The 56,787-nt window shown below is 69.8% G+C and carries 52 protein-coding genes and 2 pseudogenes (2 of these 54 only partly in view); 21 read left to right on the top strand and 33 right to left on the bottom strand.

All coding sequences use genetic code 11. The features are described 5' to 3' along the window. Positions 1 to 786: the 3' portion of a VOC family protein gene (locus LGI35_RS08100; RefSeq protein WP_227293216.1), read on the top strand. The gene continues 6 nt to the left of window position 1, outside the view; only the last 786 of its 792 coding nucleotides appear in the window; its start codon lies off the left edge, out of view; the stop codon is at positions 784 to 786. A gap of 143 nt (positions 787 to 929) precedes the next feature. Here LGI35_RS08100 and def read toward each other — a convergent pair whose 3' ends face one another. After that, a complete protein-coding gene (def, locus tag LGI35_RS08095) occupies positions 930 to 1,562 on the bottom strand; it encodes a peptide deformylase (protein ID WP_116500537.1) in 633 nt (210 codons plus the stop codon). Between the two features lie 193 nt (positions 1,563 to 1,755). Between def and LGI35_RS08090 the strand changes: the two genes are divergently transcribed. Further along, entirely contained in the window at positions 1,756 to 2,475 is a 720-nt protein-coding gene (locus LGI35_RS08090; RefSeq protein ID WP_227293215.1) for a GNAT family N-acetyltransferase, read from the top strand. 22 nt (positions 2,476 to 2,497) lie between these two features. On the opposite strand, the gene LGI35_RS08085 is transcribed toward LGI35_RS08090, so the two are convergent. Beyond that, entirely contained in the window at positions 2,498 to 2,962 is a 465-nt protein-coding gene (locus LGI35_RS08085) for a MarR family winged helix-turn-helix transcriptional regulator (protein WP_376224479.1), read from the bottom strand. A 68-nt stretch (positions 2,963 to 3,030) separates the two neighbouring features. Here LGI35_RS08085 and LGI35_RS08080 point away from each other — a divergent pair, with 68 nt between their 5' ends. The 3 genes from LGI35_RS08080 to LGI35_RS08070 all read left to right on the top strand — a co-directional run bounded on the left by LGI35_RS08080 (position 3,031) and on the right by LGI35_RS08070 (position 6,069). After that, the gene (locus tag LGI35_RS08080) at positions 3,031 to 3,297 is read left to right on the top strand and encodes a hypothetical protein (protein WP_227293213.1); all 267 of its coding nucleotides are present in this window, start codon (positions 3,031 to 3,033) and stop codon (positions 3,295 to 3,297) included. 149 nt (positions 3,298 to 3,446) lie between these two features. Next, positions 3,447 to 5,468, top strand: coding sequence for an NADPH-dependent 2,4-dienoyl-CoA reductase (locus tag LGI35_RS08075; RefSeq protein WP_227293212.1), 2,022 nt, complete (start codon positions 3,447 to 3,449; stop codon positions 5,466 to 5,468). Between the two features lie 61 nt (positions 5,469 to 5,529). After that, positions 5,530 to 6,069, top strand: a complete 540-nt coding sequence (locus LGI35_RS08070; RefSeq protein WP_116500541.1) for a PadR family transcriptional regulator — start codon at positions 5,530 to 5,532, stop codon at positions 6,067 to 6,069. Between the two features lie 229 nt (positions 6,070 to 6,298). Here the strand turns inward: LGI35_RS08070 and LGI35_RS08065 are convergent, their stop codons facing one another. The 11 genes from LGI35_RS08065 to LGI35_RS08015 form a co-directional block, all read right to left on the bottom strand. Continuing rightward, the gene (locus tag LGI35_RS08065; protein ID WP_227293211.1) at positions 6,299 to 7,402 is read right to left on the bottom strand and encodes a Gfo/Idh/MocA family protein; all 1,104 of its coding nucleotides are present in this window, start codon (positions 7,400 to 7,402) and stop codon (positions 6,299 to 6,301) included. 380 nt (positions 7,403 to 7,782) lie between these two features. Beyond that, the gene (locus tag LGI35_RS08060) at positions 7,783 to 8,769 is read right to left on the bottom strand and encodes a fibronectin type III domain-containing protein (protein WP_227293210.1); all 987 of its coding nucleotides are present in this window, start codon (positions 8,767 to 8,769) and stop codon (positions 7,783 to 7,785) included. Between the two features lie 292 nt (positions 8,770 to 9,061). Then, the gene (locus LGI35_RS08055) at positions 9,062 to 9,496 is read right to left on the bottom strand and encodes a PTS-dependent dihydroxyacetone kinase phosphotransferase subunit DhaM (RefSeq protein ID WP_227293209.1); all 435 of its coding nucleotides are present in this window, start codon (positions 9,494 to 9,496) and stop codon (positions 9,062 to 9,064) included. Then, the gene (dhaL, locus tag LGI35_RS08050; RefSeq protein ID WP_227293208.1) at positions 9,489 to 10,091 is read right to left on the bottom strand and encodes a dihydroxyacetone kinase subunit DhaL; all 603 of its coding nucleotides are present in this window, start codon (positions 10,089 to 10,091) and stop codon (positions 9,489 to 9,491) included. The genes LGI35_RS08055 and dhaL overlap by 8 nt, the downstream gene beginning before the upstream one ends. Positions 10,092 to 10,135: 44 nt before the next feature. Further along, positions 10,136 to 11,128, bottom strand: coding sequence for a dihydroxyacetone kinase subunit DhaK (gene dhaK / locus LGI35_RS08045; RefSeq protein ID WP_227293207.1), 993 nt, complete (start codon positions 11,126 to 11,128; stop codon positions 10,136 to 10,138). A gap of 306 nt (positions 11,129 to 11,434) precedes the next feature. Further along, complete coding sequence (locus tag LGI35_RS08040; RefSeq protein WP_227293206.1) at positions 11,435 to 11,605, bottom strand: hypothetical protein; 171 nt, start codon at positions 11,603 to 11,605, stop codon at positions 11,435 to 11,437. A 484-nt stretch (positions 11,606 to 12,089) separates the two neighbouring features. After that, positions 12,090 to 13,256, bottom strand: a complete 1,167-nt coding sequence (locus LGI35_RS08035) for a cytochrome P450 (protein ID WP_227293205.1) — start codon at positions 13,254 to 13,256, stop codon at positions 12,090 to 12,092. Then, complete coding sequence (locus LGI35_RS08030) at positions 13,249 to 13,821, bottom strand: DUF5825 family protein (RefSeq protein WP_227293204.1); 573 nt, start codon at positions 13,819 to 13,821, stop codon at positions 13,249 to 13,251. Before LGI35_RS08030 ends, LGI35_RS08035 begins: the two co-directional genes overlap by 8 nt. Then, complete coding sequence (locus tag LGI35_RS08025; RefSeq protein WP_227300242.1) at positions 13,818 to 15,734, bottom strand: RiPP maturation radical SAM C-methyltransferase; 1,917 nt, start codon at positions 15,732 to 15,734, stop codon at positions 13,818 to 13,820. Before LGI35_RS08025 ends, LGI35_RS08030 begins: the two co-directional genes overlap by 4 nt. Before the next feature lie 34 nt (positions 15,735 to 15,768). Continuing rightward, on the bottom strand, positions 15,769 to 17,040 hold the full coding sequence (locus LGI35_RS08020) for an MFS transporter (RefSeq protein ID WP_227293203.1): 1,272 nt from the start codon (positions 17,038 to 17,040) through the stop codon (positions 15,769 to 15,771). Positions 17,041 to 17,342: 302 nt separating this feature from the next. Further along, positions 17,343 to 18,581 (bottom strand): cytochrome P450, encoded by a 1,239-nt coding sequence (locus LGI35_RS08015; RefSeq protein WP_227293202.1) that lies wholly within the window; start codon positions 18,579 to 18,581, stop codon positions 17,343 to 17,345. Positions 18,582 to 19,590: 1,009 nt separating this feature from the next. On the opposite strand from LGI35_RS08015, the gene LGI35_RS08010 reads away from it, so the two are divergent. The 5 genes from LGI35_RS08010 to LGI35_RS07990 all read left to right on the top strand — a co-directional run bounded on the left by LGI35_RS08010 (position 19,591) and on the right by LGI35_RS07990 (position 25,005). After that, a complete protein-coding gene (locus LGI35_RS08010) occupies positions 19,591 to 19,752 on the top strand; it encodes a hypothetical protein (protein WP_227293201.1) in 162 nt (53 codons plus the stop codon). 9 nt (positions 19,753 to 19,761) lie between these two features. Beyond that, positions 19,762 to 21,804, top strand: a complete 2,043-nt coding sequence (locus LGI35_RS08005; RefSeq protein ID WP_227293200.1) for a B12-binding domain-containing radical SAM protein — start codon at positions 19,762 to 19,764, stop codon at positions 21,802 to 21,804. Beyond that, a complete protein-coding gene (locus tag LGI35_RS08000; protein ID WP_227293199.1) occupies positions 21,801 to 23,045 on the top strand; it encodes a periplasmic substrate-binding domain-containing protein in 1,245 nt (414 codons plus the stop codon). Before LGI35_RS08005 ends, LGI35_RS08000 begins: the two co-directional genes overlap by 4 nt. A gap of 41 nt (positions 23,046 to 23,086) precedes the next feature. Then, positions 23,087 to 24,037 carry a ThiF family adenylyltransferase gene (locus LGI35_RS07995; RefSeq protein WP_227293198.1) on the top strand — a complete coding sequence of 317 codons (951 nt, stop codon included), beginning with the start codon at positions 23,087 to 23,089 and terminating at the stop codon, positions 24,035 to 24,037. Positions 24,038 to 24,444: 407 nt separating this feature from the next. Next, positions 24,445 to 25,005 carry a DUF6817 domain-containing protein gene (locus LGI35_RS07990; RefSeq protein WP_227293197.1) on the top strand — a complete coding sequence of 187 codons (561 nt, stop codon included), beginning with the start codon at positions 24,445 to 24,447 and terminating at the stop codon, positions 25,003 to 25,005. 327 nt (positions 25,006 to 25,332) lie between these two features. On the opposite strand, the gene LGI35_RS07985 is transcribed toward LGI35_RS07990, so the two are convergent. From LGI35_RS07985 to LGI35_RS07975, 4 genes and pseudogenes are all read right to left on the bottom strand, one after another. Continuing rightward, positions 25,333 to 25,560 carry a DUF6000 family protein gene (locus LGI35_RS07985; protein ID WP_264484720.1) on the bottom strand — a complete coding sequence of 76 codons (228 nt, stop codon included), beginning with the start codon at positions 25,558 to 25,560 and terminating at the stop codon, positions 25,333 to 25,335. 131 nt (positions 25,561 to 25,691) lie between these two features. Next, positions 25,692 to 27,812: a SpoIIE family protein phosphatase gene (locus LGI35_RS07980; RefSeq protein WP_376223296.1), complete on the bottom strand. Its 2,121-nt coding sequence runs from the start codon at positions 27,810 to 27,812 to the stop codon at positions 25,692 to 25,694. Between the two features lie 356 nt (positions 27,813 to 28,168). Continuing rightward, positions 28,169 to 28,381: pseudogene (locus LGI35_RS46575) on the bottom strand (hypothetical protein); the annotation flags it as partial. A gap of 120 nt (positions 28,382 to 28,501) precedes the next feature. After that, positions 28,502 to 28,684 (bottom strand): annotated as a pseudogene (locus LGI35_RS07975) (hypothetical protein); the annotation flags it as partial. Positions 28,685 to 29,378: 694 nt separating this feature from the next. Here LGI35_RS07975 and LGI35_RS07970 point away from each other — a divergent pair. Beyond that, complete coding sequence (locus tag LGI35_RS07970) at positions 29,379 to 30,302, top strand: endo-beta-N-acetylglucosaminidase H (RefSeq protein ID WP_227293195.1); 924 nt, start codon at positions 29,379 to 29,381, stop codon at positions 30,300 to 30,302. 262 nt (positions 30,303 to 30,564) lie between these two features. Here the strand turns inward: LGI35_RS07970 and LGI35_RS07965 are convergent, their stop codons facing one another. Further along, entirely contained in the window at positions 30,565 to 30,723 is a 159-nt protein-coding gene (locus LGI35_RS07965; RefSeq protein WP_227293194.1) for a hypothetical protein, read from the bottom strand. 325 nt (positions 30,724 to 31,048) lie between these two features. Here LGI35_RS07965 and LGI35_RS07960 point away from each other — a divergent pair, with 325 nt between their 5' ends. The 6 genes from LGI35_RS07960 (at position 31,049) to LGI35_RS07935 (ending at position 36,482) form a co-directional block, all read left to right on the top strand. Then, positions 31,049 to 31,321, top strand: a complete 273-nt coding sequence (locus tag LGI35_RS07960; protein ID WP_227293193.1) for a hypothetical protein — start codon at positions 31,049 to 31,051, stop codon at positions 31,319 to 31,321. A gap of 896 nt (positions 31,322 to 32,217) precedes the next feature. Beyond that, positions 32,218 to 32,826: a dihydrofolate reductase family protein gene (locus LGI35_RS07955; protein ID WP_227293192.1), complete on the top strand. Its 609-nt coding sequence runs from the start codon at positions 32,218 to 32,220 to the stop codon at positions 32,824 to 32,826. A gap of 112 nt (positions 32,827 to 32,938) precedes the next feature. Next, a complete protein-coding gene (locus LGI35_RS07950) occupies positions 32,939 to 33,889 on the top strand; it encodes a hypothetical protein (protein WP_227293191.1) in 951 nt (316 codons plus the stop codon). A gap of 133 nt (positions 33,890 to 34,022) precedes the next feature. Next, positions 34,023 to 34,607, top strand: a complete 585-nt coding sequence (locus LGI35_RS07945; protein WP_227293190.1) for a sugar O-acetyltransferase — start codon at positions 34,023 to 34,025, stop codon at positions 34,605 to 34,607. Positions 34,608 to 34,617: 10 nt separating this feature from the next. After that, on the top strand, positions 34,618 to 35,160 hold the full coding sequence (locus LGI35_RS07940; protein WP_227293189.1) for a TetR/AcrR family transcriptional regulator: 543 nt from the start codon (positions 34,618 to 34,620) through the stop codon (positions 35,158 to 35,160). A gap of 155 nt (positions 35,161 to 35,315) precedes the next feature. Continuing rightward, positions 35,316 to 36,482, top strand: coding sequence for an alpha-hydroxy-acid oxidizing protein (locus tag LGI35_RS07935; RefSeq protein ID WP_227293188.1), 1,167 nt, complete (start codon positions 35,316 to 35,318; stop codon positions 36,480 to 36,482). On the opposite strand, the gene LGI35_RS07930 is transcribed toward LGI35_RS07935, so the two are convergent. The 3 genes from LGI35_RS07930 to LGI35_RS07920 all read right to left on the bottom strand — a co-directional run bounded on the left by LGI35_RS07930 (position 36,451) and on the right by LGI35_RS07920 (position 38,591). Further along, positions 36,451 to 37,323 carry a YihY/virulence factor BrkB family protein gene (locus LGI35_RS07930; RefSeq protein WP_227300240.1) on the bottom strand — a complete coding sequence of 291 codons (873 nt, stop codon included), beginning with the start codon at positions 37,321 to 37,323 and terminating at the stop codon, positions 36,451 to 36,453. The genes LGI35_RS07935 and LGI35_RS07930 overlap by 32 nt on opposite strands. A gap of 229 nt (positions 37,324 to 37,552) precedes the next feature. Then, the gene (locus LGI35_RS07925; RefSeq protein ID WP_227293187.1) at positions 37,553 to 38,137 is read right to left on the bottom strand and encodes a nucleosidase; all 585 of its coding nucleotides are present in this window, start codon (positions 38,135 to 38,137) and stop codon (positions 37,553 to 37,555) included. A gap of 58 nt (positions 38,138 to 38,195) precedes the next feature. After that, entirely contained in the window at positions 38,196 to 38,591 is a 396-nt protein-coding gene (locus LGI35_RS07920) for a DUF6069 family protein (RefSeq protein WP_227300239.1), read from the bottom strand. Between the two features lie 245 nt (positions 38,592 to 38,836). Here LGI35_RS07920 and LGI35_RS07915 point away from each other — a divergent pair, with 245 nt between their 5' ends. Then, entirely contained in the window at positions 38,837 to 40,051 is a 1,215-nt protein-coding gene (locus LGI35_RS07915; RefSeq protein ID WP_227293186.1) for an RNA-guided endonuclease InsQ/TnpB family protein, read from the top strand. 142 nt (positions 40,052 to 40,193) lie between these two features. Here LGI35_RS07915 and LGI35_RS07910 read toward each other — a convergent pair whose 3' ends face one another. Then, positions 40,194 to 40,832, bottom strand: coding sequence for a TetR/AcrR family transcriptional regulator (locus LGI35_RS07910; RefSeq protein ID WP_227293185.1), 639 nt, complete (start codon positions 40,830 to 40,832; stop codon positions 40,194 to 40,196). Between the two features lie 180 nt (positions 40,833 to 41,012). Between LGI35_RS07910 and LGI35_RS07905 the strand changes: the two genes are divergently transcribed. After that, positions 41,013 to 44,246 (top strand): carboxyl transferase domain-containing protein, encoded by a 3,234-nt coding sequence (locus tag LGI35_RS07905; protein WP_227293184.1) that lies wholly within the window; start codon positions 41,013 to 41,015, stop codon positions 44,244 to 44,246. A 56-nt stretch (positions 44,247 to 44,302) separates the two neighbouring features. Next, a complete protein-coding gene (locus LGI35_RS07900) occupies positions 44,303 to 46,000 on the top strand; it encodes an AMP-binding protein (RefSeq protein WP_227293183.1) in 1,698 nt (565 codons plus the stop codon). A 21-nt stretch (positions 46,001 to 46,021) separates the two neighbouring features. On the opposite strand, the gene LGI35_RS07895 is transcribed toward LGI35_RS07900, so the two are convergent. The 6 genes from LGI35_RS07895 to LGI35_RS07870 all read right to left on the bottom strand — a co-directional run bounded on the left by LGI35_RS07895 (position 46,022) and on the right by LGI35_RS07870 (position 51,474). Further along, positions 46,022 to 46,651: a TetR family transcriptional regulator gene (locus LGI35_RS07895; RefSeq protein ID WP_227293182.1), complete on the bottom strand. Its 630-nt coding sequence runs from the start codon at positions 46,649 to 46,651 to the stop codon at positions 46,022 to 46,024. 78 nt (positions 46,652 to 46,729) lie between these two features. Beyond that, a complete protein-coding gene (locus LGI35_RS07890) occupies positions 46,730 to 47,245 on the bottom strand; it encodes a DinB family protein (RefSeq protein ID WP_227293181.1) in 516 nt (171 codons plus the stop codon). 69 nt (positions 47,246 to 47,314) lie between these two features. Then, complete coding sequence (locus tag LGI35_RS07885) at positions 47,315 to 47,992, bottom strand: SRPBCC family protein (protein ID WP_227293180.1); 678 nt, start codon at positions 47,990 to 47,992, stop codon at positions 47,315 to 47,317. A gap of 290 nt (positions 47,993 to 48,282) precedes the next feature. Then, positions 48,283 to 49,965, bottom strand: a complete 1,683-nt coding sequence (locus LGI35_RS07880) for a class I adenylate-forming enzyme family protein (RefSeq protein WP_227293179.1) — start codon at positions 49,963 to 49,965, stop codon at positions 48,283 to 48,285. 50 nt (positions 49,966 to 50,015) lie between these two features. Then, positions 50,016 to 50,504 carry a PaaI family thioesterase gene (locus LGI35_RS07875; RefSeq protein ID WP_227293178.1) on the bottom strand — a complete coding sequence of 163 codons (489 nt, stop codon included), beginning with the start codon at positions 50,502 to 50,504 and terminating at the stop codon, positions 50,016 to 50,018. A gap of 43 nt (positions 50,505 to 50,547) precedes the next feature. After that, positions 50,548 to 51,474, bottom strand: coding sequence for an acyl-CoA thioesterase (locus LGI35_RS07870; RefSeq protein WP_227293177.1), 927 nt, complete (start codon positions 51,472 to 51,474; stop codon positions 50,548 to 50,550). A gap of 228 nt (positions 51,475 to 51,702) precedes the next feature. On the opposite strand from LGI35_RS07870, the gene LGI35_RS07865 reads away from it, so the two are divergent. Further along, complete coding sequence (locus tag LGI35_RS07865; protein ID WP_227293176.1) at positions 51,703 to 52,314, top strand: TetR/AcrR family transcriptional regulator; 612 nt, start codon at positions 51,703 to 51,705, stop codon at positions 52,312 to 52,314. Between the two features lie 18 nt (positions 52,315 to 52,332). Here LGI35_RS07865 and LGI35_RS07860 read toward each other — a convergent pair whose 3' ends face one another. From LGI35_RS07860 to gadC, 5 genes are all read right to left on the bottom strand, one after another. Continuing rightward, positions 52,333 to 53,637, bottom strand: a complete 1,305-nt coding sequence (locus LGI35_RS07860) for a hypothetical protein (protein ID WP_227293175.1) — start codon at positions 53,635 to 53,637, stop codon at positions 52,333 to 52,335. Positions 53,638 to 53,717: 80 nt separating this feature from the next. Then, entirely contained in the window at positions 53,718 to 55,541 is a 1,824-nt protein-coding gene (locus LGI35_RS07855) for an alkyl/aryl-sulfatase (protein WP_227293174.1), read from the bottom strand. 22 nt (positions 55,542 to 55,563) lie between these two features. Further along, positions 55,564 to 55,797 (bottom strand): hypothetical protein, encoded by a 234-nt coding sequence (locus LGI35_RS07850; RefSeq protein WP_376566532.1) that lies wholly within the window; start codon positions 55,795 to 55,797, stop codon positions 55,564 to 55,566. Positions 55,798 to 55,936: 139 nt separating this feature from the next. Then, positions 55,937 to 56,374 carry a hypothetical protein gene (locus LGI35_RS07845; RefSeq protein WP_227293173.1) on the bottom strand — a complete coding sequence of 146 codons (438 nt, stop codon included), beginning with the start codon at positions 56,372 to 56,374 and terminating at the stop codon, positions 55,937 to 55,939. Beyond that, positions 56,371 to 56,787 carry the final stretch of a glutamate/gamma-aminobutyrate antiporter GadC gene (gene gadC / locus LGI35_RS07840; protein ID WP_227293172.1) on the bottom strand. Its footprint extends 1,050 nt past the window's final position, so only the last 417 of its 1,467 coding nucleotides appear in the window; its start codon lies beyond the right edge, outside the window — the gene reads right to left on this strand; it ends in the stop codon at positions 56,371 to 56,373. The genes LGI35_RS07845 and gadC overlap by 4 nt, the downstream gene beginning before the upstream one ends.

The raw sequence follows: 56,787 nt of genomic DNA, 5'->3' as shown, positions 1-56,787 counted from the left end.
GCACGACCGGAGGGCGCGCCCATCTGGGCCGACGCCATGTTCCCCGACCTGGAAGCCGCCAAGCGCTTCTACGGCGAGCTTCTCGGCTGGACGTTCGAGGAGGGCCAGGAGGAGTTCGGCAACTACACGCAGGCGAAGTCGGACGGCAAGCGGGTCGGCGCGCTCTCGCCGCAGATGCCGGGCATGGAGGGCACTCCGCCGTCCTGGAACCTGTACCTGGCCACGCCCGACGTCAAGGCCACGGCGGCCCGCGTCAAGGAGGCCGGCGGCACCGTGCTGATGGAGCCCATGGAGGTCGGCGAGTTCGGCTCGATGGTCAGTGTCCAGGACCCGGCCGGCGTCTTCTTCAGCCTCTGGCAGCCGGGTACGCACGACGGGTTCGAGAAGGTGGGTGAGCCCGGTTCGTACGCCTGGGCCGAGGTGACCACGCGTGACACCGGGAAGACGGACGGGTTCTTCGAGGCCGCGTTCCCGTACGAGGTCCAGAAGATGGCCGACGAGAACGTCGACTTCAACATCTGGCAGCTCGACGGGCAGCCCCAGCTCGGCCGCTTCAAAATGACCGAGGACTTCCCGCCGCAGGTCCCGTCGTACGTCAACATCTACTTCGCGGTCGACGACTGCGACGCGGCGGTCGCCACGGTGACCAGGCTCGGCGGCAAGCTCCACTACGGCCCGATGGACACCCCGTTCGGCCGTTTCGCGGCGGTGACGGACCCGCAGGGTGCCGCGTTCTCGGTGATCGACCTGAGCACGACCGAGGGCGAGATGCCCGACCTCACCTGACGGGAGGGGGCACGGGTCCTTGCGGACACGGACCCTCAGGGAGACGGTCCCCGGGGGGCCCGGGGGGCCCGGGTGCTCAAGGGCGCGGGCTCTCAGGCCTCACGGGCCCTCATGGCACACGGGCCCTGAGCGCACGCGGGCCCTCAGGGAAGCGAGAAGCCGAGCGCGCCCGCGGCCAGCTCCGCGGTGGGCTGTGTCCAGCGCTCGGCCATCGCGTTCCGGGTGGACAGCGAGCGCAGTTCCGCCCGGTCGAGATAAAGCGTTCCGTGCAGGTGATCCGTCTCGTGCTGCACGATCCGGGCGGGCCACCCCGTGAACTCCTCGTCCACGGTGTGGCCCCGCTCGTCGAGCCCACGCAGCCGCACCCGCTGATGCCGGGAGACCACGGCCTGCAAGCCCGGCACGCTCAGGCAGCCCTCGAAGAACGCGGCGCGGTGCGCTCCCACGGGCACGTACGACGGGTTGATCAGGACACGGAACGGCTGCGGCACCCGGCCGCGCGCCACCCGCACCTCCTCCGGGACCTCCGCCGCGTCCTCGACGACGGCGATCCGCAGCGGGACCCCGATCTGCGGTGCGGCGAGACCGACGCCGGGAGCGGCGTGCATCGACGCGCGCATCGCGGCGATCAGCCGCTCCAGGAGCGCGGGTTCGAGCTGACCGTCGTAGGTCTGCGCGGGGGACCGGAGCACGGGGGCGCCCGCCTCCACGACCGGCAACGGGTGCTCGCCCGCGAGCAGTTCCTCGACGCGGTCACTCAGGGGTACGGAGGGCATCGCGCCAGCATGCCAAGAAGGATCACGCGTCGGCAACGTCCACCGCGCCACGCGCATCGTTGCGGGCTCGTGAACATTCCCCCGGTGAGGGAATGGGACCGCGGTGACATGGGCTTTCATCATGGGGCGGCCATGGTCGGCACGGCCGCTCCATCGCCCGCACGCCCACCGCCGCCTCCTGGGAGCCCGCCGTATGTCCGTCCCGGCCGCCGCCACCGCCCACCCGCTCGACAACCCCGCGTACGCCTCCCTCACCGGCCCGCACGCTCACTTCGCCGAACGGCGGGGCCGGGTCGTGCGGTACCCCCTCGACGTGTCGCCGTGGCTCGCGCTGCCGGACGAGCCGGGTCCCGGGGACTGGGCGGATCTCGCGGCGCTGGCCGGGCCGGGCGAGACCGTCCCGCTGCCCGGGATGCGCACGGCGCCGCCCGAGGGCTGGGAACTCACGATGAGCATGGACGGGGTGCAGCTCGTCGGCGACGGCGTGGCCGCGGCGCCGGACGCGGAGGCGGTGCTGCTCGGCGCGGCCGACGTGCCCGAGATGCTGGACCTGGTCGCGCGCACCCAGCCGGGGCCGTTCCTGCCCCGTACCGTCGAACTCGGCACCTATCTCGGGATCCGCAGGCAGGGCGCGCTCGTGGCGATGGCGGGGGAGCGGCTGCACCCGCCGGGCTGGACGGAGATCAGCGCCGTGTGCACCGACCTGGACCATCGTGGCCAGGGGCTCGCGGCCCGCCTCGTCCTGGCCGTGGCGGCGGGGATCAAGGACCGCGGCGAGACCCCGTTCCTGCACACGGCGGCGCGCAACACGAACGCCATCAGGCTCTACGAGTCCCTGGGCTTCCGGCTGCGGCGCACCACGAAGTTCATGGCGGCCCGGGCCCCGGAGTTCGACCACGCCGCCGCCCGCTGACGCGCCGGATGTCCTGGGCGGCTCAGGCGTCTTCCTGGACCTGCGCGTTGTAACGCAGCAGATAGTCCGCGAAGCGGACGAGATCCTCCTCGGGCCAGTCCGCCACCCGCTCCCGGAACGCCTGACGGCGGCTGACGGTGACCTGGGCGAGGATGTCGGCGCCCGCCTCGGTCGGATGGAGGACCTGGACGCGGTGGTCGTCCGGGTCCACCCGGCGCATCACGAGCCCGGCCCGCTCCAGCGCGGACACCTGCCGGCTCACCGTCGACTTGTCGAGGGCGTAGTGCGTGGCGAGGTCCGTCGCCCGGCAGCCGCCCTTCTCGTCCAGGTGGCTGAGCAGGGTGTACGACACGAGCGACAGCTCGGGGTGCATCCGTCCGGCCATCGCTCTGGCACGCCGCGCGAACGACGTCATCTCGCGCTGAATGGTCTCGACGGCCGTCTCTCGGTCTGTCACGTGCTGTCCTCTCCCCGCTGCTCGTTGCATTCTACAACCGAGGGGCGTGGCGCGCCGCGGGCAGGCGCGTTCCCGTGCCCGGGGCTAGCCTCCTGAGCATGAGCGACCGCAGTGATGTGCCCGCCCGATACACGGTCATGGTCAAGCCCCAACTCGCCGACAAGGACGGTCACCCCGTGCACGGCAACCCCCTGCGCGTGGTGTCCGTCGAGGCCACGGGGTCGTCCGGGGAGTCCGGCTATCCGCGCTTCGAGGGCGAGGGGGTGCAGGTGGAGATCGACCCGCTCACCCGCTCCGTCGAGGCCGTGACGGTCGACGGCGAGGAGCTGCCGTACGGGTGGGTGGCCGAGGTCGCCGCGGACTGACCGGCCGCCCGGCCGCGCCGTGACCTGTCCCGGCGGCGGGGCGGGGTGGCGCTGGGCGGCGTGGCGCAGCTCTCTTATGCAACTTGTTGCAAAAGCGAGGTGTCGTCGTCTACAACTGTGACGACGTTCGCCGCGCACGGAGGGCCACCATGAGCCGATACCCGCACCTGCTCACCCCGCTCGACCTCGGATTCACCACGCTGCCCAACCGGGTCCTGATGGGCTCCATGCACGTGGGACTCGAGGAGGCGGAGAACGGCTTCGCGCGCATGGCGGAGTTCTACGCAACCCGCGCCCGCGGCGGCGTCGGCCTCATGGTCACCGGCGGCATCGCCCCCAACGAGGCCGGACGCCCCTGGGCCGGCGGCGCGAAGCTGACCACCGAGGCGGAGGCCGACGAGCACCGCCAGGTCACCGACGCGGTGCACGCGGCGGGCGGGAAGATCGCGATGCAGATCCTCCACTTCGGCCGCTACGCCTACCATGAGGACCTCGTCGCCCCGAGCCCGCTCCAGGCGCCGATCAGCCCCTTCCCGCCGCACGAACTCACCGACGCCGAGATCGAGCAGACCGTCGAGGACTTCGCGCGCGCCGCCGAACTCGCACAGCGGGCGGGCTACGACGGCGTGGAGATCATGGGCTCCGAGGGCTACCTCATCAACGAGTTCATCGTCGCCGCCACGAACCGGCGCACGGACCGCTGGGGCGGCTCGTACGAGAACCGCATCCGCTTCCCCGTCGAGATCGTCCGCCGCGTCCGCGAGCGCGTCGGCACCGACTTCATCCTCATCTACCGGCTCTCGATGATCGACCTCGTGCCCGGCGGTTCCACCCTCGAAGAGGTCGTGCGGCTCGCCAAGGAGATCGAGGCCGCCGGCGCCACCATCATCAACACCGGCATCGGCTGGCACGAGGCCCGCATCCCGACCATCGCGACGTCGGTGCCGCGCGGCGCGTACACCTTCGTCACCAAGAAGGTCATGGGCGAGGTCTCCATACCGCTCGTCACCACGAACCGCATCAACACCCCTGAGATCGCGGAGGAGTTGCTCGCCGACGGCTGCGCCGACATGGTGTCCCTCGCCCGGCCCCTGCTCGCCGACCCGGACTTCGTGGCCAAGGCCCGGGCAGAGCGCTCGGAGACCATCAACACCTGCATCGGCTGCAACCAGGCATGCCTGGACCACACCTTCAGCGGCAAGATCACCTCCTGCCTCGTCAACCCGCGCGCCTGCCACGAGACCGAACTCGTCCTCGCGCCCACCCGCCTGCGCAAGCGCGTCGCCGTCGTCGGAGCGGGCCCCGCGGGTCTCGCCTGCGCGGTCTCCGCCGCCGAGCGCGGCCACGCCGTCACCCTCTTCGACGCCGCGTCCGAGGTCGGCGGCCAGCTCAACGTCGCCCGCAAGGTCCCCGGCAAGGAGGAGTTCGACGAGACGCTGCGCTACTACCGCGCACAGCTCGAACTGCACGGCGTGGACGTCCGGTTGAACACCCCCGTCACCGCCGCCGACCTCACCCCGGACGCGTACGACGAGGTGGTCGTCGCCACCGGCGTCACCCCCCGCACCCCCGAGATCCCCGGGCTCGACCACCCCAGCGTCGTCGGCTACCTCGACGTCCTGCGCGACGGTGCGCCCGTCGGGGAGCGCGTCGCGATCGTCGGCGCGGGCGGCATCGGCTTCGACGTCGCCGAGTACCTCACCGACAGTGGCGACAAGGCCAGCCAGGACCCCGCCACGTACTTCCGGCAGTGGGGCGTCGACATGGACTACCGCGACCGCGGAGGCCTCGCGAAGCCCGACCGGCCCACCCCGCCGCGCGCCGTCCACCTCCTCCAGCGCAAGACCTCGAAGGTCGGCGCCGGACTCGGCAAGACCACCGGCTGGATCCACCGCACCGAGCTGCGCCACCGTGGCGTCACCATGGTCGCGGGCGCCACCTACGACCGCATCGACGACGCGGGCCTGCACGTCACCGTCGACGGCAACTCCACCGTCATCCCCGTCGACACCGTCGTGCTGTGCACCGGCCAGGACCCGGCCCGAGGCCTGTACGACGACCTGCTCGCCGCGGGCCGCGCGGCGCACCTGATCGGCGGCGCCGACGTGGCCGCCGAGCTGGACGCCAAGCGCGCCATCCGCCAGGGCACCGAGCTGGCCGCGGCGCTGTGAGACCGGCGGTCACGTGGTCGGGCCCGCCGGCCGCGTGACCGCCTCCGCATAAGGTGCAGCCATGTCACTCCCGCACGCGATCCTCACGGCCCTCCTGGAGAAGCCGTCGTCGGGCCTCGAACTGACGCGCCGCTTCGACAAGTCGATCGGCTACTTCTGGTCGGCCACGCACCAGCAGATCTACCGCGAGCTGGGCCGCCTGGAACGCGAGGGGTACATCAGGGCCCTGCCCGCGCCGACACCCGCGCGCGGCCAGAAGAAGGAGTACGAGGTCCTGCCCGAGGGCCGCGCCGAACTGGCCCGCTGGACCGCCGCGAGCCAGGACCCCAAGCCGCTGCGCGACCCGCTGCTCCTGCGCCTGCGCGCCGCCGCCGTCGTCGGCACCGACGGCATCGAGGCCGACCTGCGCCGCCATCTCGACCTGCACCGGCGGCAGTTGGCGCAGTACGAGGAGATCGAGAAGCGGGACTTCCCGCCCGGCCTCGACTCCGTGGAGGCCCGCCTGCAACATGTCGTGCTGCGCGCGGGCATCGACCTGGAGACGTTCTGGGCGCGCTGGCTCGAACAGACCCTGGACGAACTCGGCCTCGACCCGTCCTAGGGCCTCTCGGCCGGATCTTGCAGGGCTCGCGGGGACTGGTGCCGCACCTCGCGGCGTTGTCGCCAGCCGCCGCCTCCCCCTCGAGCTCTCGGCTGCGTTCGAGCAGGGGGACCCCCATCGCGTGGGCCCCTTCCTCCGCCTTGCGATGCACGGCACCGGGCCCCGCTCCCTGATCCCGCCTGATCGGGCCTGACCGGGCCTGATCCGGCCTGATCTGGACGGAAAGGCCCTAGCCGAGGGTCGCCGCCCCCGGGTCCCAGTCCGCCGGCACGGGCGGTGGTGGCGTCGGGCAGGTGGCGATCCGGGTGAACTCGGCGTGCTCGGCCGAGTGCGTGATCGCCGTCATCGTCTGCAGGACGTGCAGGGCCAGTGCTCCCGACGCACGTGGCGCACCGCCCCGGCGGATCGCCCGCGCCAGGTCGAGTACGCCGAGCCCGCGCCCGTCGGTGCGCCCCGAGACCGGCAGGTCGCGCCAGTCGTCCGCCTCGTTGGCCCGCACCTTCAGCGGCCCGCGGAAGGTGTTGGGGTCCGGCACCGCGAGGACGCCCTCCGTGCCGGTGACCTCGAACTGGATACGCGGCAGCGCCGAGTCGAAGCTGAACACCGACGTCGCCCGCACCCCCGACGCGAGCTCGACGAGCGCCGACACATGCGTCGGCACCGCCACCGGGATCACCTGCCCCGCTTTGGGACCCGACCCGACGACCCGCTCCTCGCGCGCGCGTGTCGCAGAGGCGGCCACGCGCGACACCCCGCCGAACAGCGCCACCAGCGCCGTCAGGTAGTACGGCCCGAGGTCGAACAGCGGTCCCGCGCCGGGCTGGTAGAAGAACGCCGGATCGGGGTGCCAGCGCTCCGGCCCGAGGCCCTGCACCGTCGTCGTCGCCGCCACCGGCTCGCCGATGTGCCCCGCCCCGACGGCCCGCAGCGCCGACTGGAGCCCCGCGCCGAGGAACGTGTCCGGCGCGTTTCCCACAAGGAGGCCCTGTTCCGCCGCCTGGGCGAGCACCTTCTCGGCCTCGCCGGGGGCCAGGGCGATCGGCTTCTCGCCGTACACGTGCTTCCCGGCCAGCAGCGCCTGCGTCGCGACCTGCGCGTGGGCGGCCGGCACCGTGAGGTTCACGACGAGCTCGACCTCGGGAACGGCGAGCACCGTCGCCACGTCGCCGGCGACCGGCACGCCGTGTTCGCGCGCGACGGCCGTGGCGCGGTCCGCGTCGAGGTCGGCGACACCCACCACCCGCAGATCGGGAAAGGCGGACAGCGTCCGCAGATACTCCTTGCTGATGACGCCCGCTCCGACGACGGCGACACCGACCGGCCCCGAACTCACGCTGCCCCCAAGGCGGATGCGTAGGGTGTTGCGGCCGCTCCCGCGCGGCTCCGGAGACGGTAGGACGCCCGGAGGGGAGCGGACAAGGGCGCGTCCCGGGCCGGCACATGCCGAAGCGAGCCGGCAGGCTCCAACGTCCGGCTCACCGGCTCACCGGTCCACCGGTCCACCGGCCCAGGGCCACCGGTCCACCGGTCCACCGGCCCACCGGCCCACCGGGCCACCGGGCCACCGGGCCACCGGGCCGGATCGTCACCGGTCCACCGGCTCACCGGCCCGCTGACCCGCCGACCCACCGAGCCGGACGGTCACCGGCCCACCGGCCCACCGGCCCACCGGCCCACCGGGCCCCGGTGGCCGTCCGGCCCGGAGGGCCCCGCTCAGGACCCGGTGGTGACGCTCCGTTCGGCGGAGTAGGCGCCCCACGTCCCGTCGGGCAGCTGGGCCCGGATCCGCACCCGGTGCCGGACTCCGGCCTCCTTGCCCACGTAGAAACTGTTCCGCGCCGTGCCCTTGGGCGGGGCGTCGCCCCAGACGAGCGTGGTGGCCTGACGGCCGTCGAGGTAGATGCGGTACGCGGGCACGGTGCCGCCCGTGCGCGGCGGTGTCCACGACAGGTCGATGTAGTACGCGCCGCCTGCCTGGCGGGACGTGGCGCGGAAGTCGGTGGGGGCGGTGCCGGGGCCCTCGGCGGAGCCCTTCGCGGTGGTGAGCCTGAGGGCCGGGCCCGCAGGGGAGGTGTTGTCGGCGGCGTCGCGCGCCTTCACGGTGAACGAATAGGCGGTGCTCGGCCGCAGCCCGGTGATCAGCGCATGGGTCTCGCCCCCGCCGACGCTGTGAATCTTGGACGCGCCCTGGTAGATGTCGTAGGAGGCGACGCCCTTGTCGTCCTTCGACGCGCCCCACGTCAGCGAAGCCGCCCGGCCGCCGTCCGCCCGGCCGCGCAGCGCTCCCGGTCGGGTCGGGGCGGACCGGTCCTCGGCCACGGCGGCCGGGGTGGTGACGGCCACCTTCGCACTGAGCGGTCCGAGTGTGCCGTCGGTGTCCTCGGCCCGGACGGAGAAGGTGTACGCGGAGCGCGGGTGCAGCCCGACGACGTCGACCATGTGCTGTTCGCCCGGCACCTCCTTCACCTTGGTGGCGCCCCGGTACACCGTGTAGCCCTTGACCTCGGCTGCTCCCTCGGGGCGGCTCCACATGACGTGGACGGAGGTGGCGCTGCCCGCCTGCGCCGTGACTCCGGCGGGGGCCGTGAGGGCGGGGCCCTGCCGGGTGTCGTCGTCGAGCAGGCCGCACGAGGTGGCGAACAGGAGCGCGGCGGCGCAGGTCGTGTACGCCAGCGGGGTGCGTCCGGGGATGCGTCGCACGGCAGGCCTTCCGCTCGGAAGCATTGGTACAGACCTGTATGTCATGAGTGACGGGGTCACATCAAGAGGCAGTGTCACGCCCGGCGTTCCCGTCCGGACCGCGAGCGGTCGACTGCACACTCAGGCGAGCCCGGATCTGGGTTGTGCGACCGAGAGCCACCGGGCCGCGGTGGCGCTGGGCGAGGCGCAGGCGAAGAAGTTCCTGACCGTCAACTTGGCCCGGAATGCGCCGGGTCGGAGCAGGAACGCACACGCGATGCGGGGCGACGAATGAGCCGCCGCCCCGGATCGCTCACACCTTCCGGTACGTGTACGCCTCGACGGCAGCCGCCTCGACCGCGTCAAGATCCGCCCCCGCCGATGCCGTGACGACGGCGGCCACGGCCCCCTCGACGAAGGGGGCGTCCACCAGGCGCGCCCCGTCCGGGAGCTCGTCGCCCTCCGCGAGCAGCGCCTTCACCGTGAGCACGGCGCTGCCCAGATCGGCGAGTACGGCGACGCCCGCACCCCGGTCCACCGACCGCGCGGCACCGCAGATCAACTCGGCGCTGGTGCCGAGCCCGCCGTCCTCGGTGCCGCCCGCCGGTGCCAGGGGGACGACCGCGCCGCCGCCCGCGAGCCCCGTCGCCAGCTCCGCCACCGACTCGGCGACGGCGCGGCTGTGCGAAACGAGGACGATCCCGACGACCTTCTCCTGCCCCCTGCCCACGCTGTCGGGATCACTCATCGCGGGCCGCCTCGGCCAGCGCCCCGATCAGCAGCGCCGACGACGTGGCGCCCGGGTCCTGATGCCCGATGCTGCGCTCGCCCAGATAGCTCGCCCGCCCCTTGCGCGCCTGCATCGGCGTCGTGGCGAGCGCGCCCTGCTCGGCGGCGGTGGCGGCCGCGTCGAACGAGGTGCCGAGCGCGTCGACCGCGGGCACCAGCGCGTCGATCATGGTCTTGTCGCCCGGCGCGGCACCGCCCAGCGTCATGACCGCGTCCACCCCGGTCCGCAGCGCCGCGGCGAGTTCCGCCTCGCTGACCTCGGGGGCGTCCCCGAGCGCCTTGCCCGTACGGCGCAGGAGCGTCCCGTACAGCGGGCCCGACGCGCCGCCCACGGTCGAGATCAGCTGGCGCCCGGCGAGGGTGAGGACACCGCCGGGGGTGGCCGGTGCCTCCTTCTCCAGGACAGCGCTCACGGCGACGAAGCCGCGCTGCAGATTGCTGCCGTGGTCGGCGTCACCGATCGGCGAGTCGAGTTCGGTGAGCCGGGCCGCCTCCCGGTCGACGGCCGCGGTGGCGGCGGTCAGCCAGCGTCGGAAGAAATCGGCGTCGAGCACGTCATCTCCTTGCGTGGTGGTGATGGTTCGGGCGACGGGCTGCCTCACATGCCCCAGCGCAGGCCCGCCGTGCTGACGGGCGCGTCCCACAGGCGCAGTAGCTCCTCGTCGACCTGGCACAGGGTGACGGAGGCGCCGGCCATGTCGAGCGAGGTGACGTAGTTCCCGACGAGGGTGCGTGCCGCCGCCACGCCGCGCTCGGTGAGCACGCGCTGGACCTCGGCGTTGAACCCGTAGAGCTCCAGCAGCGGGGTCGCGCCCATGCCGTTGACGAGGACGAGTACCGGGCCGGTCGGCTGAAGGTCTTCGAGGACGGCGTCCACGGAGAAGTCGGCGATCTCGCCGGAGGTCATCATGGCGCGCCGCTCGCGCCCCGGCTCACCGTGGATACCGACGCCCAACTCCAGTTCGCCGGGCGGCAGATCGAAGGTCGGGCTGCCCTTGGCGGGCGTGGCGCACGCGCTCAGGGCCACACCGAAGCTCCGCGTGTTCGCGTTGACCTGACGGGCGATCGCCTCCACGCGCTCCAGCGGCTGCCCCTCCTCGGCCGCCGCGCCCGCGATCTTCTCGACGAACAAGGTCGCGCCCGTGCCGCGCCGGCCCGCGGTGTACAGGCTGTCGGTGACGGCCACGTCGTCGTTGACGAGGACCTTGGCGACCTGGATCCCCTCGTCCTCGGCGAGTTCCGCGGCCATGTCGAAGTTGAGCACGTCTCCCGTGTAGTTCTTCACCACGAAGAGCACCCCGGCGCCGCTGTCCACGGCGGCCGCGGCCCGCACCATCTGGTCGGGCACGGGCGAGGTGAACACCTCGCCCGGACAGGCCGCCGACAGCATCCCGTGCCCCACGAAGCCCCCGTGCAGCGGCTCGTGCCCCGACCCGCCGCCGGAGACGAGCGCGACCTTCCCCTCGACGGGGGCGTCCCGGCGCGCGATCACCCGGTTCTCGACATCGACGACCAGTTCCGGATGGGCCGCGGCCATTCCCCGCAACGCGTCGGTGACCACGGTCTCGGCCACGTTGATGAGCATCTTCATGGATACCTCCGGATGACGTTAGCAGGCGATGCCTGACCTGTGTACTACCTGGTCAGGGTGGGTGTAGACCCTTTTCGATCTTGATGTTTCCTGGCGGCTGACGGCGGGGTTGGGCGGGGCGGACGCCGAGACGGTGCTGGCTTTGGTGACGGGGCGTCAAGTTGTCGGCGTGTAGTAGGACGGTGCGCAACATCCAGTATGGGCGGACGGCCCTCGTCCAACACCGGACGTGCCGGTAGGAGTCGATGGAGCGTCGTGCGGGCGGCAGGGACTGGCCGCTCCGCCGGCATTCGCCGTGGAATCGGTTCAATCGCAGCAGTCGGACTCGAGCTCGACGATCTCCAGCATCTGTGGGACGCGCCGCGCAATCCTCTTCCCGTCCCACCTCTTCGTCCTGAGGCCGCACGCGATGTTCTTGGATGCCGCCATGTCCGGCCGCAGGGTGTTCTCGATGCAGGCGAGTGCGAAGGCGAGCACCGCTGCGACGGTTGGCGCGAGCGAGTCGACGAGGAGCGTGTTGCGCCGGGCCGTCTGGATCTGGGGAGGGGACAGTTCGCCCGTCGTGGATCGGGGGCGCCCGCAGCACTGGTGCGCATGCTAGGGCAGGCGCGCTTTGGCGCGAGGACGAGCTGGGGGAGAGAAGGGAGCACGTTCCGCGCAAGTATTTTCACGGAAGTCGTGTTGGCTCTCACCCCAGTCAGGTGGGGCCGGCGTGTGCCCTGGGCTGTGGCAAGCTCCTGGTGGGGCACGGTGGATCTTGGTTGTGACACCGTCTACCAGGAGCTTCTTCACGCTGCAGGGCGGACCAACTGACGCACCTCACCGCGGGGTTGGAAGACGCTCACTGTGCTGGTGAGGACCCGGCTCAAACGGATGCAGTACCGTCCTGGCCTCATCGACTGCCTCATCGCCAAGACCGGTCTCGACTTCCAACCGCCGTAACCTCAGCCGTTGAAGATCTCTAGTTCGCGCACTCAACCCAAATCGGGAGTTCGACGAGCCCGTTCATGACTCCAGTATCGTGGAAACGCAGCTCTGACGGCTCCACGGTCAGGCCGAAACTCGTTGTTCCCGAGAGAAACGCGCGCAGGGCCTGCGCCGCAATCAGACGTGTGACTGGAATACCCAGGCATGAATGCCGCCCGCGACCAAACGTCAGATGTTCGAAATCCCGACCGCGAGTGGGGTCGAACCTGTGAGCATCGGGAAATGCTGACGTGTCCCTGTTGCAAACGTCCACGCCGATGACGAGCAAAGTGCCTGCGGGAACCGCGTACCCGCCTATCACGGATGGCGCCTTCGTCATCCGGTAGATCCCCCGCGCAATCGGGCTCGCGTACCGCTGCACCTCGTGGATGAGGCCAGGCAGCAGCGTCTCGTCATCGCGTACGAGACGCTGAGTCCTCGGATCTTGCGCCAGGCAGAGGATTCCGTTCGTAATCAGTGCCGCCAACACCTCGACACCCGACAGTGCGAGCAGTCGGGTGTTCGCCGCGACCTGTCGATCCTCGAGAGAAGGTAGTTCCGCCATCAGGTCCGACACGAGGTCATCGGCGGGGTGAGCACGCCTGTCGCGCACCCAGTCGACGAGCGTGGCGTCAAGTTCGCGTACCGGGTATCCCTGGTAGACCGCGGTCCTCAGGGCCGAGACGAGGTTTGCGTCAAGTCCAAGCAATCGCGACATGACACTGTCGGCGATGGGCACGCCGATCGCCGCGACCGCGTCGAGCCTCCCCAGGGTGAGTGCGCTCTCGATCGAGTGTTGGACATCCTGAATCAGCTCGTCCGAGACATCGCGCACGCGAGTATCGATGACCTTCCGAAGTGCGCGCCGTACGCGACGATGCTCTTCTCCATCGGTTTGGTTGACCGCGAAGACCATCTCGGACATCGAATCCGGATGCGACTCGGCCGGCTCGTCGAACACGCTCGCCATGAGTTCGCCCGCACTGCCGTAGGTTTCGACGTCGGACAAGATGCGAGCGGCTTCGCGGTGATCGTTGACGAGCAGTCCCACTCCTGCCGATCCCATACGCATCCGAACGACGGCGGCGGCTGGATCCGCCGACCCTCGCGAAATGGTCCGCTCATCGAGTGTCTTGCGGAAGAGAATGCTGCCTTCAGACACACCAGACTCCTTGCCTCACGGCAATACCCACGCAGTAGTCGCCGGAACGAAAGACGAGGTCGTGCAATTCAAGAGCGCGCAGACTGGCCGCTTCTACGGGGGTGATCGTGTGCCCCCAACGACATGCGTCAAGAACGGCTGCCGCCGGTTCCGAGCGGTCGATGTCGATGCGGCGACGCTCCCCGTAGCGTGTGTCCTCAACGGCCAGGAACGTCGGACCGCGCCGAACGACCAGGGATTCTCCTTGCTGCGCCGACCACGCAAAGGTGCCGTCCGACTGCCGTGGCGGGTCGAGGTGGCGAAGGCACCCGACCTCGAGGGCGCCACAGTCGCCGCTCCACGAAACCCGTAGACCAACGCCGCGCGCGTCGCGGAGCAGCGCGATCAAGGAGACGAGTTCGCGATCGCCCATCTCCGGCAAGGCGAAATGGCCCACCAGCCGAACCCCGGCGTATCCCGACCGGGTCAGGGCGACGAGACTCTCCCTGCTCTGCATCGAGTGGAAATTCACTGGCGCGAAGAGCCTTCGCCGGTTCGACCGCCGCTCTGCTGTCTGCTTCGTCACCAACGCAATCCTGTCGCCAGCGCCAAATAGGTGGCATCCTCATGGAAAATGATTCCGAGCTCCATCCAATTCTTGAGGAGCTCTTCGAGCTGACCTTCCGGAACTGCAATCCCGAGCGAGGACATCGTGGAAGCGAGTGCAGGCAGCGTTTTTCCCTTGGCCAGTGCACGGTAGGCCTCTGCCTCAAGACCCGGGTGAAGCACCGTCTCACGGGAGGGCCAGGTGGACCGGTCATCGACGACGACGAGCGAGTGGTCCGGCGCCGGCAGAGCGACCAGCCGAGAAGTCGATGCGTTGGCCTTCCAGTTCGCGACCGCTTCGCGCAACAGCTCATACGTCTCAGGTGATATGCCGGCGGGCTCGGAATCGAAGACGTAGACGAAGTCATCGAGGGCATCCACCACCCCCTCGTAAGCACTCACCAGGTTGCGCGAGGGACCGAGCACCTGGAGACCGAGTTCTGGATCATCGAAGTACGGGCTGAAGCGTTCCAGTTTGATCGGGAACACCCCGGCGGGCGGCAGCAGGTGATGGAGGGAGGGGAGCGCGTCGATCAACGCCGTGTAGTCGCTGTCATGCTCCCCGGGGAAACCCACGAGGATGTTCCACGATGGATAGATCCTGCAGGTGGCACAGTCGCGCAGGAAACGCACGTTCTGCCACCCGGTCACCCCCTTGCGCATGATGCGCAGGATGGGTGTACAGAGGCTCTCGACACCCGGTTGTAGTTGTGTGAAACCGGCGCGCGCGAGGGACTCGAGTTGACTGAAGTTGAGGTTCGACTTCACCTCGGCGAACAACCGGACGTCCCATTCAGCGGGCAGCGCCATGTCCGTGGTCAGTCGAACGACATGGTCGGGCGCCAAAATGTTGTCAGCGAACACCAGGTCGAGCACGTTGTGCCGACGCACAGCCCGGCTGGCCTCCGCTTGCACGCGTTCGGCAGGCTTTGCGCGATGGGCCATGGCCGACCCGTTCAAGCCGCAGAATGTGCAATGGTGCTTCGCACCCCACCAGCATCCGCGGCTGGCCTCCAGAGGAATCTTGACATCGATGAGTCGAGCCGCCGGAGACTTCCCCAAGTCGCGGAAGTAGTGATCGTAGACGGGCTCCGGCACCGCGTTCATGGAGACAGGTGTCGGTCCGATGGGGTTGCTCACCGAGGCTCCATCGACGTCGGATCGCCAGCACAGGCCAGGCACGGCACGCACCGATTCGTCATGCCCGCTCTCGTCGCCGTTACGACGTCCTGCGATGTGGGCGATGAGTGGTGCGATCGAGCGCTCCGCCTCGCCCCGGATCACGTAGTCGAACTCCGCGCGAGCGCGGTGGACTGCCGTACCTTGAACGCCATCGCAGTTCGCCCCGCCGAGCATCGTGACGATGCTCGGGGACAACTCCTTGACGCGGTGGGCGAGCGCGAACGAGGCAATGTTCTGATCGAACGTCGTCGTCAACCCCAGGACGTCGACACCTGACGTGACGAGATCTCGGGCCAACTCGTCGATGAAGGCGGGTGCCGCGCGGAACATCGCACCATAGGCGTCAACGTGCTCACTGTCGCTCACGAGGTCATAGAAGCTCGTGTGGCGTGGGTCGATACCGGGGCGGAAACAGCTGGAGAAGACCCATTCGCCGACCCCGAACACCTCGGCATCGACGATCAGTTCATAGTGATCACGCTCGAGGCCCACTTCCCGGACCAGGAAGTCGAGCCACCGAATATTGGCGTAGACGACGTCGAGCCTCTCGACTTCTCCGCGCTGCTCGAACAACGGAGCGATCGTGCTCAGCGCCAGTGAGGGCATGTCCACCACGGCCCAGGGCATGCAGACCAACGCAACGGAAAGGGCATCCTCATGCACGACCGGCGGGTTCAGATCCAGCATCGGTCGTTTGTGCCCGATCTGCATCAATTCCACTTCGGCTCCTCATCGTTAGCCTGTTTCAGGATGCCTGTTGGTCGGCGGGCTTCTCGATCTCGGTGGTCACCCGCGCGCCTCGGAAGAGCACCGGGAGCCACAGGAGACATGCCAGCAGGGGAACCGCGGCGTAGATGGCCATGCCGACACTGGAGCCGAACCCGTCCATGAGCGTGCCGACGACGAGATAGCCGGTGCCGATGAGCACCGACTCCACGAATGCGATCATCGACAGCAGGCTCGCCCGGTGGCGCGACGGCACTGCCTCGTTGAGCACGTTGTCCACGAGTACCGCGGTGATCTCGGGAATTCCGACCAGGACCAGGAACGCGCCGATGGTGACCCAGACAAGGCCGAAGCCGCTCAGGCCGAGTGCCGCGGCGAGCATCACGAGTGACACCGGGAGGACGATCCGATACCCGAAGCGCCGGTTCGCACGGTCCGACAGCAGGGGAACGAGTCCGCCGACGAAGAATCCCGCGGAGATGACCACGCTGACCAATGCGGTGCCCGCTCCCTGATCGGAGAGGGTCTTCTGCGTGAAGATGATGTACGGCGTCAAGGTCGCGTGCATCAGTCCGGACACCACGGCAAGTGTCACGAGCGCGGGCGTGGCGATCCGAAGCAGTGCCCGCCATGCTGTGGCGTCACTGTGCCCCTTCTCCGCTCCCTCCCGCTGCTCGTCCACCGCGTCCGCGCCGCGGATCTCGGGCACCCGTGACATCAGCACCACCACGGCCAGGATGAGACACGACGCCGAACCGAGGTAGACGATTCCCCAGGAGAACCGCTGCAGTTGGCCGCCGAGGACGATGGCGACTCCCGAGGTGACCGTTCCGAGCATGGTGAACCGGGACTTGATCTTGACGTATCCGGTCGTTGCACCACGACGCACGAGCAGGTCGTACAGCAGCGCGGTGTCCGAACCGGACACACAGGCCATGCCCACGCCCTGAAGCATGAACAGCGTCAGGAACACCCAGTAGTTGGAGGACGACACCTGACCGAGCAGGCATCCAGCTATCAGCACCTGGCCGATCACGATGCTGGCACGCCTGCCGATCCGGTCGGCGATGATTCCCGTCGGCAGCTCCGCAAGTCCGCTGACCAGGTAGATCAGAGTCTGAAGGAGGGCCACTTGCCCGGCTGAGAAGCCTCGCTGCTGAAGGAAGAGGACGAATACGCCACGCTGGAACAGCGAGTTGGCGAGCACGGCGTATACGTAGAACGGCCGCGCGACGCTTCGTGCTGCATCGTCGACTGCAGCCGACCCGTCAAGGGCCTCCGTGGTGGTCATACTGCGGGATCCCCCTGGTGACTCCGGTGATCGTTGATGTTGGGCCTCCGCCGTCGACCAGAACTTACAGTCCCAACTTCGTGCAGGACATGGGACCGACCTTCCGGGAACCGTTGCCGGCGCCGCGGCCGTCCACGGTGGAGGTGCCAAGAGCTGGAACCGGTAGCGCGCATCTCCTGGAAACCCTCCATCGCCGGGTGGAAACCCTCCATCGCCGGGAGACTCGGCCCCGGCTCCGACCGGCCGTGCCCGATCTGCAACGACTCCACTCCGGCTCCTGTCACCGGCACGACCTCATTCACTCACCAGCTCACGGGCATCTTCCTGACGCCGTACCCGAGCCCGTCGTCCATGAACGGGAGGTCGCCGAGGTCGGCGGCCAGGGCCAGTGTCGGAATGCGCCGGAACAAGGCGGCGAACACGACCTGGAGCTCCAGGCGGGCCAGCGGTTGGCCGGTGCACTTGTGCACACCGAACCCGAAGGCGAGCTGCTGGCTGGCATCGCGGCGCAGGTCCAGTTCCCCGGCACCGGGGAACACGCTTTCGTCGCGGTTGCCGATCTCCTCCGGGAGGATCAGACCCTCGCCGGCGCGGATCACCTGCCCGCCGATCTCGATGTCCTCCACGGCCACGCGGCGACGGCCTGGCTGAACAGTGGTCAGGTACCGCAGCAGTTCGTCGACGGCCGCGGCGACCTCGGGGCCGTCGGAGTCCTTCAGCACCGTGATTTGGTCGGGATGCTGCAGCAGGGCCAGCGTGCCCAGCGCAATCATGCTGGCCGTGGTCTCGTGCCCTGAGACCAGCAGGAACAGGACCAGCATCACCAGCTGGTGCCGGTTCAGCTGGCCGGTGGCCAGCCGTTCGGTGGCCAGCTGGGACAGAAGGTCGTCTTCGGGGGCAGCGAGCTTGCGGCCGATCAGTTTGGCCAGGTAGTGATACAGCTCGCCTTGGGACTTGTTGACGGCGTCGTCCGGGACGTCGCTGCCGGTCATTGTCCTGATGGCGTGCTGGAAGAAGTCGTGGTCCTCGTAAGGGACGCCGAGCACGTGGCAGATGGTGATGGACGGAATCGGCAGAGCGAAATCCGCCACGAAATCCGCCGGGTTCGGGCCGGCCAGCAGAGCATCGATGTGGTCGTCGACGACTTGCCGGACCGTGGGCCGCAGTTGCTCGACCTTGCGGGGGGTGAACGGGCGGGCGATCATCCGGCGCAGCCGGAGATGCTCGGGGCCCTCCATGGCAGTCAGGAACTGGCCTTCTTCATGGTGGTCCCGCAGAAACTGACTGTGGAACGGGTAGCCGGGCTGCATCCAGTCCGCGCTGACCCGGCGGTCCGACAGGAGCGTGCACTGCTCCGCGTGCCTCGTCACCAGCCACGGAGTGCTGTCGTCCCAGAGCCGAACTCGGACCAGCGGCGCCCGTTCCTGCAGCTCGGCGAGCTCAGGTGCCGGATCCAGCGGACAACCAGGCGCCCTGGGAATCGGAAAGAACGGGACTGCCGTGGATTCCAGATCAGGAACGTTGGCCTGCGAAGACGTCACAATCCTAGCTCCGTCCCGAATGTGACATAACGGAAGACACATTAAGAGTGGGGGCCGATGGAGCCCACACCCTCCAGGCTGATGCAGGAACCGTAGGCCGAGTGTTCGTCGAGAGACGATCCCTCAGTTCAAGGAACCTCATGACTGCCGGCAGGCAGAACCTGTCGAATTCCCCGAATGACTGGGCTCGTTGAATGGAGTGATCGCCGTATCGGCTTCCGCGACCTGCGGATTCCGGTGCCTTGATCTTGTGCGCCACATGGCGGGAAACCATCCATGTTCAGCCCTTGTCCGCGGAAGGCGAGCAGCATCAAACGGCGACCTCTCCGATTGGCACTGCTCCGAACCGGCAGCAGCGTACCCAGACTTGATCAAGCCCTACAAGAGGCGGGAAGGCCTGGCATCCGTCGGTCATCGGACATCGGGGCACGTACGCGATGCGGCAGTTTGTGTATGCGAGCCTCTGCCGGAACCGCACGGGCCGTCAGCAGTTCCTGTCCCACGAAATGCCCCGCCCGGAGCGGGTAAGTACTACGTCCCCCTGGGGCGACGGGCGCCCCGACCAGGACATTCACGACCTGCAGCGCTGACAACTGCGGGAAAAGCGGGATCGATTGGCCATCGGTGGTCTTCTCGCTCCCTCCGGATCAAGCAGACCCGGTGTCATCGTGTCCGCCACTCAGGCAGAGGTCTCCACCGGCAGGGCGGGCCGGCCCCCGTAGGCGATCAGATTCGGATCATGGAACCGCGCCGAGATCCGCCCGCGGCGTGGGGAGATTGCATCTCGGAAGTGCCCTCGTGATCTTGCGTGCCGAAGGACTGAAGAACTCCCCATCGTCGCAGGCCACAGGGCACTTCCTCATTCCCGGCAACATCACTGCCGTACATCGGCCGATGGATCCGGGATCAGGTGTGGCACCGGTAAACGTATGCACTCCCCATTGACGGGACGCCAACAACTGTATGAGATAAGGATGTTGGAGCCGGTCAAGGTAAAGAGAGGTCAAAAATGGCGCAGGCAGTGACTGAGCGTTCGGTGACCGCGATGGATGAGGCGGAACCGGACATGGTTCTCTTCACCGACGAGGAAGGTCTTGACCTTGACGATGACGTCGAGTTGATCGCCCTGTCATCGGCTACTTTGGGTGCCATCGTTGCGCGGCGCTGCTGATCGCATCTGATGCCGACCCAGAAGCGACTGGCCCTCTCGTTCGCTGGGGAGGGCCAGGTGCCGGTTCGGTCGTCCACGCGGCATGCTCGTGTGACGCTCGGCCGGCCCTTGATCAATTCCGATGTCAATTCTCCGTTCTTCGTTCCTCTCGGACTGCTCTGCATTGCCTCACCATTGATGGCGCATGGTCATCCCACCGTCGTCGTCGACCTGGAGTACGAGCACCGGATCGGTGCCTTCGAGCCCGGTGATGCTGACTGGCTCGACCGGACCTGCGCTCGCTTCCTCGCCGCCGATCCCGACATCCTCGGCCTCACCTGTCTCGCGGACACCCTCCCGGCATGCCTTCTCATCGGGCGTGAGGTCAAGCGGCTGCGGCCCGATGTCACGGTGGTTCTCGGCGGACCCGGGACGTTCGGTGTCTTCCCCGATGCCCTCCCGCGCTTCGCCGACTGCGTCGACTTCGTGTGCCGCGGCGAGGGAGAGCTCGCGATCACCGCCCTCGCGGATGCCATTGCCGACGGGGCCGATCCCACCGAGGTACGCGGCTTCTGGTCGTGCAAGAACGGCCAGGCCGTGTCCAGCGGGCCTCAACCGACCACGAACCTGAACCTCGTGCCGATGCCCGCGTACGACGCCGTCCCGATGGGCGACTACATCCGGCTGTCGACCCCGCACATCTTCGACGTGCACATCGGCTCCGGGTGTACCTACTCGTGCAAGTTCTGCATGACGTCGACGTTCTGGGACCGCGACTTCCGGATCAAGGATCCCGCGGTCATCCTCGAAGAGCTTCGCTTCCTGCACCGCACGTACGGGGTGACCCAGTTCAACTTCCTGCACGACAACTTCGCCAACAAGCGCACGTATCTGGACGAGTTCGTGTCCTACTTCTCCGAGCACAACGACATGTTCGAGTGGGGCTGCGCGGTCCGACCGGACAATGTCAACCCGTCCCTTCTGCGGCGCATGGCCGACGCGGGATGCTTCAACATCTTCTGCGGCACGGACGCAGGGTCGGAGAAGATCCTCAAAGCCATGCTGAAGATGCCCTCCACGAAGCGGACCTACGAGTTCTTCCGGTCCGCCAAGGAAGTCGGCATCCAGTTCGAGACGAACACGATCGTGGGATATCCGGACGAAAGCGCCGAAGACCTCGAGAAGGCGCTGGAGGTCGTCTTCGACGCGATCGCCTACGGCGCCGTCAACAGCGACCTCAGTGTGCTTCAGCCGCTTCCCGGCGCTGAGATCACGGATGAGTACCGGGCCGAACTCGAACCACTCGACAGCGGACTCGACGTCATGGGCACCTTCCTCCCATCGGACGTCCGCGCGCTCATCAAGGACGATCTGGCGACCTTCACCGGATTCACCTTCATTCGCAGCGGGAATCGGGACTACGAGTACTACCAGGACGTGTTGCGCCTTTCACGGTATTTCACGCGCCGCTATTACCACCTGCTGCGATTCCTCAAGCAGGGTGCGGGACACACGTACGTTGAATTCATCGACGCACTGCTCGAACGGGCCGCAATGCCCATCGAGGAAGCGCTCGCTGAGATTCTGGCCCACATGGAGGGCGTGCATGCGCAAGCCGCCAGGGCGCTGTTCGCATACGACTCGATGCTTGCGGAGTTCCGGGGAGACGAGGTCGAGGAAGAGCTCGTCAACGTATACCGGCGGCCCGCCACCGTGGAGGAAAAGCCACATTTCCTGATCTCGGACTTCGATGTCGACGTCGTCACGATGATCTCCGACCCGCGCGAAATCACCTGGAAGCCGGAGCTGAGCCGTCCGACGGTCGTGGTCGTATATCGCGCAAGTGAGGCAGAGGTGTCGACTCTGCGTCTGACGCCGGCGCAGGCCAAGATGTTCAAGGCCCTCATGCCGCGCGGGCGAGAAGAACGCGAAGCTCTCCTCGCGAACATCGCCCCTGGCCGGCTGCGCGAGGTCGCGACGGCGGTGGCAGGGTTGTGTGCCCAGATCGACGCCTCGCCGGACGCCCCCGGACAGACTCCTCCGGTGGCCGACAGCCCCCTCGTGACCACGTGAACGTGACGCGCCCCGTCCTTGTCGAGGTGGACGACGACCCGATTCGATGGCACGGACCGACGGGAGGCGACTACCTCAGCCGTTGGTTCGCCGCGGCGAGCCAACGTAGCCGGCTCGATCTCATGTGGATCGCGGACGACGGGCTGAGCCAGCACTACCGCGTCCAGCAGGGCGCGTCCTTCTCCGACGGGAGCCCGGTGCGTGCGCGCGATCACGCCCGGGCCATCCGGACCGCGCTCACGGTCCCGTCGCTCCAGCGGTTCCTGCGCGACATCCGCGCCGTCCGCACATCGAAGGACGCGCTCGTCATCGAGCTCCGCCGCCAGGCGCCGCACCTTCCCAGCCTGCTCCGGAGCGTCGATCTCGCTCCGATCTCGTCGTGCGGGCAACTGTCCTCCGGTACGTACGAGCGTGCCGTGCGCACCGCCGATGACGAGTACTGGCTCGAACCCGTCAAGGCCGGCACGCCACCTGTGCGGGTGCTCGTCCGCCGCGATCCGCGCGACGCCCCGGAGAGGTTCCGGCGGGGCGAGGTCGATGTGACGTGCGCGACGGCGTTTCCGCTCGACCGCGTCCCGGACTTCGCGGACAGCCAGGTGTTCCACACGGCACCGACCGCGATCGAGATGCGTCTGGAGATCAACCCCGACAGCCCGTCGGCGGTGGGCGACGCGGAGTTCCGTCGCCGGCTCCTCGGCGCGCTTCGCTACGACCGCCTTGTCGCACGGTGCTGGAACGGTGCGGAGTCGGCAGCGCCCGACCACCACGTCGAGGCACCACCCAGCACCGTCGGCTCCGGCGTACGGCTGCGCCTGGGGTACTGGGACTACTACCCCAACCTGGACGTGGCCGAAGAGGTCGCGGCCCAGCTGACCGAGAACCTCGGTGTCGAGGTCGAGCCGGCACCCGCCGACTTCGTCTCGGGCTCGGCGCAGTCCTGCGACCTGCTCCTCGCGTTGCGGGGCCCGCTCTTCGAGGATCCGTTCTGTGCTCTGGACCTGCTCGACCCGGCGCGCCGTGACCCCGTCCTCGCGCCGCTGCTGCACCGGCTGTCCGAAGTCCCGGACGACGATGCGGCGTACGACGCGCTGCGTCGGGCGGTCCGTGAGCAGTGTCCGGTCCTGCCGCTTCTGCGTCTCCGAGGCCACTGGCTGCAGCGCGAGGCACTGGCGGGTCGGCCCTGGCCACCGATGGGCGCCGTGCGCTTCCCCCGGTTCAGCTGGAACGCCGATTCTTCATGATCTTCGCCAAACGGTGATCTCGCTACGAAGGAAGGCCAGGGATGGCTGACGGAATCGACCGCTTCGTTCTCTCGCCCGCGGCGACCTGGTCCCGTGACGGCGACGAGCTGCGCGTTTTTTCCGACGAGGTACTGCTGGTCCGACGCTGCCCTGAATCGATTTTCGAATGGCTCAAAGCGGTCTCCGACGAGCCGGCCGGCCTCCCGGCGCCGAGCGGAAGCCAAGTGGACGCCATCGTGCGTACGCTTCTTCGGCGTCGCCTCGTAGTCGCACCGTTCGACCGTTCGTGGCACGCGTCCGCTTGGAGGAACCAGGTCGAGTACTTCGCGGCCTTGGGTCTGGATGCCGGCGCGGCACAGGATCGACTGCGCGCGGCGCACGTGACCGTTCTCGGCGTCGGTGGCATCGGCGGCGCGGTGCTGGCTGAGATCGTGGGTGCGGGCGTGGGCGGGCTCACGCTCGTGGACGGCGATCGGGTCGCGCTGGAGAACTTGAACCGCCAATACCTCTACCGGCGTTGTGACGTCGGACGGGCAAAGGCCGATGTGGCCCGCGAGTGGGTGCGTGAGCGCCTCCCTGAAGCGGAGCCGACCGCTGTCGTGGAAACCATCACGACCAGCGAGGCGTTGGTGCCGTACCTGCACGAAGATGGGTTCCTCGTTGTCGCGGCCGACCGTCCTGCATCGCTGCCGGAACTGTGCGCTCAAGCCTGTCTTGAGCGCGGAGCGTCGATGATCACGGGAGGCTGCGGCCTCCGAGTCGGGTCGAGTGGCCCGCTGATCCGGCCCGCCGATGTCCCGGCCTTCATCGCGTCACGCCAAGCGGCAAAGGCCATGGCCGGAGCCGCGGTCACACCGATGGCGGCCTCGTTCGGCCCGGTCAATACGCTGGTGGGCGCGACGATGGGCCGTGATCTCATCTTCGGCATACTCGGTGTGAGCGCCCGAACGACTTCGCATCGCGTCGAGCTGCTGGGGACGGCTTTGACCTGAGAGTGCGGAAGGTCAGCTCTGACCTCGATCTCTCGTGAGGGTCCGTCAGCTTTGCGGCGGACCTTTCGGTTTGCTCGGGTGGGGTTCCTGGTGTGTGAGGGTTGAGGGGCCCGGCTGCCGCGTCGGGTGGGTGGCCTCGACCTGCTCCGGGACGGCACCCCTGACGAGGCGCACGCCTTGCGTGACGCTCTGGCCCTGTGCGGCTGCGCCGAACTACGGCGCCCCAGGGCAGGGCGCAAGTCAAAGCTTGGGTATTGCGCAGAAATCCCTAGGATTGACTGGGGTTTTGGGGTCCACAATGATAAGTGCGGGACCCAAGCGACAACCCGTCCGGTGCTTCCGAGGGTCCGGACCACAGGCAAAGGCGCGGGCGGGTGCTGACCTCGTGAGCCAGAAGGACACTGCCCGTGCCTGCTTCTCCTGCCCCTGCCGATCAGGCCATTGTGCTGCTGCGCAAGCTCGGTGCTGCGGACATCGCTCATCCGGGCGGCACTCTCGTCGCGCACCTCCAGCGTGTCCAGGGCCAACTCGCTCTATGGGGCGCCCGTCCCGCCCTCCAGGTCGCGGGTCTGTGTCACGCCTTCTACGGCACCGACGGTTTCCCCACCGCCTTGCTGCCTCTGGACAGGCGCGCCGAACTTGCAGAGTCGATCGGTGTCGAGGCCGAAGCCATCGTGTATCTCTACGCATCGTGTGACCGCAGAGCCACGTATCCGACGCTGATGGATGCCGAGGACGCCTTCCGGGATCGGTTCACCGGCCTTCATCATGCTCCGGAGCCGCACCTTCGACGGGACTTCGCTGAGCTGTCCGCCGCCAACGAACTCGACCTTGCCCGGACTGACCCCGCCTTCCGCGAGAAGTGGGGAGCCGAACTCCTTTCTCTTTTCGCACGATTCCAGCCGCTGCTGAGCCACTCTGCTTGGTCGGACTGCCGCACGGTGCTTGCGGCGGCTCCGCAGGACTGAGCCGCCTCCTTACGTCGGTTGGGGACACCTACCCGAGCAGGATGGCGAACGGCAGAGAGCTTGAACCCCGTGTCCAGCACACGGAGCTGACCTCCCCGGAGCGGCAGGCCAGGGGACAGCGAGACCGTCACGAGATACGCGGCCATCACCTCGCTTCAGCGCACTCGTCGACGAAGGCGCAAAGCCGGCGAACAAGGCTCAGGCAGGCGGGGGTGGGGTCCGTGGTGCTCTGTATGTGGGGCGCATCCCGGAGCCACTGTTGCCAGAGGCTGCAGGGACGCATGAATCGGGCAGCTTGGTCGCCTCTGGGATTCACGAAGACAGCGATCAAGTCAGGGCCACGCAATTGGCCAGTCCAGCACAGCAGACGCTCGCCGGCATGAGCTCCCCGAGGCGCTCACGGAACCCGGTCCGGCGGGAGACCGCCACGAGCCATGCCGCAGTCTTTCTCTCGCGCCACCCGCCCTCAAGAAGGGTTTCGATCTCATGAGGGGTGATGAGCTCGGCGTCCTGGCAGAGGTTTTGCATGAATTGGTCGTACTGAGGGCTCCGCATGCGCAGCAAGCTGCCGCCGAGCTTCATGTAGCGCTGTTCAGGCGTGACATGCGGCGAACCAGGGGCAGCAGTTAAGGATCTTCATGGGCAATGGTGGCCTGTTGGCGGTTGTCGCCGTCTGCTGCTTCGGGTCAGCGGGGACGTCGTTCATCGCCTGGCGTGAACGACTGGCTGCGGGCGATCAGCAGGGCGACGTCGTCGTGGTCGTCGGGCAGCCGGAGATCGTGCAGGAGCCGGTCGCAGGTTTCTTCCAGCGGGCAGTCGAGTGCTTCCAGTACGCGCAGAAGCGTGTCGAGGCGCTCGTCGATGGGGTGGTGGCGCGTTTCGACCAGTCCGTCGGTGTAGAGGATCAGCTGGTCACCCGGGTCGAGGCAGAGAGTGGTGGTCTCGAAGGGGACGCCGCCCACGCCGAGTGGGGTACCGGTGGGCAGGTCGAGCAGCTGGGGATGCTTGCCTTCGCGGATGAGGACGGGGGGCAGGTGGCCGGCGTTGGCGATGCGGCACTCCCCACGGTGAGGGTCGTAGGCGGCGTAGAGGCAGGTGGCGATGTATGGCTCCAGTCCGGAGGTGATCGTGTCGAGCTGCTGGAGGACACGGGTGGGGTCGAGGTCCAGGCCGGCGAAGGCCGCGGTCGCGGTGCGCAGACGGCCCATGGTCGCGGCGGCGTCGATACCGCTGCCCATGACGTCGCCCACGACGAGGGCCGTCCGGTCGCCGCCCAGGGGGAGGACGTCGTACCAGTCGCCGCCGATTTCGTAGGCCGCCTGTGCGGGCTGGTACCGGGAGGCGACCTGCAGGCCGGGCAGGTGGGGTGGATGGTGGGGGAGCAGGCTGCGCTGCAGGGTCTCGGCGGCGTTGCGCACGCTCTGGTGGGCGCGGGCGTTGTCGATGCACACTGCGGTGCGGGAGGCCAGTTCGGTGGCGATGGCGAGGTCGTCCTCGTCGAAGGGCCGTGGGTCGCGGGCGCGGGTCAGCCCCAGGAAGCCGAGGACGGTGGCGCGAGCAATGAGCGGGACGGCCATGTAGGAGTGCACTCCGGCGCGGGCCAGCAGCGTTGCGGCGTGCTCGTCCCGGGCGATGGCTGTCAGGTCGCTTCCGTCGGCGTGCGGGATCAAGATGGGCCGACCGGTGCGCACACAGCGGGTGGCCACGCGGTTGTCTTCGTACGCGGCGATGTGGCCGGGCGGATCGGCGGCCAGGAGGGCCTCGGTGGGGTGGGAGGCCTTGAGCGCGAGGGCACGGAAGAACGCGGGACCGGCGGTGGTGCGAGGCCGGTGCTCGTCGATGACGGAGTCGAGCACGTCGACGGAGACCACGTCGGCGAGTTCCGGAACAGTGACGTCGGCCAGCTCCCGGGCGGTCTGTGCGATGTCCAGGGTGGTGCCGATGCGGGCGGAGCCGTCGGCGATCACGGCCAGGCGCCGCCGTGTCGCGGTCGCCTCCTTGGCCGATCGGTAACGCTCGGTGACGTCCGTGACGAGTTCGGCCACCCCGAGTACGCGGCCTTGGGTGTCTTCAAGCCGGTAGGCCGAGATCGCCCAGGCGTGCAGGCGCGGTGCCTCGTCGGCCGGGCTGTGGCCGACGATGGTGGACTGGTCGATCAGGGGCACCCCGGTGTCGAGGACCTGCCGCATCGCGGCCTCGGGTGTTTCGAACTTCGCAGCCGTCATGATCTCGCGGTAGTGGCGACCGAGGTGGTCTTTCGCGGGGACGCCGTGCATCCGCTCCAGCGCGGGGTTGACCGCCAGGTACCGCAGGTCGGAGTCGAGGATGGCGATTCCGATGGGGGACTGGGAGATCAGCCGGGTGGAGAGGGCTACGTCCCGTTCCACCTCGCGCAGTGTGGGCGCGTCGGTGCCCAGCCCAAGGGCGTAGAAGTCGCCGCGGTCGTCCAGGAGCCGCATGTTGCGCAGCTCCACCAGCCGTGTGCCGCCGTCCTTCCGACGGGCGGGGAACGTGCCACCCCAGCTCCGGCCCGACTCCATGACCTCGGCGAACTTCTTGAGCACCCAATCACAGTCCTCCTCGGGGACGAGTAGCTGGGCGGCGTGCTGCCCGAGCGCTTCCTCGGCGGTGTAGCCGTACAGCTCCTCGGCCTGCGGACTCCACAGGACGACCCGTCCCTCGGCGTCCAGCAGCACGGCCGCCACTCCCAGAAGGTCCATCAACCCACTCGGCTGTGATGGTTCGTCGCTCGCTCGGCCGCTGAACACCTGGCCGATGTCCGGGGGAGGCCACTCGGCTTCGCTCATCGCAGGCACTCCTTCTGCCCGCCGACGCCACATGAGCCACCCCTCGGACCGGGGCGCGGCCTGTCTGCGCCTGCTGGCGGCTTCGACTTCCATGGTCACCCAGACCACCGGAGAACACACCCCATTCGCGTGGCGCGGGCCTGTACGGGAAGGGCGGTGTCCGGCAGGCCACCGTTGGCACAGGCGGCACGCTCAGGCGCCGATATCTCCACGGGACCGCAGGGCCGATCGGAGGCTGCTGCGGGCATTGCTGTCTGCAGGCCTGAGGAGCCGCCGGAAGCGCCGCAGCCAGCGGACACTCGGCACCTGGTCCCGAAGCGGGATCCCGGCAACAGAGTCTTGAGAGCCGAGACGGCTCAATCTGCCAGTCGCCTCACGGCCTCGGCGACGTGTGGGCCGCTCTCGCCGGAGGCCGGAATGCTCTGGTCGGCCCAGATGATCTTGCCGGTCGTGGTGTGGTGGGTGCCCCACCCTCGGGCGAACTGTGCCACGAGGAGCAGCCCCCGGCCCCCTTCGCCGGTTGTACGTGCGTGCCACAGGCGTGGGGAGGTGCTGCTGCCGTCGAAGACCCCTGCCGTCGATCACGATGTGCTGCGGCTTGTTCTCCATGCGTGATGCCCTCCTGGTCCCCGTATGACGCGCCGGGCCGGGGCACCGTGGTGCCCCGGCCCAGCTGGGCGTGCCCAGGATCAGGACGCGGATGCCCCGAGTTCCTCGCGGATGGTGCGGGCCGCCGCCACGAGGTTCTCCAGGGAGGCGCGGGTCTCGGGCCGGCCGCGGGTCTTCAGGCCTCAGTCCGGATCGACCCACAGCCGCTCGTCGGCGACGGCCTCAAGTCCCTTGTGCAGCAAGGTGGTTGCCTCTTCGGTGCTGCTATGTTCTGTCCCCGGCTGCCCTCAACTGACCACGGGCGGGTGCTGCCCCAAGCGCGCGAGGGAGGCCGAGCAGCAGCGCGGTACAACCACGGCCAAGGGCTACGGAGCCCTATGGGAGCGCATCCGTAAGCGGTACCTGTACGCGTATCCCTGGTGCGTTCCCTGCTTGCGCACCGCGACGGTGGCTGACCACTTCCCGGAGTGTCGTCGTTCGCCGGCGGCTCGGGGTGTCAGTGATCCAGACGCGTTCTGTCCATCTCGGGGCGGATTCCGCCGAGGGCACGGCGGACGTCGGCCGCGCAGCGGCGGAGGCACTGCGGGACGGTGTGCGGCCCCGCCCTTATGTGCACACCGGTGGGGGTGTGGGCGTACGGCGACGCCGACGGGGTCGTCGACGAGAACGCCCCGCTGAATCCGCCGAGCCACTGCCTGGCTGATGGAGAACGAGAAGCGGGTGCTGTCCCCGGATCCCCGAGGGTCCGCCGATCTCTCACGGGAGTATGCCGACCGTCGATCGCCATGCACCAACTCGCCTTCCTAGGAGCCGAGTTGTGGTGCCGCCTGCGTAGGAGTCGTGAAGGGTTCGCGCACGATTCCCGGGATTCGGTCACAGGAGCGGAAAACTCGGAGCGCTCACTCGGCGCTTCCGAACAAGTCGGGCGCCGACCATGCGATGGGAGACCGATCAACGATGTTGACTCTGGCACGGAGCAGAGTGCGCACGGCCGCGCTCGCGCTCGCGGCCGTCGCGGCCCTCGCCTTCGGCGCGACCGCCACGACCGGCGCGGCGGCTGCCCCCGCCCCTTCCCCCGCGAAGGCGGGGCCCACCTCGGTGGCGTACATCGAGGTGAACAACAACAGCATGCTCAACGCCGGCAAGTACACGCTCGCCAACGGCGGCGGCAACGTCTTCGACGTCGCCGTGATCTTCGCGGCGAACATCAACTACGACACGGGCACGAAGGCGGCGTATCTGTCCTTCAACGAGAACGTGCAGCGCGTCCTCGACAATGCCGCCACGCAGATACGCCCGCTGCAGCAGAAGGGCATCAAGGTCGTCCTCTCGGTGCTCGGCAACCACCAGGGCGCGGGCTTCGCCAACTTCCCGTCCCAGCAGGCGGCTTCGGCGTTCGCGAAGCAACTGTCGGACACCGTGGCCCAGTACGGCCTCGACGGCATCGACTTCGACGACGAGTACGCCGAGTACGGCAACAACGGCACCGGCCAGCCCAACGACAGCTCATTCGTGAACCTGGTGACGGCACTGCGCGCGAACATGCCGGACAAGATCATCAGCCTCTACAACATCGGCCCGGCCGCGTCGCGCCTGTCCTACGGCGGCGTCGACGTCTCGTCCAAGTTCGACTACGCCTGGAACCCGTACTACGGCACCTGGCAGGTCCCCGGCATCGCACTGCCCAAGTCGAAGCTTTCGCCGGCGGCCGTCGAGATCGGCCGGACCTCGCAGAGCACGGTCGCGGACCTCGCCCGCCGCACCGTCAGTGAGGGGTACGGCGTCTATCTGACGTACAACCTCGACGGCGCCGATCGCAGCGCCGACGTCTCCGCGTTCACCAGGGAGCTGTACGGCAGTGACGCCGTCTACACGCCATAAGGCGTCCGCACGCCCCGGCACGCGGTGCCCCCTCGGGGCCTGCCGCATCCCATAGGGCGGCGACCCGTGCAGGCCGCGTTTTCGACAACGATGTCGGAAGCGCGGTCGCACAGCGTGGCCACGTCGGTGTCGCCCGCTCCCTTCGATCCTTGCGGGTCAGGTCCGATGACCGGATCGCGAGCGCTTGGGGCTCGGTCTCAGGGCAGCCAACCGCCAGGAAGACATCGGTCGCGTGGATGGCGTTTCTGCATGTGGGCGGTACTTATCCCGCCGCTGCCAAGGGTGTGATCTCGTGCGGCATCACGATGACCTCGTCGGCCGCCTCGGCCGGCCGGTCGAACAGTGCGGCATGGTCGGGCTTGACCTCGCTGTTCGCGGAGTCGGCATGTTCGGCGGTCCCGGCGTCGGATCGAGTGGCCACCCCGCCTGACCACCACGCTGCAGAGGTGGGGCTCCGAGGCCCGCATGGTGCGGTTCTCGGCGACGGCCGAGCGCATCCAGGTGGGGCGCCTGTGCCGCGGTCCCCGAGTGGTGGTGCATGTGCAGGGTGGTGGCGTGCGAGGAACTACAGCATGGACGCGTAGATATGACTATTTGAGCTGAATGAGAAATGGATCTGCATTTCCTAAGAGGCAGTGTTCTGCGGTGATTTGGCGGTTTCGGAAGGTGAGGATCAGTGCGTGCCCGGCCGAACGGTCCGGGCAGTGCCGGGGCGTCAGCCCCGGTTCGTAGGGAAAGGTCTGAACATGATCAACGGGTTGAAGAGGGCCGCGGCCCTGGGGGCGGCGACGGTGGCGCTGGCCGCGGGCGCGGTCGTCGGCACGGTCGGCACCGCGTCGGCCGCTCCGCAGGACCACCGCCCGCCGGTGGCGTCGCACCACTGCGTGAAGGTGGCGGGCCACTGGGCACGGCAGTGGCACCCGGCGTTCCGGGACCGGCACCACCGCTGGCACCCCGGCCAGTGGACCCGCGTCTGGCGTCCCGCCCATCAGGAGTGCCACCGCGGCCCCCGTGGCTGACGCCGGCACCCGCCCGTAGGGGGCGGCGATCCGAACAGGAACCGGTCCCGGCGCGTCCCTTCGAGAGTGTGCCGGGGCCGGTTCGTCGTGTCGCACCCGCTCTTCAGGCCGTGCGTGCCGGAGCCGCGCCTGGCCTGCGAGGCGGCGTGCCGGTCCGCAGGCGTATGTTCGTGCGCCCCGGTGAGGGTTGCATCGCCCCGTCTGCCTTGGCCTGCCCGACCAAGAAGACCTCGCTTCGTGTCGGAACTCCTCGCTCGATGCCGCCTCGGGGTGGTCATCCACGGCTGCGAGTCACAGGCGGCCTGAACGCATCCCGGCGAACCGATGCGCTCGCAGCACTGGACGAACCCGAGCTTCTGGGCCGAGCAGGTCACGAGGAGGTCTTTCCTCTGCTTGCGATACACGGCCTCACTCGCTGCTGATCTATAGAAACGCGCGAGACCTCCTGATGCGAAGCCGAGTCGGTCAGTACCTGGACCGGTTCTTGGGACCTGGCGCCGTCGGGTGGGGCTCACAGGCGACGGCAACGCCGGCTTCCCCGTCGCCCTCCAGGCCAAGGACCTGCGTCTAGGCCTTGAGACGGCACAGACGAACAACGTGCCGTTGCCTGCCGCGTCCGGCGTGCTCGGCCTGTGCGCCAAGGCTGTGGCGCATGGCGAAGAGGCGAACGGCAACCACACGCTCAGTCGTGTGCGCGGTCGTCTGGCCAACGTGCGAATCGCCGAGCCCGCGGAGCAGGGGCAAAGCCGTCGACGCCCACGCCGCCGGCTTCCTGCCGCCGGGCACCCTCCCTCCGCCGTCACGGACTGCGGAAGCGGCAGGGTCCGGGCGTCGGCGATGAGTTCTCGGGTCGTACCGGGTCCATGGAACAGTGACCGCCGACGAGAGGACCGCTCATGCCCACCGCCGAGACCCCGCGGAACCCCGATGCCGCCCCGCCGATCACGGATACGGAACGGCAGACCGGATCGGGCAAGGTGCTCTGGCACTTCACGATGTCCCTGGACGGCTTCGTGGCGGGGCCGGGGCATTCCATGGACTGGATGACGGGCGTCACGTCGCGGCCCGGCCTGATCGAGGAGTACGCGCAGACGACCGGCGCCGTGCTGGGCGGCCGGGACGGCTGGGACGCCTACCCCGACGCGAGCGCGACCTACGGCGGCCGGTGGCAGGGGCTCGTGTTCGTCCTCACCCACCGTCCCGAGGAGCTGAAGCCCGCAGACGGCGTGACGTTCCTCGACTGCGACGTGGCCGAGGCGGTCCGGATCGCTCTGGATGCCGCCGGGGGCAAGAACCTTGAGGTCCTGTCACCCACGATCGGCCGTCAGCTCCTGGAGCGCGGGCTCATCGACGAGATCGACCTGCACATCGCGCCGGTCCTGCTCGGCGACGGGATCCGCCTGTTCGACAACCCCGGCGGCGCGCCGGTCCGACTCGGCCTCGTCAACGGCAGCGACCCGTCGCTCGTGGTGAACGTGCGCTACCGCCCGGCCACCGCCGTTTGAACCGTCGGCATCGATACCGTCGCCGTGTCGCCCGGCAAGGGTTCTTCGGGACGCGCCGCCTCTATTGTGTTGCCGCTCGTGTCCCATCTCGGTCACACCTCGGGGGAAACACATGAACGCCTGGAATCCGGGCGGGCAGCCGCCCTACGACCCACGTGCGGGGCACCAGCCCCAGCCCGGCCCGTACCCGCCACCGCCCCAGGGCCCGTACCCGCCACAGCCGCCCGACGGTGGTCACCCGCCGCGGATCCCGCACCCCTACGTGCCCCAGCCCTACCCGCCGCACCCCGGCCCGCCGGTACCGCCCGGCCCCTTCCGCCGGCTGTGGGTGAGGATCGGCCCCATCCACACCGCCCGCAGGGTGTTCAAGCCGTCCCGCCCCGGCATGGTGGACGACGCCCTCGTCGCCCGCGTCCAGAAGATCCGCACGCTGGTCGGTCTGGGCGCGCTGGTGTGGATGTCGTTGGCGTACAAGGTGGCCCAGTCGGTGAGTGACATCGCCGACGACCGGCTGAGCCAGTCCTGGAACAGCGTCCTGATGCTGTCGGTGACCTTCCCCGTCGCCGTGGGTGTCCTGCTCGCTCTCGCCGCGCCCTCCGCCCGCCGTGAACTGCTGCGCCGGGCCGGCAGGTGTTTCGGCGCGATCGTGGCGATCGTGGCGGCGGTCGCCGTGTTCCCGGCCGCCGTGCTCTCCGGTTTCGTCGACGGCCGGTTCGCCACCGGTCCGGCGATGGCGGTCGTCACCTACGGCGTGACGATCCTGACGTTCCTGTGGGTGGTGCCCTTCATCTTCTGGGGCATCGGCCTGGCGCTCGTGCACGTCTTCCGCACCGCGGACATCCACGAGACCGTGCCGCCGCTGCTGGCCATGACGCTGGTGTGGGAGATGACGCTCGTCGACCTGTTCACCGACGCCTACGCGGGTGTGCCGGGCCCCCTCCGGGTGCTGCTCATGCTCGGCGCCCCCGTCTCGGTGACCGCCGTCGGCCTGTGGGAACTGCACCGGCTGCGCGTCCACCACGGCATCGCGGTCCGGGACATGCTGATGCGGCAGCCGGGTTAGCCGGGTTAGTCGGGTTAGTCGAGTTGGCCGGGTTGGCCGGGTTGGCCGGGTTGGCCGGGCCGAGCGCACTGCGCCCGGTGACTCGTCGATCGCGAGCGTACGTTCGTACATTCTGGAGGGTACGATCGTACGCATGACGACGACGGACCACTTTGCCGACGACCCGCGGACGAACCTGGAGCGCATGCTCGCGGGTGACCTCTACATCGCCGACGATCCGGAGATCGCCCGGCGTCAGCAGCGGGCGATGCGGCTGGCCGCCCGCTACCAGGACGCCTTCATCGAGGACGCCGACAAGGCCCGGCCGATCCTGGCCGACCTGCTCGAGTCCGTGGGAGAGGGCGTCGAGGTGCGGCCGCCGCTGTACGTCGACTACGGCGGCAACATCACCATCGGCGCCCGCACCTTCGTCAACTACCACCTCACCGCGCTCGACGTCGCCCGGATCACCATCGGCGAGGACTGCCAGATCGGACCCAACGTCCAACTCCTCACCCCCACCCATCCGGTGGAACCGCAGCCCCGCCGCGACAAGCTGGAAGCCGCGCTGCCCATCACCATCGGCGACAACGTCTGGCTCGGCGGCGGGGTCATCGTGTGCCCCGGAGTGACCATCGGGGACAACTCCGTCATCGGCGCCGGAGCCGTGGTCACCAAGGACGTCCCGGCGAACGTCGTGGCCGTCGGCAACCCCGCCCGCCCCGTCCGCACCCTCTGACCGGCGCCCCATGGCTACCGGACGCACGGACCCACAGCGCCGCGAGCGCATCCTCACAGCCACCCTCGACCACATCGCCGAACAGGGCGTCGCCGGGGTCTCCCACCGCAAGATCGCCGTACGCGCCGACGTGCCGCTCGGCTCGATGACCTACCACTTCGCCGGCATCGACGACCTGTTGCGCGAGGCCTTCACCCGGTTCGCCGACGAGATCGTGGCCGTGTTCGAGCGGCACCTGGCCGACGTCGGCACCCCCGAGCGGGCCCGCGAAGCCGTCACCGACCTCATCCACGCGCTGTCCGCGGGCTCGCGTCGCGATCTCGTCCTCACCCACGAGCTCTACGCCCTCGCCGCCCGCCGCGACGAGTACCGCGAACTCACCCACGCCTGGATGGCGCGCAGCCGCGACCTCCTGGAGCGGCACTTCGACGCGGACACCGCCCGCCAACTGGACGCGCTGATCGAGGGGTTGGTCCTGCACCGCTCCCTCGACACCGCCCCGCAGAGCCGCGAGCTCACCCGGGCGGCCGTGCTGCGCATGACCTCCGGCTGATCTCCGGCCGGCCCTCGGCGCGCAGCCGGCATCGAGCCGCCCGTGGGGTGCGGACCTGACCCTGCACCCCACGGGCTCCCATCCGCAGGCCTGCGCACTAGTGTCTGAACGCCACCGCCAGGACACGGTGGCGTTCGACGAGGAGGGTGGCCGCGATGACGCAGCAGTTCGGTGACTACCAGCACGAGATCTACTTCAACGCGCTCGGGGGTGTCGTCCCCGAGCTGCCCATGGGCTTCGCGGAGTTGGAGCAGCGGGCGAGCGAGGCGCTCGCGCCGTCCGTGTGGTCGTACGTCGCGGGTGGCGCGGGCGACGAGTTCACCCAGCGCGCGAACGTCACCGCGTTCGAACAGTGGGGGCTTGTTCCGCGCATGTTCGTCGGGGCGAGCAAGCGGGACCTGACCGTCGACCTCTTCGGACTGAAGCTCGACAGCCCGCTGTTCATGTGTCCCGTCGGTGTGATCGGGCTCTGCGGGCAGGACGGGCACGGGGACCTGGCGACGGCACGGGCCGCCGCGCGCACGGGGGTTCCGATGGTGGCCTCCACCCTGTCCGCCGACCCCATGGAGGACGTGGCCAAGGAGTTCGGCGACACCCCCGGCTTCTTCCAGCTCTACACGCCGACCGACCGCGACCTCGCCGAGAGCCTCGTCAGCCGTGCCGAGGCGGCCGGCTTCAAGGGGATCGTCGTCACCATGGACACCTGGGTCACCGGCTGGCGGCCCCGCGACCTGTCCACCGGCAACTTCCCCCAGCTGCGCGGCCACTGCCTCAGCAACTACACCTCCGACCCGGTCTTCCGCTCCCGGCTCCCGCAGGGCCGCGCCGATGACACGCAGGCCGTCGTCATGCAGTTCGCGAGCGTCTTCGGCAACCCCCTGACGTGGGACGACCTCCCCTGGCTGCGCTCGCTCACCAACCTTCCGCTGATCGTCAAGGGTCTGTGCCACCCCGAGGACGTACGACGCGCCAAGGACGGCGGCGTCGACGGCATCTACTGCTCGAACCACGGCGGACGGCAGGCCAACGGAGGGCTCGCCGCCATCGACGCCCTGCCCGACGTGGTGGAGGCCGCCGACGGTCTGCCCGTCCTGTTCGACTCGGGCGTGCGCTCCGGGGCCGACGTGGTCAAGGCGCTCGCCCTCGGCGCGACGGCGGTCGGCATCGGCCGCCCCTATGCCTACGGGCTCGCCCTCGGCGGCGTCGACGGCATCGTCCACGTGCTGCGGTCCCTGCTCGCGGAGACCGACCTGATCATGGCCGTCGACGGCTACCCGACGCTCGCCGACCTCACTCCGCAGGCGCTGCGTCGCCGGCGCTGACCTCCGGCGGGTGGGGCGCGGCCCGGTCCAGTTCGACGCCGAACTGGGCCCCGGCCAGCAACGCCAGGTTCGACACCCACAGCCAGACGAGGAAGACGATGCCCCCCGCCAGGGAGCCGTAGAGCTTGCTGTAGGTGCCGAGCTGCGAGGCGTAGAACGTGAAGCCGGCCGACGCGACGAGCCAGATCAGCGCGGCCAGCAGACCGCCCGGCAGGCCGTGCCGCCATCCTCGGGCGGCGGGCGGCCCCGAGCGGAACAGGACCAGGACGAGCAGCGCCACCAGGCACAGCAGGGCGGGCCACTTGAGGAAGTCCCAGGCCGCGGCGACCGTGTCGCCGAGCCCGAGCCAGTGCCCGAGGGACTGGGCGAGGGATCCGCTGAGCACGAGGACGAGCGCGCTGGTCACGAGGAGCGCGAGCAGGGTGCAGGCGGTCAGCAGGATGCGGTGGGCCTTGCGCCACACGGGCCTCGTGTCGCGGACGCCGTGCAGCGTGTGCAGGGCCCGGCGGAACACGGCCGAGTAACTCGACGCCGACCACAGGGCACTGACGGCGCCCGCGATCGTCACGGTGAGCGCGGCGGACCGCTCGTGTGCCATGTGGCGGAGCGACTCGTGCAGGGCGGCGCCCGACTCGGCGGGCGCCCAGGCCGTCACCTGCGCGATCAGGGCGTCCGTCGTCGCCGGGCTGACCAGGCCGATGAGCGAGACGGTCACGAGCATGGCGGGCAGCAGGGCGAGGATCGCGTAGTACGTCAGCGCCGCGGCCCAGTCCGACACGTCGTCGCTCCACATCGACACCGGCGTGCGACGCAGCGCCGCCCACAGCCGGGGCCAGGACATCGACGTGTCGCCCGGCACGGGGCCGTGGTCGTCGTCGCCTTCGTCGGCGGAGGCGGACGTGGCGGAGGAGGGGACGGTTCGGGTGACCTGGGCCGTCGGCCGGGTTCCCAAGGCGTGCTCGTCTCGGTCGGAGGGCGCCCGACGGGCTCGGCGGGAGTGCCGGCGCGCGCGGGACATGGCCCGAGATCATCTCATCGCCGGACCCGCGGCCTGCCGGGGGAGTCGTGGATCAGGGGCGTACGGGGACGTTTCGCGTGGTCCAGTCGGCGAGGACGCGCGCGCAGTCGGCGACCGTCTCGCGCCACGTCCTGGCCGCGCCGTCGCCCGCCTCGTCGCTGACGTGCTTGACGATGCGCAGCGGAACACCGGCCTGCTGGGCGGCGGACGCGAGAGCGTAGCCCTCCATGTCGACGAGCGGGGCGTGCGCGGCCAGGCGGGCGCGGGCCGCCTCGTCGGAGATGAAGGAGTCGCCGGTCGCGAGGACGGGCCCGCCGTGGTCGGGCAGGTCGATCGGCGCACCGTAGACCTCGCCCGTCAGGGAGGCGAGCACGGCGTTGTCCAGGTCGTGCTGGATCACGGAGCCGATGACGTGGGTGCCCGTCCAGCCCGGTCGCAGCGCACCCGCCGTGCCCAGATTCACGATGCCCGAGGGGCGCGGGCCGCGGGCCAGGACGGTGGCCAGCGCGGTCGCCGCGTTGACCTTGCCCATGCCGGTGAGCAGGACGGGGAGATCCGTGTCGAGGAACTGCGCCTCTTCCTTCACGGCCAGCACGAGCAGGGGGCGGCCGGCGGTGATCTCACCTATGAGTTCCATGCGGCAACGGTAACTGCGGGGCGGTCGCCCACCCGCAGCCGGGGCACGGAACGTCCGGTCAGGGGCTGCGGACCGCGCCGCGCGCCACGGGGGTCAGCAGCATTCCGATGGTGAGCCCGACCGCGAGATAGACGCCGGCCGTGCCCACCTTCGTCACGAGGGCCACCGACGTGGTGAAGGGCAGCAGCACCATGACGAGTGTCGCCAGCGCGACGAGCCAGGAGAAGAACCGCCCGGGCTGCGGTGTGCCCAGGCACAGGAGGTGCAGAAGCAGCGTCGCGACGAGGGCCGCGACGGCGGCGCCGCCCGCGAGCAGTCCGGTGGACGCGTCGCCCATCGCGCCGTCGCGCTCCGGCGCGAACACGGCGACGCCGAGGACACCGCGGACGAGGAGCACACCGGCCACCGCGGTCAGCGCGGCGACGAGCGCGGTCATCAGGCCGCCGGACCAGATCTTGCGGGCGTCGACGCGTGGCTGCGGGGGCGCAGGCGGTGGGCTGTCGACGTACGGTCCGTACGCGGGGTAGGGGTGTGCCGGGTCAGGCCCGTAGAGCTGGTGCGGATCCTGCCCGTAGCCGGGGTCCTGGCCATCCCTCGGGGCTGCTCTGACGGGTCATGTGTGCATGGATGTTCTGTCTGTGGACGGGTTGTCAGTGGCCTCGGCTATGTTGCTCACAAGAGCCGAAGGGGGTGGGCCGGGTGATTCGTGCGTACAGGTTCGTCATGCGGCCCACGGTGCGGCAGGCTCAGGCGCTCGGTGAGATGCTGCGTGATCACTGCTCGCTCTACAACGGCGCGTTGCAGGAGCGCCGTGACGCCTACCGGCACGCCTCGAGGACCAGCATCAAGTACGGGCAGCAGTCCGTCCAGCTCAAGGACATCCGCGCGTTTGACCCGGAGTGTCAGGGACGTTGGTCGTTCAGCTCACAACAGGCCACGCTCCGGCGGTTGGACAAGGCGTTCGCGGCGTTCTTTCGCCGGGTCAAGTCCGGTGAGAAGCCGGGCTATCCGCGTTTTCGTGGGGTGAACTGGTTCGACACGGTGGAGTTCCCGAAGGACGGGGACGGCTGCCGGTGGGACAGCACGCCGCACGATCCGGTGACTCGCGTCCGTCTTCAAGGTGTCGGGCACGTCAAAGTGCATCAGCACCGGCCCGTGGCAGGCAAGGTCAAGACGGTCAGCGTGAAGCGTGAGGGCCGACGCTGGTTCGTCGTGCTGACCGCCGAACAGGTCCAGCCCGAACCGCTTCCCGCGACGGGCAGCGTGATCGGCATCGACCTGGGCATAGCCAACTTCGTCGCCACCTCTGACGGCGGATTTATCCCCAACCCGCGTCACGGGGCGAGGAGCGCCGCGAGGCTCGAAGCCGCACAGCAGGCCTTGTCGAGGTTTCCGCGTGTGCGCCGTGACAGGCGGACGGCCAACCATCGGCGAGCGGTCGAGAAGGTCGCGAAGCTGCACCGCAAGGTGCGCCGCCAGCGCCTCGACCACGCACACAAGACCGCGCTTGATCTCGTGCGTGAACATGATTTCATCGCGCACGAGGACCTCAAGATCCGCAACATGGTCCGGCGTGCCGCGCCGAAGCCCGACCCTGACACGTCGGGCGCCTTCCTGCCCAACGGGGCCGGCGCGAAGGCCGGACTCAACCGCTCGATCTGCGATGCCGGATGGGGGGTGTTCCTGACGATCCTCGCCGCCAAGGCTGAAAGCGCCGGACGGGAAGTGATCGCCGTGGACCCCCGCAACACCTCCCGCCAGTGCCCCGAATGCGGGCTCACCAGCGCGGAGAACCGGCCCACACAGGAAAAGTTCCACTGCATCTCGTGCGGCCACCAGGAGCACGCGGACACCGTGGGCGCCACCAACGTTCTACGGGCCGGGCTGGTCCGTCGCGAAGCCGCACCGGCGTAGCGAGAAGCCCCCTCATTATGAGGGGGAGGAGTCACGAGGAACTTCCCCCTCCGTCCGAACACGTGGCTCCGGCCAACACAGGGGCGAATGCGTGGCGCGAGCGGGCACGGGTCGAATGGACGGTCCGGAGGAACCCGTGGGGTCAGGTCTTGGCTCCTGCGCGGGGTGTGAGGCCGAGCAGCCGCAGATACATCGCCGTCAGATCGGCGACCGCCTGGTCCCGGCAGGCCGGGTCGGTGGCCACGGCCCGGGCGAAGCCCGCGACCATACCGGCCGCGGCAGTGGCCACGGACTCCGGCGAACCGGCCGGCTCGGCCAGGCCCTGGCGCACCAGACGGGCGATGTAGCGCGCGGTGCGCCCTCGGGGGCGGTCGCTGATCTCGTCGCGGAGCACGCGCATCGCCGGATCCGTGAGCGACTGGTGTTCGAGCACGGTCATGAACGCGAGGTTGTCCACATAGGCGTCCAGGAACGCCGCGTTGGTCCGCTCGGCGAGCTGGTACGGGTCCTCGGCTTCGGGGTCCGCCGCTTCCTGCGCCGCGAGGAACCGGTCGCGCAGATCGGCGGCGAGCACGGCGAAGACGTCCTGCTTGGAGGCGAAGTAGACGTAGAACGTGGCGCGGCCGACGTCGGCCTGTGCCGTGATGTCGGCGATCGTCGTGCGGGCGTAGCCCCGCTGCTCGAAGACCGTGCGGGCCGCCGTGAGCAGCCGGGCGCGGGTGGCGCTGTCCTGGCGGTCGAGCTTGTCGCGCACGGTCCAGGAGTTTCTCGCGATCGGCATGGCCCCAGCTTATTGACGTTGACGACGGCGTCAACGCAGACTGGGCCCGCCAGTGCCGTTGACACCAGCGTCAATGTCACTGGCGCGTCGGCAGGTCCGGCACGCCCGGAACCGTCAGGTACGGCCCGATGCCGTCACGTACAGAAGGCCCGCGTCAGGGGCCCGTGGAGGAGACGTCCGATGACAGGTGTGCTGATCGCCAACCGGGGCGAGATCGCGGTCCGGATCCACCGCGCGGCGACGGCGCTCGGCCTGCGGACCGTGGCCGTGCACTCCGCGGACGACCGCTCGGCGGCCCATGTGCGGCTGGCCGACGAGGCCCACCTGCTCAAGGGCGACGGCGTGGCCGCCTATCTCGACGCGCGCCAGATCGTCGGGATCGCCGGGCGCGCGGGCTGCGACCTGGTCCATCCCGGCTACGGGTTCCTCAGCGAGAACGCCGACTTCGCGAAGGCGTGTGCCGAGGCGGGGCTGACCTTCGTGGGGCCCACCCCGGAACTCCTCGCCCTCTTCGGCGACAAGGCGAGCTCACGGGCGCTCGCGGTTCGGCACGGTGTGCCCGTCCTCGCGGCGACCGGCGCCCCGACCTCGCTCGCGCAGGCCTCGGAGTTCCTCGCCGGCGTGCGTGACGGTGTCATGGTGAAGGCGGTCGCCGGGGGAGGCGGCCGCGGCATGCGCGCCGTGCACGACGCGGCGGACCTCGCCTGGGCCCACGAGCGCTGCCGCTCCGAGGCCGAGCGCGCCTTCGGCAACGGCGACGTCTACGTCGAGCAACTGCTGCCCCGCGCCAAGCACATCGAGATCCAGGTCGTCGGGGACGGCACCGGCCAGGTGACCCACCTGTGGGACCGGGAGTGCTCGGTCCAGCGCCGCAACCAGAAGCTGATCGAGGTCGCGCCCAGCCCGTGGCTCCCCGCGCGCACGCGTGACCTGCTGATCGAGGCCGCGGTCACGATGGCTTCGGCGACCCGGTATCTCGGCCTCGGGACCTTCGAGTTCCTCGTCGACGCGGACGACCCGGACGCCTTCCACTTCATCGAGACCAACCCGCGTCTCCAGGTCGAGCACACCATCACCGAGGAACTCACCGGCGTAGACCTGGTGGCCACTCAACTGCGCCTCGCCCAGGGCAGGACCCTCGCCGAACTAGGCCTCCTCCAGGAGGACGTACCGCAGCCGCGCGGCTTCGCGATCCAGACCCGCGTCAACCTCGAAGAGCTGTCCGCGGACGGCACGGCCCGCGCCTCGCAGGGCACGCTGACCGCCTTCGAGGCACCCGGCGGCCCCGGGGTGCGCGTGGACACTCACGGCCGCGCGGGCCTGGAGATCAAGGGCTCGTACGACTCCCTGGTCGCCAAGGTGATCACTCGTACGGTCCGGGGCGACTTCGCCGACGCGGCCGGGAAGGCGGCCGGAGCGCTCGGCGAGTTCACGCTCTGCGGAGTCCCGTCGAACCTGCCGCTCCTGCGCGCCGTCCTGCGCCACGAGGCCTTCCGGGACGGCACGGTGACGACCGCCTTCGTCAACGAACACCTCGACAAGCTCGTACCGGGAGCCGCACCGTCCCGGGAGAGTCATGGCTCGGTCCTCACCGCGCTCTCCGCGGGCAGCGTCGTCGACGTCTGCGTGGAGCCGGGCGCCGAGGTGGCGGCCGGCGCGCCACTGGTCGTACTCGAGGCGATGAAGATGGAGCACGTCCTGACGGCGCCGCGCGGGGGAGTGGTCCGCGAGGTCCGTGCGAGCGTCGGGGACGTCGTCCCGGCCGGCGCCGAACTCGTCGTCTTCGCACCGTCGCAGGGCGAGGAGAGCGTCGACGAGGCGGCGGCCGAGGTCGATCTCGACGTCATCAGGCCCGACCTCGCCGAGGTCGTCGAGCGCCATCGCGTCACCCTCGACGAGGCGAGGCCGCAGGCCGTCGAACGCCGCAGGCGCACCGGCCACCGCACCGCACGCGAGAACCTCGCCGACCTCTGCGACCCCGGCACCTTCACCGAGTACGGCGCCCTGGCGATCGCCGCGCAGCGCCGCCGCAGGACCCTCGACGACCTGATCGCCGCGACACCGGCCGACGGCATCGTCACCGGCGTCGCCCAGATCAACGGCGCCCGGTTCGGCGACCGGCGCGGCCAGTGCGCCGTCCTCGCGTACGACTACACGGTCCTCGCCGGCACGCAGGGGATGCTCAACCACAAGAAGACCGACCGCATGCTCGAACTCGCCGAGCGGCAGCAGATACCGGTCGTGCTCTTCGCCGAGGGCGGCGGCGGACGCCCCGGTGACACCGACATGCTGGCGGTCGCCGGGCTCGACGTCCCCACGTTCGCCACCCTCGCCCGCCTCAGCGGGCAGGTGCCGACGGTCGGCATCGTCGCCGGGCGCTGCTTCGCGGGCAACGCCGCGCTCCTCGGCTGCTGTGACGTCGTCATCGCGACCGCCGACGCCACCGTCGGCATGAGCGGCCCCGCGATGATCGAGGCGGGTGGCCTCGGGCAGTTCCTGCCCGAGGAGGTCGGACCGATGCCGGTCCAGGTCCCGAACGGCGTCGTCGACATCCTGGTCGACGACGAGGCCGAGGCCGTGGCGGTCGCCAAGAAGTACCTCTCGTACTTCCAGGGTGACTTGAGCGACTGGGACTGCGCGGACCAGCGCCTCCTGCGCCACGTCGTCCCCGAGAACCGGCTGCGCGCGTACGACGTCCGGGAGGCGGTCGCCCTCCTCGCCGACACCGGCTCGGTCCTGGAGCTGCGCCGCGAGTTCGGTGTCGGCGTCATCACCGCACTCGTACGCGTCGAGGGGCGGCCGATGGGCCTGGTCGCCAACAACCCGCAGCATCTCGGCGGCGCCATCGACAGCGATGCCGCCGACAAGATGGCCCGGTTCCTGCAACTCTGCGACGCCCACGGCCTGCCCGTGATCACCCTGTGCGACACCCCCGGGTTCATGGTCGGCCCGGACGCCGAGAAGACCGCGACCGTACGGCACTTCAGCCGGCTCTTCGTCGCGGGAGCCCACCTCGGCGTGCCGGTCTTCTCCGCCGTCCTGCGCAAGGGCTACGGCCTCGGCGCGATGGCGATGACCGGCGGCGGCTTCCGCGCCCCCGCGGCGATGGTCTCCTGGCCCACCGGCGAGATCGGCCCGATGGGCCTCGAAGGCGCCGTCCGGCTCGGCTACCGCCGCGAACTCGAGGCCATCGCCGACCCGCAGGAGCGCCGGGCCGCGTACGAGGCGCTGCTCGCGGAACAGTACGAGCAGGGCAAGGCGCTCAACGCGGGGACGACCTTCGAGGTCGACGACGTGATCGACCCGGCCGACACCCGCCGCTGGATCAGTACGACGTTCGCCCAGCACCCCACGCATCCGCACCCGCGCTCGTCCGAGGGGCGAACCCCCCGTCGCTTCGTCGACACGTGGTGACGCCCGTGCGGTGAAGGTCCAGGTAGGTCAGGTCGGGACAACAACCGAGGAGCCGCATGAAGATCGAGGAGTACCTGGAGGATCTGCGCACCCGTCAGGCCCGGGTCCGCCCGCACGGCACACCGAACGACGTCGTGTACCCGCTCGGCGAGATCTCCGTGCCGGACCATGTCGCGCACTGGGCGCGGCTGCGCCCCGACCGGGCCGCGGTCGTCTTCGAGGGCCGCACCGTCACCTACCGCGAACTGGACGAGCTGAGCCGCCGCCTGGCGGGACACCTCGCCTTGGAGGGGGTCGGCGCGGGCGACCGGGTCGCCGTCCATCTGCCCAACTGCCCACAGTTCCTGATCGCCTTCCTGGCCGTGCTGCGCCTCGGCGCGGTGCACGTGCCGGTCAACCCGATGTTCCAGGGCGCCGAACTCGCCCACGAACTCGAGGACTGCGGCGCCGAGACCGTCGTCACCCTCGACACCTCGCTCCCGCTGCTCGCCTCCGTACGCCAACAGACCGCGGTGCGGCGGGTGTTCATCACCTCGCTCACCGAGATGGCCCTGGGCGCGACCGCACCGGATGCCGTGGCGATCGAAGGGCTCGTGGTCCACACCTGGGCGCAGGCCGTGGCGCACGAGCCGGTCGACGGTGCCCCGGCCGACCTCGATGCCCTGGCCGCCCTGAACTACACGGGCGGCACGTCCGGCCTCCCCAAGGGCTGCATGCACACCCAGCGGCACATGATCTACACCATCGCCACCAGCGCCGCGGCCACACGCCAGACGGCCGACGGCGAGGTGGTGGTCCTGTGCTACATCCCGGTCTTCTGGATCGCGGGCGAGGACCTGGGCATCCTCAACCCCCTGATGCTGGGCGGCACTTCGGTCCTCATGCCCCGCTGGGACCCGGCCCGCGTCCTGCGGGCGATCGACGCGCACAAGGTCACCACGATGGTCGGCACCGTGGAGAACTACCTCGAACTCCTCGACCGGCCCGACTTCGCCTCGTACGACCTGAGTTCTCTCGTCGACCCCCTCTGCACCTCGTTCATCCGCAAGCTCGACGTCGGCGTCCGGCGGCGCTGGCAGGCCGCCGCGGGCGCCCACTCCGTCCTGCGCGAGGCCGCGTACGGCATGACCGAGACGCACACGATCGACGTGACGCCCTACGGGTTCCAGGACGGGGACCAGGATCTGCACGCCGAACCCGTCTTCTGCGGACTGCCCATGCCCGGCACGGACATCGCCGTGGTGTCGCCCGTCACCGGCGAGCCGCTGCCGCTCGGCGAGGCGGGCGAGATCGTCGTCCGCAGCCCCTCGGTGACGACGGGCTACTGGAACAAGCCCGACGCCACGGCGCGGCAACTGCGAGACGGCTGGCTGCACACGGGGGACAACGGGCGGATCAACGACGACGGCTGCCTGCACTACCTGGGCCGCGACAAGGACCTCATCAAGGTGAAGGGGATGAGTGTCTTCCCCGCGGAGGTCGAGATGCTGCTGTGCCGTCACCCCGACGTGCACACGGCCGCAGTCGTCCCGGCCGCCGACCTCTCGAAGGGCCAGATCCCGGTGGCTTTCGTGACCCTTCGTCAAAAGGGCGCGGTGGAGGCCTCGGTGCTTCGTGACTGGGCGCGCGAGAGCATGGCGACCTACAAGGTTCCCCTCGTCGAGATAGTCGACGAGATGCCCATGACGACGACCATGAAGATCCGGAAGGTGGATCTGACGGCCCGCGCGCAGCAGCTCGCCGACGACCGCTGAAGGGCCGTGTTCGCGCGCGCCTCAGGTCTTCGGCATGAGTGTGTGCAGCAGATCGATGCACTGCCGCAGGTCCGGCTCCGGCGAGGCGTGGTCGCCGGCGGTGCCCAGTGACCACTGCTCCAGCGCGGTGCGGGTCACGGCGAGCGCGATGCCGGTGAGCAGGCGGGGCCGGGGGTCGGCCGGAGGGGCGGCCATCCGCTCGGCCACCGCCTCCCTCGCCTGTTCCTCGAAGGCGTCGAACCGCGCGTGGAGCGCGGCCCGCAGTTCGGGATGCCGGTCGGCGATCCGGAAGGTGGCCTGGACGAGTTCGCGGTCGGGCACGACATCGTCGGTGATGTGCGCGGACAGGACGTCGAGCAGTTCGGTGAGCGTGGCCCGGGGCGCCGGGTCGCCGTGCGCGAGGCGCCGGTGGAGCGCGTCAGGCAGCGGGGGCGGCCCGATGGTGAGCGCCGACTCCTTGCTCGGGAAGTAGTTGAAGAACGTGCGCGGCGAGATCCCGGCGGCGGCACTGATCATGTCGACCGTCACCCCGGCCAGGCCGTGGCCCTCGACGAGCCGTACCGCGGCGGCGTGGATCGCGTGCTCGGTCTCGCGGCGGCGCCTCGCGCGAAGGCCCTCGCCTGCAGCGGACGTGCGGACCGGACTGGGCATGGCGACAGTCTCGCAGGTCGCACGACGCGCCCGTACAGGGCCCCGCGGGCGGCCCCGCAGGCCATCGGACGACCCGGGTCAGAAGTAGCCCTTCTCGCCGTCGAGGAGCTCACGGATCGCGTCGAGGTGACCCGCGTGCCGGGCGGTCTCCTCGATCATGTGGAGGAGGATCCACCGCAGATTCGCGGACCCGGCGCGGAAGTCGGGGTGCCGGCCCGCCTGGTCGAGGGAGTGCGCGGCGGTGATCTCGTTCGACCGGGCGTACTGGCGGGTGTACTCGCCGAGCAGCTGGTCGAGGGGAACGTCGTCGACGAGCATGTCGGCGTCCTCCGGCCCGTCGTCGAACTGGGGTCCCTCGGCCGCGCCCCCCATCAGCATGACCTCGAACCAGCAGTGCTCGACCCACCGCAGATGCGACACGACCCCCGCCACGGTCATGGCGGGGGACGCGGGGAGTACGGAGCGATGGGCGTCCTTCTCGGAAACGCCCTCGCACTTCCACTCGACGACGGCGCGCTGCATGTCCAGCCACGCGACCAACTGCGTTCGCTCGTCGGCGTCGTAGGGAGGACGTATGCGAGGAGGAGGAGTCATGGGTGGGGACGCTACTGGCCGGGTCGCCCCTTCCGCACGGCAATTTCCTGTGGGTGGCTTCGGGGCGCCTTACGCCGCGGGGCGTGGCGAGCGTTCCTTGGCGGCCGGGACCGAGGTGGGGCGGGCCTCGGGGCGGGGCTCGGGGCGGGGCTCGGGGCGGGCCTCAGAGCGGGGCTCAGGACGGAACTGCGGCCGTGGTGGGGCGGGCGGCGCGAGGGCCGGTCGAACGGTCGTGGGCGCGGCGGTGGCCGGGCTGGACACGGATATGGGAAGGCGTACCCGCCTCGGGGCGGATATGACGTGGCAGTGCGGGGCGCCGAGGCGTTCGCCCAGCCGGCGCACGTCCCTCGGCAGGTCGCGTCGCCAGGCCATGGCGACCACGGGCGCGAGCAGGGTCAGCGCGCCTGTCAGGCGGCACCGCACCGTGAGGCGCAGGAGGGTGCCGCGGGGGCGCGAGGAGAGCGTGAACGAGTACAGCGGCGTCTGGGCGCCGAGGGCGTTCCACATCCGGTCGCCGCGGAAGACGAGGTGCTCGCCCGGTACGTACGCCACGCACTGGAGCAGCTGGTCCCGGTGGCGCCCCGGAAAGCGGTACACATGGGCCACGCCCGGACCTGCGGGCTCCGAGCTCTCGGCGACGGAGTCGACACCCGAGAACCAGAGTGCGAGATTCCGTGCGTCGGAAAGGAAGTCGTACACCTCAGTGACGGATCGGCCGATGTGGACGTCCACGGAAATCTCTGGCATCACGCACCTCCCCGGCGCCCGTCCGGTCGTCGGCGCGGTGCCGACGGGTACGCACCCCACGGGCTCTACATTCCAAACGTGCGTGCGGATCGGCTCCACGACATCTCGGGTTAGCCCGAACGGGTGATGGGGCAGGCACGTACGGTGGTCGCCTGCCCGGAACACCGCCTGCCATGCGGCCCGGGGCGGCCGGGGGCGTGAGGGAGGTGCGGGGGAGGTGTGAGAGAGGTGGGGCCGGGCCCTCACCGATCGAGGGACCCGGCACCGGACGTGTTGAACGTTCGTTAAAGCTATGCCTTGTGTGTCCGCCGCAGCTCCGCCTTCAGGACCTTTCCCGCGGCCGAGGTGGGCAGCGCCTCCAGGAACCGCACCTCGCGCACCCGCTGGTACGGCGCGACGCGGGCGGACACGTGCGCCATCAGCTCCTCCGCGAGAGCCGGGCCGGGGGCCGGCGAGGCATCCGGACGCGCCACGACGTACGCCGCCGGTATCTCGCCCGCGTCGGCCGCGGGAACCCCGATCACCGAGACCTGCGCGACCGCTGGATGGCCGCTGAGGATCTCCTCCAGCTGGCCCGGATACACGTTGTAACCCTTGTAGATGAGCATGTCCTTGGCCCGGCCCACGATGTAGACGTGGCCGCGCTCGTCGCACCGCGCCAGGTCGCCGGTGCGCAGCCAGCCATCGACGAACTGCTCGGCCGTCAGCTCCGGGTGGCCGTGGTAGCCCGCCGTGATCTGCGGGCCGCGGGCCCACAGCTCGCCCGTCTCGCCGTCGGGCACGCAACTCCCGCTCTGCACGAGGTCGCGGATCTCGACCTCGGTGTCGAAGACGGGCAGGCCGACCGACCCGATCGGGACCGGGTCGTCGGGGTCGACGATCCCCGAGGTGACGCCCATGGTGGCCTCGGTCAGTCCGTAGCCCTCCACGACGCACGCGCGGGGGAACAGCGTCCCCAGGGCCCGCAGTGTCGTCGTGTCGATGGGCGCGGCGCCCGAGTTGACCACGCGGACCGCGGGGAGGGCGCGGCCCTGTGCGGCGGGGGCGGCGAGCAGGGCGTGGAAGAGCGCGGGGGACCCGGCGATCTGGGTGGCCTCGAACTTCTCGGCGAGCTCCAGGAACCGCTGGGGGTCGAAACGGCCGGCGAGGACGCTCGTCAGTCCGGCGAGCACGCCGATCGACTGGCCGACCAGGCCCATCGCGTGGAAGAACGGCGCGACGGCGATCGAGACGCCCTGTCCGGGCTGGTTCGTGTACTCGGTGGCCGCCTCGGCCACCGGGTCGAGATGGACGCCACCGTCGGGGTCCACCGCGGGCACGGCGGCCGCGCGCCAGCAGGTGAACTGGAGGCAGTTCGCCACGACATGACGGTGCAGCACCTCGACCGCCTTCGAGCGCCCCGTCGTGCCGCCCGTGAAGGACAGATGGGCGACCGCGTCGGGCGGGACGCGCGGGCCGGGCTCCGGGGCGCCCGCGAGCAGCTCGGCGAGCGGCACCGTGCCGTCCGCGCGCGCCGGATCGCCGGGCGCGACGGCCGACGGCGGTACGACGGTGATCAGTTCGAGTCCGTCGGTGCCGGCGGCGAGGAGCGCCGGGGCCGTGGCCGGGTGCGTCACGGCCGCCCGGGCCCCCGCCTCGTCGAGCTGTGCGCGCAGGGCCGCCGGGGGAAGGGTGGGGTTGAGGGGCGCCACGACGGCCCCGGCCAGCAGGATCCCGTAGTAAGTGACCGGGAACCAGAGGGAGTTGGGCTGGTGCAGTGCCACCGTGTCGCCCTCGGTGATGCCGCGCTCGCGCAGCCCCCGCGCGAAGCGGAGCGCCTGCTCGTGGAGCTCCGCGTAGGTCAGTGTGTCGTCGCCGTCGCGCAGGGCGACCCGGTCGGGGTATCTCCTGGCCGAGCCGGCGAGGATGTCCCCGACGGACGCCTCCGGGTAGGAGAGGTGGGCCGGCATGCCCTTCGGATGGCGACGGATCACGCGGCAACTCCCTGGTCGACGGTGCGACGGGTGTGCAGTCAGAACATTCGTTAAGCTACGGTCCCCGTCGGCGCGTGTCCAGACGTCTGCAGCAGGGCCCGGTTGGGCGTCATCGAAGCGGTGCCCTCCGCGCACAGCCTGCCCGCCGCGTCCTCGACGGCAGCCCGCACCAGCGTGCGGAGGCGGCCCGGCTTGAGCACCGTCCCGACCACTTTGTACGTGGCGCCCGCCCGGAGCGGGCGCAGGTATTCGATGTTCAGGCTCATCGTCAGGAACGGCGTCAGCGGTTCGCTCCCGGACATCACGGTGGCGCCGCACGCCTCGTCGAGCGTGGTCGCGACGAAGCCGCCGTGCACGACACCGCCCCGGTTGAGGAGGGACTCCCCGGGGTTCCAGGTCATCTCCACCCGGCCCTTGTCGACCTGAGTGATGCTCAGGCCGAACTGTGTGTAGGGGACGTGCGGCGAGTGTTCCAGCTCCTCGGCGAGCGTGCGGATGCGGTCCAGGCCGGTGCCGGCGCCCCAGGCGAAGTCGAGCATGTGGAGTGGATTCCTTCCGGTTGTGCTGTGGGGGCAGGTGGAGTCAGGTGGCCGCGGGCCGGTGGCGGATCAGTGCCTCCTGCAGCACGGAGGCGACCAACTGGCCGTCCTGCGACCAGAGTTCACCGCGGGACATCGCGCGGCCGTCGGACAGGTTCGTGGTGTGCTGGGCGTACAGCAACCAGGCGTCGGCGCGCGCGGGGCGGTGGAACCACATGGCGTGGTCCAGCGACGCCAGCATCACCCTCGACCGGCGGGCGCTCCGCGCACCGTGCGGCTCCCAGGGCAGCGCGGCCGTGGGGGAGATCGTCAGGTCCGAGAGGTACGCGAGTGCGGCGGTGTGCAGAAGGGGCTCGTCGGGCAGCGGCCGCGCCGCCCGCAGCCAGCAGCGCCGCCGGGACATGCCGTCGGCCCGCGCCGCCAGCTCATCGGCGTCCGCCTCCACGAGCCGCAGGTCGACAGCGCGGGGGATGACGGATTCCGCGTAGCGCTGCGGGTGCTCCCGCGCCATCACCTCGTACGGGGCCTCGCAGTCGTCCGGCACCGGTGCGCCGGGCATCTCCGGCTGGTGGTCGAGCGCGCTCTCGGGCTTCTTGAACGAAGCGGAGAGGCTGAGCACCGTCATGCCGTCCTGGCGCGCGGCCACCTGCCGGGCCGCGTAGGAGGCCCCGTCCCGCAGCCGCTCCACCTCGTACGAGACGGAGGCCTCCGGGGCGACCGAGCGCAGGAAGTAGGCGTGCAAGGAGTGCGGTTGCCGCCCGCCGTCGACCGTGCGCCCCGCCGCGAGCAGAGCCTGCGCGAGCGTCACCCCGCCGAAGGCCCGCGGCGGCCGGCCCATGTGGGGCATGCCGCTGAAGGCGCTGCCCCCCGACGCCTCGAGACCCAGTAGCTCGCCGAGGGGAAGCGGGTCCGCGTGGTCGGGCGTGGCATCCGGCTGCGCCACCGCGAGTTGGTTGTATTGAGCACCCATGGTCGGCATGCTGCCAGCCCCGGGGGCCTCCGTGGCTGTGACGGTCATCACGCGCCCTGTCGTCGTGCCGCCCCGGATCGGACGGCCGAGGCGTCTGTACTGGTCATTTACCTCGTGACCGGCCGATTCGCGGCATGCGCCAGTACACTCGGCGATGTCCCGCCACGACTGTTCGACCGTTCGTTCAGTGCGCACGGCGCCGGGGTGGAAACAGGAGATCGGAGAGCTGTGTCCACGCGACCCGCAGGCCACAAGGCCATCGTCGAGGCTGCCCGGCATGAGTTCTCCGAGCGGGGCTACGGCGCGACCTCGATCCGCGACATCGCGCAGCGCGCCGGGGTGAGCCTGTCCGCCCTGTACTACTACTACAAGGGCAAGCAGGACCTGCTGGTCGCCATCCTCGACGACGGTCTCGACGCCTACTTCGGCGCGTGCGACCAGGCGTTGGAGGCGGCGGGTGACGACCCCGCCGAGCAGCTGGAGGCGCTCGTCGCGGCGACCGTCCGGTTCCGTACCGACCACCCCGTGAAGAGCAGCATCGTGCTGACCGAAGGGCGCAGCCTCGAGCCCGAGCACCTGGCGCGCTACCGGAAGAACGAGGCGCGCGGCACCCAGCAGTTCCGCGAGGTGGTCGAGCGGGGCGTGGCACAGGGCATCTTCCTCACGCCCTATCCGGACGACGCACGGCGCGCGGTCATCGCGATGTGCAACGCCATCGCGGAGTGGTACCAGGCGGAGGGCCCGGTGTCCGTGGACGAGCTGGTCGAGCGGTACGTGGCCCTGGCGCTGACCGTGGTCGAGTACCGCCCCCGCGCGGTGCGGCGCCCCGCGCGCGCCTGACACCGAACAGCAACGGCGTCACCCGGCGGGGGTGGCCGTCAAGTGCGGCGATCCGTCGTCGTCCAGGAACTCGACCACCGCGAGAGCGATGAGCGCGCACAGGGCGATCCACACGATGACGACGCCCGTCGGACGGTCCCACACCAGCATGATCACGGCCGCCACGACGACGACCGTCCAGTTCAGCCATGTCTTCGCCCGGTGCACCCATGCGCCCACCGGGCCGCCCGTGAGGCCCGCCGCGTCGCGCACCGCGCCGATACCGCCGCGCCACATGGCCGTGACCCGGGTCGCCGCCCGGCCCTCGCCGGTCAGCCACGCGGCGAGCGCCACCACGACGCCGACGGTGATCACCATGCGTACCGTCGTCCGCAAGAACCGCACGAGCGCGTCGTAGACGGCGCCGGCGGCCGGCTGCGACACCCCGGAGGGCAGCCCGTCGAGATAGATCGCGCGGAAGACCCACAGGCCGATGCCGAGGAGTGCGGCGCCCACGGCGATGGCGATCCCCGCCGCCACCAGGGCGCGCCGCTTGCGGACGGCCAGGAGGACGGCGACGGCCGCGAGGACCAGGGTGAGGATCGGCAGCCAGACCCCCAGGAGCTGGAGCAGCCGGAAGCCCTTCTTGATCTTTCCGATGGAGTCGGACTTCAGGACCGTGAAGTCGGTGTGCACCTCGGGGATCTTCGAGGCGACGCCGAGGCCGCGGTCGACGAGCCGATGCTTCGCCTCCTCGATGACGGGAGCCAGGTCGATCGTCACCGTGTCGTTCGTGAGCTTGACGGCGCCGCCGCCGCTTCCGGTCAGCGCCTTGTCGACCGCCGTGTGCACACGCCGGTTGAGGCCGGTCCACAGTTTCTCGAACTCTTTACTCGACACGAACTTCTGGACGGTGTTGTGCACAAAGCCGCTGAGTCCGCTGGTGAGCGGGCCGCTCAGCCTCCCCAGCGCCTTTTCCAGCCTCGGCCGGTCGGCGGGTGCCACGTCGCTGAGGAGCGTCTTGAGATCGATGTTCTCCATGACGACGTTCGTGACGCGGTTCGTGACGGCCGCCTGGACATCGGGATCGGAAGCGAGCGGTTTCATCGTCGCCACATAGCGATCGGTGTCGCCGACGATGTCGCTGGCCCAGGTCGCGACCGCGCTGAGCGGCGTCAGGATCGCCACGAGGACGATCAGGAGGCCCGCGAAGAACGAGCGCAGATGGTGCCGGGGCCGGGGCCGCGCCGGCCCCGCGGACTCCAACTGGGCGACCCGGGAGCGCAGCTCGGCGATCTCGTCGCTCGCGCCCGACGGGGGACGGTCCTCACGGTCCGGTGTCATGTACTCATGGGATGCCATGCCGTGGCCGGGGGCCCGCTGGATTAGTGCGTATGGGCGGCTGTCGCACCCGGTCACCGCCGTCACGGGGTGACGATCGCGAAGTCCGGATCGTTCTCGTCGAGGAGCGAGAGCAGGGTGTCGAGGGCGCCCAGGTCGCCCGAGTGATAGACGCCGTGGAGTCCCTTCCCGGCCAGCAGCGTGAGGAGTTGGGGCTTCGTCAGCGTGAGGGACAGGTCCGCGCTGTCGGCGGGCCGGGTCGTACGGGTGTGGACCAGGACACCGTTGTGCAGCGTCATGCGGTACATCTCGCCCAGGTCCGACAGATGCCAGTGCAGGGTGAGCGAGTGCTGCCACGCCCGGGGCCCGTCGACCCGGACCGCGAGTGAGTCGAAGAGCTGCTCGACGTTCAGCGCGGCGCTCATGTCACCGCCGCCGATGCTGGTCCTCTTGATGGCGCCGCGCAGCTCCTGGGCGCCGGTGAGGTAGCAGTTGCGCCAGGTCGCGTTCTCCGCGCCGTGCGCCAACCGCTCGAAGGTCTGCGCGAGCAGTTCCTTGGCGTCGGCGTTGTCCGGCGCGGCGAACACGGCGTGCCTCAGGAGCTGGGCGGCGAACCGCAGATCGCCCTCCTCCAGGTACGTACGCGCCTTGCCGAGCACCGCTTCGAGCCCGCCCATGCAGTCGACGTAGCGCTCGGCCGTCTCGGTGGGCGGGTGCTCCCAGAGGGAGGCGGGGTTGCCGTCGTACCAGCCCATGTAACGCTGGTAGATGGCCTTCACGTTGTGGCTCACGGAGCCGTAGTAGCCGCGCGCGTGCCAGGCCGCGGAGAGCGGGGGCGGCAGCTCGATCAGCTCGGCGATCTCCGACCCCGTGTACCCCTGGTTGAGCAGCCGCAGCGTCTGGTCGTGCAGATACGCGTACAGGTCGCGCTGTTCCGCGAGGAACGACCTGATCCGGTCCGAGCTCCAGGTCGGCCAGTGGTGCGAGGCGAACAGGACGTCCGCGTCGTGGCCGAAGAGTTCGATGGCCTCGTTGAGGTAGCGGGCCCAGATCCGGGCGTCGCGGACCACGGCGCCGCGCAGGGTCAGGATGTTGTGCAGGTTGTGCGTGGCGTTCTCGGCCATGCACAGGGCGCGCCGCTGGGGCAGCAGGAAGTTCATCTCCGCCGGCGCCTCGGTGCCCGGCGTCATCTGGAAGCGGAACACGACGCCGTCGAGGGTCAGTTCCTGTCCCGTGTGCCGGACCTCGACGGTGGGCGCCACCAGTCCCGCGGTGCCGGTGGACGCGGTGAAGCCGAGGCCCATCCCCACGAGACCCTCGGGCCCCGGTTCCAGGTTGGCGCCCGAGTAGTAGGCGCCGCGGCGCAGCATCGCCGAACCCGCGTACACGTTCTCCGCGACGGAGTGCTCCATGAAGCCCTGCGGGGCGACCACGGGCACGCCGTCGTCAGGTCCGACGACGCCGAGCACGCCGCCGAAGTGGTCGAGGTGGGAGTGGGTGAACACGACGGCGGCGACCGGCCGTTCACCGCGCTGCGAGCGGTACAGCTCCAGGGCGGCGGCCGCCGTCTCGGCGGAGGCGAGCGGGTCGACGACCACGACCCCGTGGTCACCCTCGATCAGCGTCATGTTGGAGAGGTCGAACCCACGCACCTGGAAGACGCCCTCGGTCACCTCGAACAGACCGGCCCGCGCGCAGAGTTGGGACTGCCGCCACAGGTTCGGGTGCGCGGTGTCGGGACAGTCCTCGTCGAGGAACGCCGTGTCGTCGAAGTTCCACACGACGCGTCCGTCCTCGGCCGTGATCGTGGAGGAGAGCGGTGGGGAGACGAGACCCCGGTCCGCCTCCTCGAAGTCGGACCGGTCGGCGAAGTCGGGGGAAGAGGCAGGGGTGTCGGAGGTGGTCACGTCGGTCTCCCAGGGATGTGTGTCAGCGCCGCGCTTCGGTGCCGTACGCGCGCAGGAAGAGCGCTTTCACCTGCGCCATGTGCTCGATCTCGGAGGGGTCCACGCTCTCGTTCGGGGCATGGATCAGGCACTGCGGTTCCTCCACCCCCATCAGGACGATCTCCGCGCGGGGATACGCCTGGGCGAGGACGTTGCACAGCGGGACGGAGCCGCCCTGGCCGAGGAACTCCATGGGTCTTCCGTACACGTCGGCCATGGCCCGGGCACTCCTCGGGCGGGTACCGGCGCGGGTCGGCGACGGACGGGTCGGCGACGAGCTCGCTCAGGTCTGCCTTCGCCCGGGGCGTCAACTCGGCGATCCGGGCGGCCAGTTCACTGTCGGGCGCGGGCATGCCTCATCGCCTCACTGTGTCGTCGGTCCTGAGGTCGTCGACCTTGTCCTTGATCTTCTCGAGCTTGTCGGGGCAGTAGACGCCCAGGATGATCGCCTCGGCCTCCACGGCCCGCCGGTCGGAGATCACCGGCCGCTGCCCGGGGCCGCCCGCGCCGTTGGACAGGTGGATCTTCCACAGGCCCGACTTGAGGGCGGACCCGGGATCGTCGCAGGCGTTGCCGCCGTCGGTGCCGAGCGTGCGGACGACGCCACCGGTGTCGGGTCTGGAGTAGCCGGCGGCCACCAGCTCGTCCGCGAGCTGCTGGGCCTTCTTGTGGGCGTCGTCGGTCGTCCTCACGCTGTCGTACTGGATGACTCCGACGACCACGAGGGCCAGCAGCAGGAGGATCGCGCAGACATAGATCCACCGGTGCTGCGAGGCGAACCGGGTGGGGCTCACGTGGCGCCCCCTTCGTCGGCCGCCGACGCGGGGTCGCGCCAACTCGGCCTGCTGAGCTTGAGGAAGATCCCTGGGATCACCAGGCCGAGGATGACGAGCCCGCCGCCGACGAGGCCGATGTACAGCCACACGCTGTTGCCGCCGAACTGCGAGGACGGCACGAATCCGATGGCCAGCGCGGCGAGCGAGGCGACCAGGCCGACGCCGCACAGCAGCGTCAGAGCCGGTGCGCGGTAGCCGCGCGGGTGGTCGGGCTGCGTCCTGCGCAGCCGGATCGCGGCGGCGAACATCAGCAGGTAGACGATCAGGTACACCTGCGTCGTGATCACCGAGAAGATCCAGTACGCGCTGGAGACATTCGGGATCAGCGCGTACATCAGAGCGATGGCCGTCGTCACGACGCCCTGGGTGAC

Source organism: Streptomyces longhuiensis, from assembly GCF_020616555.1.
In the GTDB taxonomy this organism is placed as follows: domain Bacteria; phylum Actinomycetota; class Actinomycetes; order Streptomycetales; family Streptomycetaceae; genus Streptomyces; species Streptomyces longhuiensis.
The sequence above is the reverse complement of the archived record's forward strand: the minus strand, read 5'-3'. Positions and strand labels throughout refer to the sequence as shown.

What these genes read in the sequence shown, in the direction of transcription:
- LGI35_RS07905 (WP_227293184.1), top strand. Translation starts at nt 41,013, where the DNA reads ATGACAGGTGTGCTGATCGCCAACCGGGGCGAGATCGCGGTCCGGATC.
- LGI35_RS08005 (WP_227293200.1), top strand. Translation starts at nt 19,762, where the DNA reads ATGCCGACCCAGAAGCGACTGGCCCTCTCGTTCGCTGGGGAGGGCCAG.
- LGI35_RS08020 (WP_227293203.1), bottom strand. Translation starts at nt 17,040, where the DNA reads ATGACCACCACGGAGGCCCTTGACGGGTCGGCTGCAGTCGACGATGCA.
- LGI35_RS07860 (WP_227293175.1), bottom strand. Translation starts at nt 53,637, where the DNA reads ATGACACCGGACCGTGAGGACCGTCCCCCGTCGGGCGCGAGCGACGAG.
- LGI35_RS07970 (WP_227293195.1), top strand. Translation starts at nt 29,379, where the DNA reads ATGTTGACTCTGGCACGGAGCAGAGTGCGCACGGCCGCGCTCGCGCTC.
- LGI35_RS08075 (WP_227293212.1), top strand. Translation starts at nt 3,447, where the DNA reads ATGAGCCGATACCCGCACCTGCTCACCCCGCTCGACCTCGGATTCACC.
- LGI35_RS07910 (WP_227293185.1), bottom strand. Translation starts at nt 40,832, where the DNA reads ATGCCGATCGCGAGAAACTCCTGGACCGTGCGCGACAAGCTCGACCGC.
- LGI35_RS07925 (WP_227293187.1), bottom strand. Translation starts at nt 38,137, where the DNA reads ATGGAACTCATAGGTGAGATCACCGCCGGCCGCCCCCTGCTCGTGCTG.
- LGI35_RS07930 (WP_227300240.1), bottom strand. Translation starts at nt 37,323, where the DNA reads ATGTCCTGGCCCCGGCTGTGGGCGGCGCTGCGTCGCACGCCGGTGTCG.
- LGI35_RS07950 (WP_227293191.1), top strand. Translation starts at nt 32,939, where the DNA reads ATGAACGCCTGGAATCCGGGCGGGCAGCCGCCCTACGACCCACGTGCG.
- LGI35_RS07960 (WP_227293193.1), top strand. Translation starts at nt 31,049, where the DNA reads ATGATCAACGGGTTGAAGAGGGCCGCGGCCCTGGGGGCGGCGACGGTG.
- LGI35_RS08070 (WP_116500541.1), top strand. Translation starts at nt 5,530, where the DNA reads ATGTCACTCCCGCACGCGATCCTCACGGCCCTCCTGGAGAAGCCGTCG.
- LGI35_RS07850 (WP_376566532.1), bottom strand. Translation starts at nt 55,797, where the DNA reads ATGGCCGACGTGTACGGAAGACCCATGGAGTTCCTCGGCCAGGGCGGC.
- LGI35_RS07875 (WP_227293178.1), bottom strand. Translation starts at nt 50,504, where the DNA reads ATGCTCGACTTCGCCTGGGGCGCCGGCACCGGCCTGGACCGCATCCGC.
- LGI35_RS08010 (WP_227293201.1), top strand. Translation starts at nt 19,591, where the DNA reads ATGGCGCAGGCAGTGACTGAGCGTTCGGTGACCGCGATGGATGAGGCG.
- LGI35_RS08080 (WP_227293213.1), top strand. Translation starts at nt 3,031, where the DNA reads ATGAGCGACCGCAGTGATGTGCCCGCCCGATACACGGTCATGGTCAAG.
- LGI35_RS07980 (WP_376223296.1), bottom strand. Translation starts at nt 27,812, where the DNA reads ATGAGCGAAGCCGAGTGGCCTCCCCCGGACATCGGCCAGGTGTTCAGC.
- LGI35_RS07940 (WP_227293189.1), top strand. Translation starts at nt 34,618, where the DNA reads ATGGCTACCGGACGCACGGACCCACAGCGCCGCGAGCGCATCCTCACA.
- LGI35_RS07885 (WP_227293180.1), bottom strand. Translation starts at nt 47,992, where the DNA reads ATGCCAGAGATTTCCGTGGACGTCCACATCGGCCGATCCGTCACTGAG.
- LGI35_RS07900 (WP_227293183.1), top strand. Translation starts at nt 44,303, where the DNA reads ATGAAGATCGAGGAGTACCTGGAGGATCTGCGCACCCGTCAGGCCCGG.
- LGI35_RS07995 (WP_227293198.1), top strand. Translation starts at nt 23,087, where the DNA reads ATGGCTGACGGAATCGACCGCTTCGTTCTCTCGCCCGCGGCGACCTGG.
- LGI35_RS07895 (WP_227293182.1), bottom strand. Translation starts at nt 46,651, where the DNA reads ATGCCCAGTCCGGTCCGCACGTCCGCTGCAGGCGAGGGCCTTCGCGCG.
- LGI35_RS08090 (WP_227293215.1), top strand. Translation starts at nt 1,756, where the DNA reads ATGTCCGTCCCGGCCGCCGCCACCGCCCACCCGCTCGACAACCCCGCG.
- LGI35_RS08085 (WP_376224479.1), bottom strand. Translation starts at nt 2,962, where the DNA reads ATGCAACGAGCAGCGGGGAGAGGACAGCACGTGACAGACCGAGAGACG.
- LGI35_RS07945 (WP_227293190.1), top strand. Translation starts at nt 34,023, where the DNA reads ATGACGACGACGGACCACTTTGCCGACGACCCGCGGACGAACCTGGAG.
- LGI35_RS07935 (WP_227293188.1), top strand. Translation starts at nt 35,316, where the DNA reads ATGACGCAGCAGTTCGGTGACTACCAGCACGAGATCTACTTCAACGCG.
- LGI35_RS07870 (WP_227293177.1), bottom strand. Translation starts at nt 51,474, where the DNA reads ATGGGTGCTCAATACAACCAACTCGCGGTGGCGCAGCCGGATGCCACG.
- def (WP_116500537.1), bottom strand. Translation starts at nt 1,562, where the DNA reads ATGCCCTCCGTACCCCTGAGTGACCGCGTCGAGGAACTGCTCGCGGGC.
- LGI35_RS07985 (WP_264484720.1), bottom strand. Translation starts at nt 25,560, where the DNA reads ATGCGGAGCCCTCAGTACGACCAATTCATGCAAAACCTCTGCCAGGAC.
- LGI35_RS08055 (WP_227293209.1), bottom strand. Translation starts at nt 9,496, where the DNA reads ATGAGTGATCCCGACAGCGTGGGCAGGGGGCAGGAGAAGGTCGTCGGG.
- dhaK (WP_227293207.1), bottom strand. Translation starts at nt 11,128, where the DNA reads ATGAAGATGCTCATCAACGTGGCCGAGACCGTGGTCACCGACGCGTTG.
- LGI35_RS07890 (WP_227293181.1), bottom strand. Translation starts at nt 47,245, where the DNA reads ATGACTCCTCCTCCTCGCATACGTCCTCCCTACGACGCCGACGAGCGA.
- LGI35_RS08025 (WP_227300242.1), bottom strand. Translation starts at nt 15,734, where the DNA reads ATGCAGATCGGGCACAAACGACCGATGCTGGATCTGAACCCGCCGGTC.
- LGI35_RS07955 (WP_227293192.1), top strand. Translation starts at nt 32,218, where the DNA reads ATGCCCACCGCCGAGACCCCGCGGAACCCCGATGCCGCCCCGCCGATC.